Origin of the sequence: Kineococcus haloalkalitolerans, from assembly GCF_050871905.1 — a bacterium.
Classification (GTDB): domain Bacteria; phylum Actinomycetota; class Actinomycetes; order Actinomycetales; family Kineococcaceae; genus Kineococcus.
In genome coordinates this window covers 1-57,671 of record NZ_JBJLSH010000007.1, presented here as the reverse complement: position 1 = coordinate 57,671, position 57,671 = coordinate 1, and the positions used below count along the sequence as shown (strand labels likewise).

At 72.8% G+C, this 57,671-nt stretch carries 33 protein-coding genes (1 of these 33 running past the window's edge); 20 read left to right on the top strand and 13 right to left on the bottom strand.

The window, feature by feature from the left end; all coding sequences use genetic code 11:
- From ACRYMY_RS04850 to ACRYMY_RS04810, 9 genes are all read left to right on the top strand, one after another.
- On the top strand, positions 1-3,169 hold the 3' portion of the coding sequence (locus ACRYMY_RS04850) for a DUF3320 domain-containing protein (protein WP_432546140.1). 2,246 nt of this gene lie to the left of the window's left edge; 3,169 of the gene's 5,415 nt are visible here — the last part of the coding sequence; its start codon lies beyond the left edge, outside the window; its stop codon occupies positions 3,167-3,169.
- The gene (locus tag ACRYMY_RS04845) at positions 3,166-4,974 is read left to right on the top strand and encodes a TerD family protein (RefSeq protein ID WP_432546139.1); all 1,809 of its coding nucleotides are present in this window, start codon (positions 3,166-3,168) and stop codon (positions 4,972-4,974) included. Before ACRYMY_RS04850 ends, ACRYMY_RS04845 begins: the two co-directional genes overlap by 4 nt.
- 97 nt (positions 4,975-5,071) lie before the next feature.
- Positions 5,072-6,955, top strand: coding sequence for a GmrSD restriction endonuclease domain-containing protein (locus ACRYMY_RS04840; protein ID WP_432546138.1), 1,884 nt, complete (start codon positions 5,072-5,074; stop codon positions 6,953-6,955).
- Positions 6,952-9,843, top strand: a complete 2,892-nt coding sequence (locus tag ACRYMY_RS04835) for a helicase-related protein (RefSeq protein WP_432546137.1) — start codon at positions 6,952-6,954, stop codon at positions 9,841-9,843. The genes ACRYMY_RS04840 and ACRYMY_RS04835 overlap by 4 nt, the downstream gene beginning before the upstream one ends.
- Positions 9,843-14,546: a DNA methyltransferase gene (locus ACRYMY_RS04830; RefSeq protein ID WP_432546136.1), complete on the top strand. Its 4,704-nt coding sequence runs from the start codon at positions 9,843-9,845 to the stop codon at positions 14,544-14,546. The genes ACRYMY_RS04835 and ACRYMY_RS04830 overlap by 1 nt, the downstream gene beginning before the upstream one ends.
- Positions 14,543-20,917 (top strand): DEAD/DEAH box helicase, encoded by a 6,375-nt coding sequence (locus tag ACRYMY_RS04825; RefSeq protein WP_432546135.1) that lies wholly within the window; start codon positions 14,543-14,545, stop codon positions 20,915-20,917. Before ACRYMY_RS04830 ends, ACRYMY_RS04825 begins: the two co-directional genes overlap by 4 nt.
- 2 nt (positions 20,918-20,919) lie before the next feature.
- Positions 20,920-23,190, top strand: a complete 2,271-nt coding sequence (locus ACRYMY_RS04820; protein WP_432546134.1) for a 3'-5' exonuclease — start codon at positions 20,920-20,922, stop codon at positions 23,188-23,190.
- 147 nt (positions 23,191-23,337) lie between these two features.
- Entirely contained in the window at positions 23,338-24,927 is a 1,590-nt protein-coding gene (locus ACRYMY_RS04815; RefSeq protein WP_432546133.1) for a hypothetical protein, read from the top strand.
- Positions 24,924-27,032, top strand: a complete 2,109-nt coding sequence (locus ACRYMY_RS04810) for a nuclease-related domain-containing DEAD/DEAH box helicase (protein WP_432546132.1) — start codon at positions 24,924-24,926, stop codon at positions 27,030-27,032. The genes ACRYMY_RS04815 and ACRYMY_RS04810 overlap by 4 nt, the downstream gene beginning before the upstream one ends.
- A gap of 30 nt (positions 27,033-27,062) precedes the next feature.
- Here the strand turns inward: ACRYMY_RS04810 and ACRYMY_RS04805 are convergent, their stop codons facing one another.
- Entirely contained in the window at positions 27,063-27,500 is a 438-nt protein-coding gene (locus tag ACRYMY_RS04805; protein ID WP_432546131.1) for a hypothetical protein, read from the bottom strand.
- Positions 27,501-27,673: 173 nt separating this feature from the next.
- Here ACRYMY_RS04805 and ACRYMY_RS04800 point away from each other — a divergent pair, with 173 nt between their 5' ends.
- The gene (locus ACRYMY_RS04800; RefSeq protein ID WP_432546130.1) at positions 27,674-28,930 is read left to right on the top strand and encodes a Fic family protein; all 1,257 of its coding nucleotides are present in this window, start codon (positions 27,674-27,676) and stop codon (positions 28,928-28,930) included.
- Positions 28,931-29,225: 295 nt separating this feature from the next.
- Here ACRYMY_RS04800 and ACRYMY_RS04795 read toward each other — a convergent pair whose 3' ends face one another.
- The 7 genes from ACRYMY_RS04795 to ACRYMY_RS04765 all read right to left on the bottom strand — a co-directional run bounded on the left by ACRYMY_RS04795 (position 29,226) and on the right by ACRYMY_RS04765 (position 39,968).
- Entirely contained in the window at positions 29,226-30,014 is a 789-nt protein-coding gene (locus ACRYMY_RS04795; protein ID WP_432546129.1) for a hypothetical protein, read from the bottom strand.
- A 26-nt stretch (positions 30,015-30,040) separates the two neighbouring features.
- Entirely contained in the window at positions 30,041-32,083 is a 2,043-nt protein-coding gene (locus tag ACRYMY_RS04790) for an alpha-galactosidase (RefSeq protein ID WP_432546128.1), read from the bottom strand.
- Positions 32,080-32,910: a carbohydrate ABC transporter permease gene (locus ACRYMY_RS04785; protein ID WP_432546177.1), complete on the bottom strand. Its 831-nt coding sequence runs from the start codon at positions 32,908-32,910 to the stop codon at positions 32,080-32,082. Before ACRYMY_RS04785 ends, ACRYMY_RS04790 begins: the two co-directional genes overlap by 4 nt.
- Positions 32,911-32,951: 41 nt before the next feature.
- On the bottom strand, positions 32,952-33,848 hold the full coding sequence (locus ACRYMY_RS04780) for a carbohydrate ABC transporter permease (RefSeq protein ID WP_432546176.1): 897 nt from the start codon (positions 33,846-33,848) through the stop codon (positions 32,952-32,954).
- Between the two features lie 86 nt (positions 33,849-33,934).
- Positions 33,935-35,236: an ABC transporter substrate-binding protein gene (locus tag ACRYMY_RS04775; RefSeq protein WP_432546127.1), complete on the bottom strand. Its 1,302-nt coding sequence runs from the start codon at positions 35,234-35,236 to the stop codon at positions 33,935-33,937.
- Positions 35,233-36,576: a cellulase-like family protein gene (locus ACRYMY_RS04770; protein ID WP_432546126.1), complete on the bottom strand. Its 1,344-nt coding sequence runs from the start codon at positions 36,574-36,576 to the stop codon at positions 35,233-35,235. Before ACRYMY_RS04770 ends, ACRYMY_RS04775 begins: the two co-directional genes overlap by 4 nt.
- A complete protein-coding gene (locus ACRYMY_RS04765; RefSeq protein WP_432546125.1) occupies positions 36,573-39,968 on the bottom strand; it encodes a DUF5107 domain-containing protein in 3,396 nt (1,131 codons plus the stop codon). Before ACRYMY_RS04765 ends, ACRYMY_RS04770 begins: the two co-directional genes overlap by 4 nt.
- Before the next feature lie 106 nt (positions 39,969-40,074).
- Here ACRYMY_RS04765 and ACRYMY_RS04760 point away from each other — a divergent pair, with 106 nt between their 5' ends.
- The 8 genes from ACRYMY_RS04760 (at position 40,075) to ACRYMY_RS04725 (ending at position 49,020) form a co-directional block, all read left to right on the top strand.
- Complete coding sequence (locus ACRYMY_RS04760) at positions 40,075-40,944, top strand: helix-turn-helix domain-containing protein (RefSeq protein ID WP_432546124.1); 870 nt, start codon at positions 40,075-40,077, stop codon at positions 40,942-40,944.
- Positions 40,945-41,334: 390 nt separating this feature from the next.
- Positions 41,335-42,054, top strand: coding sequence for a GntR family transcriptional regulator (locus ACRYMY_RS04755; protein ID WP_432546123.1), 720 nt, complete (start codon positions 41,335-41,337; stop codon positions 42,052-42,054).
- A 125-nt stretch (positions 42,055-42,179) separates the two neighbouring features.
- A complete protein-coding gene (locus ACRYMY_RS04750; protein WP_432546122.1) occupies positions 42,180-43,922 on the top strand; it encodes a GH39 family glycosyl hydrolase in 1,743 nt (580 codons plus the stop codon).
- Positions 43,919-44,776, top strand: coding sequence for an aldo/keto reductase (locus ACRYMY_RS04745; protein WP_432546121.1), 858 nt, complete (start codon positions 43,919-43,921; stop codon positions 44,774-44,776). Before ACRYMY_RS04750 ends, ACRYMY_RS04745 begins: the two co-directional genes overlap by 4 nt.
- Positions 44,777-44,787: 11 nt before the next feature.
- Positions 44,788-45,774, top strand: a complete 987-nt coding sequence (locus ACRYMY_RS04740) for a carbohydrate ABC transporter permease (RefSeq protein WP_432546120.1) — start codon at positions 44,788-44,790, stop codon at positions 45,772-45,774.
- A complete protein-coding gene (locus ACRYMY_RS04735; protein WP_432546119.1) occupies positions 45,771-46,670 on the top strand; it encodes a carbohydrate ABC transporter permease in 900 nt (299 codons plus the stop codon). The genes ACRYMY_RS04740 and ACRYMY_RS04735 overlap by 4 nt, the downstream gene beginning before the upstream one ends.
- Positions 46,667-48,184: an ABC transporter substrate-binding protein gene (locus tag ACRYMY_RS04730; protein WP_432546118.1), complete on the top strand. Its 1,518-nt coding sequence runs from the start codon at positions 46,667-46,669 to the stop codon at positions 48,182-48,184. Before ACRYMY_RS04735 ends, ACRYMY_RS04730 begins: the two co-directional genes overlap by 4 nt.
- Before the next feature lie 71 nt (positions 48,185-48,255).
- Entirely contained in the window at positions 48,256-49,020 is a 765-nt protein-coding gene (locus tag ACRYMY_RS04725) for an SDR family NAD(P)-dependent oxidoreductase (RefSeq protein WP_432546117.1), read from the top strand.
- Between the two features lie 130 nt (positions 49,021-49,150).
- On the opposite strand, the gene ACRYMY_RS04720 is transcribed toward ACRYMY_RS04725, so the two are convergent.
- The 4 genes from ACRYMY_RS04720 to ACRYMY_RS04705 all read right to left on the bottom strand — a co-directional run bounded on the left by ACRYMY_RS04720 (position 49,151) and on the right by ACRYMY_RS04705 (position 55,542).
- A complete protein-coding gene (locus ACRYMY_RS04720; RefSeq protein WP_432546116.1) occupies positions 49,151-50,908 on the bottom strand; it encodes a putative bifunctional diguanylate cyclase/phosphodiesterase in 1,758 nt (585 codons plus the stop codon).
- On the bottom strand, positions 50,905-51,738 hold the full coding sequence (locus tag ACRYMY_RS04715; protein ID WP_432546115.1) for an alpha/beta fold hydrolase: 834 nt from the start codon (positions 51,736-51,738) through the stop codon (positions 50,905-50,907). Before ACRYMY_RS04715 ends, ACRYMY_RS04720 begins: the two co-directional genes overlap by 4 nt.
- Before the next feature lie 127 nt (positions 51,739-51,865).
- On the bottom strand, positions 51,866-53,656 hold the full coding sequence (locus ACRYMY_RS04710; protein ID WP_432546114.1) for an ABC transporter ATP-binding protein: 1,791 nt from the start codon (positions 53,654-53,656) through the stop codon (positions 51,866-51,868).
- Positions 53,653-55,542 (bottom strand): ABC transporter ATP-binding protein, encoded by a 1,890-nt coding sequence (locus ACRYMY_RS04705; RefSeq protein WP_432546113.1) that lies wholly within the window; start codon positions 55,540-55,542, stop codon positions 53,653-53,655. The genes ACRYMY_RS04710 and ACRYMY_RS04705 overlap by 4 nt, the downstream gene beginning before the upstream one ends.
- A 118-nt stretch (positions 55,543-55,660) precedes the next feature.
- Here ACRYMY_RS04705 and ACRYMY_RS04700 point away from each other — a divergent pair, with 118 nt between their 5' ends.
- Together ACRYMY_RS04700 and ACRYMY_RS04695 are read left to right on the top strand one after the other, a co-directional pair.
- Positions 55,661-56,290, top strand: a complete 630-nt coding sequence (locus ACRYMY_RS04700) for a nucleotidyltransferase family protein (RefSeq protein WP_432546112.1) — start codon at positions 55,661-55,663, stop codon at positions 56,288-56,290.
- Positions 56,287-56,697, top strand: coding sequence for a HEPN domain-containing protein (locus ACRYMY_RS04695; RefSeq protein WP_432546111.1), 411 nt, complete (start codon positions 56,287-56,289; stop codon positions 56,695-56,697). The genes ACRYMY_RS04700 and ACRYMY_RS04695 overlap by 4 nt, the downstream gene beginning before the upstream one ends.
- A 16-nt stretch (positions 56,698-56,713) precedes the next feature.
- On the opposite strand, the gene ACRYMY_RS04690 is transcribed toward ACRYMY_RS04695, so the two are convergent.
- On the bottom strand, positions 56,714-57,550 hold the full coding sequence (locus tag ACRYMY_RS04690; protein ID WP_432546110.1) for a LacI family DNA-binding transcriptional regulator: 837 nt from the start codon (positions 57,548-57,550) through the stop codon (positions 56,714-56,716).
- Positions 57,551-57,671 lie beyond the last annotated feature (121 nt).

Genomic DNA, 57,671 nt, shown 5'->3' with positions numbered 1-57,671 from the left:
CGCCCAGCTCGACGAGGCCGTCGAGTGGCAGAGGGCGGAGCGCGCCCTCTCGGCCGGCGCCGACGAGCACGCCGGTCGCCTCGGCGGCTACTGGCACGGGACGGACACCGACTTCAGCCGCCTGACCAAGGCGGTCGAGACGGCGCTGACCGCGGTGCAGCTCGCCGGCGACGAGGTCGACCCCCGCGCGCTCGCCGGTCAGCTCAGCCGCGGCGCCACTCCCGATCCGCACCTGACCACCGTGGCGCGGCGCGTGGCGGCCGCGGTCGACACCTGGCACGCCGAGCTGGCGGCCGTCGCACCGGAGGCGGTCGACACCCTCGTCGACCTCCCGCTGGAGGACCTCGCCGAGGCGGGCGTCGCGCTGGCCGACCGCACCGCCCCCGCCGCCGGTGTCCTCGAGGCGGTGGACGCCGTCGCGGGCCGCGCGCTCGGCCTGGCCGAGTGCCGGCAGGCCCTGGAGGCCGTCGGTGCCGCGTCCTCCGCGCAGGCGGTGGTGCTGGACACCTACGACGCTGACGCCCTCCTGCTCGGTGACCTCTACTCCGGGACTGACACGCAGTGGCCCGCCGTGATGTCCGCGCTGGACTGGTGCACCCGCGTGCGCGAGCTCGTCGGCGGACCCGTCCCGCCCTCCGTCGTCGAGCACCTGCGGCATCCGGCCCTCGGCGCCGACCACGTCGCGGACCCGCTGCGTCGCTGGACCACCGCCGTCGATGCCCTCGCGGCCGAGTTCTCCGCCGACCGCGCCGGCGAGCTGCGCGCCGAGCTCACCGGGTCGCTGGACGCGGCCCACGAGCTGCTCGAGGACATGGTCGAAGCGGTCGACCGCGACGTGCCGGAGTGGTGCGACTGGGTCACCCGCCGCCGGGCGATGGCGGGGCACGGGGTCGGCTGGGTGGTCGAGGCGCTCGTCGCCGGTCGAGCACCCGCCGAGGCGGTGCCGACGGAGGTGGAGCGAGCGCTCCTGGTCGCGTGGGTCGACGCCGTGGCGGGCGCCGACCAGCGGCTGCGCCAGTACCGCGCCCACGACCGCGACGCGCTGGTCAGCACCTTCCGCCGACTGGACGGCGAGCTGGTCCGCAACGCCCACGCCGCCGTCGTGCGGGCGTGCGCCGAGCGGCGCCCCCGCACGGTCGTCGGCGACGCCGGTGTCATCGTCCGCGAGGCGGAGAAGAAGACCCGGCACCTGCCGGTCAAGGAACTGCTGACCCGCGCCGGCGGGGTGGCGCAGCAGCTGAAGCCGTGCTTCATGATGAGCCCGCTCGCGGTCTCGCAGTACCTGCCGCCCACGCTGCGCTTCGACGTCGTCATCTTCGACGAGGCGTCCCAGGTGACGCCGTGGGACGCCGTCAACTGCATCTACCGCGGGAACCAACTCATCGTCGCGGGCGACGAGAAGCAGCTGCCACCGACGGCGTTCTTCTCCGCCAGCCAGGAGGACCAGGAGGAGGACGACGGCGCCGACGAGCTGCTGGAGGACTTCGAGAGCGTCCTCAAGCAGTGCAAAGGTTCCGGGGCGATGACGGCCCTGCCGCTGACATGGCACTACCGCAGCCGCCACGAGGACCTCATCACCTTCTCCAACGTGCGGTTCTACGACAGCGAGCTGAACACCTTCCCCGGCGCCCGCTTCGATGCGCCGGACCTCGGCGTCGCCTCCTACCTCGTGCCCGGCGTCTACGACCGGGGCGGCAAGCGCGACAACGCCATCGAGGCGCGTGCGGTGGTGGACCGCGTCGTGCACCACCACCGCGAGCACCCGAACCTCACCGTCGGCGTGGTGGCGCTGTCCACCCCGCAGGCCGAGGCGATCGAGCGGGAGCTGGAGCGTCGCGCCGACGACGACCCGAGCCTGGAGCCGCTGCTGGACCGCAGCGACCGCCTCGGCGGGTTCTTCGTCAAGAACCTCGAGAACGTCCAGGGCGACGAGCGGGACGTCGTCATCTTCAGCGTCGGCTACGGCCCGGACGCCGCGGGCAAGGTGACGATGAACTTCGGGCCGCTGACGAAGAAGGGCGGCTGGCGGCGCCTCAACGTCGCCGTCACCCGAGCGCGCCGACGGGTCGAGGTCGTCACCTCCCTCACCCACGGGCAGATCACCCCGGGCGCCAACGAGAGCCACCAGGCGCTGCAGAAGTACCTGCACTTCGCCGACCGCGGCCCGCAGGCGCTGGAGATCGACCTCAGCGGCAGCCTGGGCGACGCCGAGAGCCCCTTCGAGGAGGACGTGCTCGCCGCGATCCGCGGCCTCGGTTACGAGGGCGTGCCGCAGGTCGGCACCGCCGGGTACCGCATCGACATCGCCGTCAAGCACCCCGACGAGCCGGGGGAGTACCTGCTGGGCGTCGAGTGCGACGGAGCGGCCTACCACTCGGCGAAGGCGGCCCGGGACCGCGACCGGTTGCGGCAGGCCGTCCTGGAAGGGCTGGGCTGGCGCATCCACCGCATCTGGGGTCTCAGCTGGTACCACGACCGCGCCGGTCAGGTGGAGCGGCTGCGCCAGGCGATCGAGCACGCGCTGCGCGGGAACCCGCTGACCACCCCGGCTCCGGCACCCGTGGCCGCCGAGGTCGTCGTCGAGGAGGTCGACCTGGCGGAGCGTCCCTCGTGGGCGGTGCCGTACGAGCGCTTCGTCGGCGGCCGGCGCGCGGCCGGGCAGGACCTCGCCTCGCCCGAGGTGCGCCCGCAGCTGCGCCACTACCTCGAGGAACTGCTCACGGTCGAGGCCCCCGTGCACGAGGAGCTCCTGCTGCAGCGCTTCCGGGAGGACTGGAGCGTCGGCCGCCTCGGTCACCGCATCCGCGCCAACGTCCTCGACACGCTGTCGGGGATGTCCGTCGCGGGCGACCGGGTGCAGCGCAACGAGCGTGGTTTCTACAGCCACCGGTCCGCCGACGTCGTGCGCGTCCCCGCCGGCCCGGGGACCGGCACTGATCGGCCCGTCGAGCACGTGTCGGTCCGCGAGGTCCTCCTCGCGGTGCAGCACACCGTCGCCGACGCCGGCTCGATCGGCGAGAAGGAGGTCGTCGACCAGGTGCGCCGGCTGTTCGGCTGGGGTCGGGCGGGCAGCGACGTGGTGGCGGCGGTCTCGGGTGCCGTCCAGCGACTCGTCGAGCGCGGCGACCTGACCCGCTCCGGCGGCGACCGGCTGGTGGTGCGGCGGTGACGACCACGACGCCCGACCGGCTCCCGCCGTCCGTGGCCGCGCGCTACCCGCACTCCTACGCGGTGGTCGACGTGGAGACCACCGGCCTGGTGCCCGAGGTCGACCGCGTGCTCCAGCTCGCCGTCACGCTCCTCGACGCGCACGGCGCGGTGGAACGGTCCTGGTCCACCCTCGTCGACCCGCAGCGCCACCCCGGTCCCGTGCACGTCCACGGCATCACCGCCGACCGCCTCGCGGGCGCGCCCCTGTTCGCGGACGTCGCCGGAGAACTGCGCCGGCTCACCGCCGGGCGGGTGGTAGTCGCCCACAACGCCCAGTTCGACTGGACCTTCCTCGTCGAGGAGATGCGCCGCACCCCCCACGTGCTCGACGTGCAGCACCGGCTGTGCACCCGCAACCTGGCCCGCCGCCTGGGCCTGCCCGTCGTCGACCTCAAGCTCGCCACCCTCGCGAGCTACTGGCAGGTCGAGCAGCGCCGCGCGCACGACGCCGAGGACGACGTGCGGGTGCTCGTGGAGGTGCTGCGGCGCTCGCTGACCGCCGCCGACGAGCTGGGGATCGACCTGCCCCTGACCCCGTGCACCACGAGCGCGCAGGCGCTGGCGCCGGTGCGCCGACCCGTCCCCCTCGCGCCGCGGCGCACCCCGCGGGCCCCCCGGGTGGAGTGCCCGTGGGAGCTGCCCGCACCGTGGCGGCCCGGGCAGCCGTTGGTGCAGGGTGCCCGCGTCGTCATCACCGGGGACACCAGGTCCCCGCGCGAGGAGCTGGTGGCGCGCGCCGTGCGAGCCGGGCTGGACGTCAAGAACGGCGTCAGCCGCGCCACCACGCTCCTCGTCAGCGACGACCGCACGAGCGGCACGAAGAAGCAGCGCGACGCGGACCTGTACGGCGTGCCCGTCGTCGACGAGGCGGAGTTCGAGCGGCTCCTCGGCGCGGTGGCTCCCGGACGCGCCAAGGAGCAGCCCGCGCCGTCGCCCGTGGTGGTGCCCGCGGCGCGTCCGCAGCCCGTGCGGACCCTCGGGCCCTTCTCGCGACGACGCGTCCTCGTGCTGGGCGGCCCGCACGAGCGGGCAGCGCAGGTGCGCGCCGAGGTCGTCGCCCGGGGTGGAGCCGCGGCGGTCAACCTCACCGTCACAACCACCGACGTCATCGCCCTGGACGGGGCCGAGCGCGACCGGCGCTGGGTGCGGGTGCGGGAGCGGGGTGTTCCTCTGCTCGACCCGGTGACGTGGAAGCGTCTCGACGGCTCTTCTGTCGAACCGGAGCGCGCCGCGCCGGCGTCGGAGCCGGCGGTCCTGCCGCGCGGTGGCGTGATCGACCTGCCGGCCGACGAGCGGCGCTGGACGCTGGACGTGCAGTGGGGCGAGGCGGCGCACGAGGTCGACGTCGTCGCCCTGAGGCTCGACCAGGACGAGCAGGTGCACGGCGACGAGGACCTCGTCTACTTCGGGGCGCTCGCCACCCCGGACGGCAGCGTCGTCCTGCGGGGGGACACGTCCGGGGAGGCGGAGGTGTCGGTCGATCTCGACGGGCTGCCCGGAGACGTCAGCCGGGTGGTCGTCGCGGCCGCGGCCCCGGACGGCGTGACCTTCGGGGACATCGGCCCGGTCGAGCTGACCCTGCGCGGTGACGAGGGTGGTGTCGCCGCCTCGGCGGTCCTCGACGCGGCCACGGTCGAACGCACCCTCGTGCTCGGGGAGCTCTACGAGCGGAACGGCGTCTGGCGATTCCGAGCGCGCGGTCAGGGGTACGAGCACGGACTCGCCGAGCTGGTCGTGCGCCACGGGGTGGACGTGGAGCAGTGACAGGGGACGCAGCAGAGACAACGGCCAACACGACCAGCGCCAAATCAAGCACATAGGCTGCTGAGGCGAGACACGCTCATCGACGAGGACAGGTGCCATGGGGTTCCAGACGCCGCAGTACAAGCTGAGTGACCTGCTCAAGCGGGTCGAGGACGGGCGCATCCAGCTCCCCGACTTCCAGCGCGGCTACAAGTGGGACGACGAGCGCATCCGCTCTCTCCTGGTCACCATCACGCTCGCGCATCCCCTCGGCGTCATCATGCTGCTGCAGACGGGCAACGACCAGGTGCGCTTCAAGCCCAAGCCCCTGGCCGGGAGCGACAAGACCGCCACAAATGACCCGGACCACCTGCTCCTGGACGGTCAGCAGCGGCTGACGTCGCTCTTCCAGGCGCTCACCGGCGACGGAGTGGTCGCCACCAAGGACGTGCGCGGCAAGCTGATGAACCGCAGGTACTACCTGGACCTGGCGCTCGCCGTCTCCGACTCCGCGCGCCGGGACGAGGCGGTGCTCTCGCTCCCGGCTGACGGGGTGATCCGCTCCGAATTCGGCCGCAAGGTCGAGCTCGACGTGTCGACGCCCGACAAGGAGCGGGAGCGACGGCTCTTCCCCTTCCGGCTCATCAGTGACCAGACCGCGGCGACTCAGTGGCTCCTCCAGCTCAACGACAACGATCTCTTCAGCCGATTCCTCGGGGAAGTCCTCAGCCCCACGCAGAACTACGAGATCCCCGCGATCGAGCTCGACAAGAGCACGTCGAAGGCGGCCGTCGCGACGGTCTTCGAGAAGGTCAACACCGGGGGGCTCTCCCTCAACGTCTTCGAACTGCTGACGGCGACCTTCGCAGGCGACAAGGCGTACTTCGAACAGCACGGCACCGACTTCCGGCTCAACGACGACTGGACCGTGACGCAAGCCCAGTTCGTCAAGCACCCCGTCCTCGCTGGTGTCGCCAGTACCGACTTCCTCCAGGCAGTGACGCTGCTGACCACTCGCGCCCGCAACATCGCCGACACCAGCGATCGACCGGTCGCCATCTCCGCGCGCAAGGAAGACGTCTTCAGGCTCGAGCTGACGGACTACTTGCAGTGGGTCGACCCGCTCCGGGAAGCCTTCGTCTGGGCGTCCACCTTCCTCGCTGACCAGCACATCCACGAGGCGGCCTTCCTGCCCTACCGCACGCAGCTCGTCCCGCTGGCCGTCATCCGGGTGGTGCTCGGGAACGACGCGGACCTGGTGGGTGTCCGCAAGCGGATCCGCCAGTGGTACTGGTGCGGAGTCCTCGGTGAGCTCTACGGCGGTGCTGTCGAGACGAGGTTCGCGCGGGACGTCGAGCAGGTGCCGTCGTGGGCGCTCGCGGCTGTGTCGGAAGAGGTGAGGCACTCGGTGCCGCGCACCGTGGCGGACGGCACCTTCGTCGAGTCCCGGCTGCTGTCGTTGCGGACCCGCAATGCCGCCGCCTACAAGGGCATCTACGCGCTCCTCATGGCCGGTGGATGCCGCGATTGGAAGTACCAGCAGGCTTTCGACCAGGTCCAGTACGCGAGCCTGGCGGTCGACATCCACCACGTCTTCCCCCGGGCGTGGTGCGAGCGGAACGGCATCGACCCGAGCCTGCGAGAGAGCATCGTCAACAAGACGCCCCTCGCCGCCTCCACCAACCGCTTCATCGGAGCAGCTTCGCCCGCCGACTACCTGCCCAAGCTCGAGAAGAGCGCAGGCATGTCGCCGGAGGAGCTCGACGACATCCTCGTGACCCACGAGATCGACCCGGCAACGCTCCGATCCGCTGACTTCCAGGCGTTCTTCCTCGCTCGGAGGTCAGCGCTCCTGGAGCTCGTGGAGGGGGCGATGGGCAAGGCTGCCCAGCGAGATGTCGATGCATCTGAACTCCTCGGCGGCGACGAGGCGCCTCACGAGTTCGACCAGACGGAAGGCGTCGACGACCTCTCGGACGCCGTGGAGGAGGGCGCTGCATGACCGACACCGTCGATCGTGACGTGGCGGCAGCCGACTTCACCGCTGCCCCCGGCTCCGTGGTCGAGGTCCGTGACGAGCAGTGGCTCGTCACGGGCGTGGAGCGAGCCAGCGACGGCTGGATCGTCCACGTCCAGGGCCTGAGCGAGCTGGTCCGCGAGACGACGGCCACCTTCTCCACCGCCCTGGACGACGTCGCGGTGGTCGACTCCTCCGCGGCCCGGGTGGTGGCCGACGGCTCACCGGGCTACCGCACGGCCCGGCTGTGGCTGGAGGCCATGCTGCGGAAGTCGCCGGTCCCGCTGACGGACCCGGACCTCACCGTCACCACCCGGGGGCTGGCCGACGCCCTCGGCTACCAGCAGGCCGCCGTCCGCAAAGCGCTCGATCCGGACAACCTGCGCCCCCGCATCCTGCTGGCGGACGCGGTGGGTCTGGGCAAGACCATCGAGATCGGCATGATCCTCGCCGAGCTGGTCCGTCGCGGTCGCGGCGAGCGCATCCTCGTCGTCACCCCCCGGCACGTGCTGGAGCAGATGCAGTTCGAGCTGTGGACGCGCTTCGCCCTGCCCTTCGTGCGTCTGGACTCCACGGGGATCCAGCGCATCCGGCAGAAGCTGCCCGCCAACCGCAATCCGTTCACCTTCTTCAAGCGCGTCATCATCTCCATCGACACGCTGAAGTCCGACCGCTACCTCGCGCACCTGCAGAAGCAGCGGTGGGACGCCGTCGTCATCGACGAGTCCCACAACGTCACGAACTCCACCTCGCAGAACAACCGCCTGGCGCGGCTGCTGTCGTCGCGGACCGACGCGCTGGTGCTGGCGTCGGCCACGCCCCACAACGGCAAGGCGGAGTCCTTCGCGGAGCTCATCCGGATGCTGGACCCGAGCGCGGTCGGCCCGGACGGGACGCTGGACGAGGACCAGGTCGAGCGGCTCGTCATCCGCCGGCACCGGCACAGCCCCGACGTGGCGAGCGTGGTCGGTGGGGACTGGGCCGAGCGCCTCGAGCCGCGCAACGTCCTCGTGCCCGCCTCGCTGCAGGAGAACGAGGTGGCCCGTGAGCTGGAGGCGACGTGGCTGCACCCGGAGGGTGGCTCCTCGCCGTACTCCGGCTCCACTGCTGCGCTCTTCCCCTGGACCCTGGCGAAGGCGTTCCTCTCTTCTCCGGCTGCTCTGCGGGAGAGCATCGCTGAGCGGACCAAGCGGTTGGGCACGTCGCTGACGACCGCGCAGCAGCGGGAGGCCGACGCGTTGCAGCGGCTGGACGAGCTGGCTGCCGCCGTCGGCTCCTCGACGTCGGCGAAGTACCAGCGGCTCGTCGAGCACCTGCGCGCCATCGGCGTGGGGCCCCAGCAGCAGGTGCGTGCTGTCGTCTTCGCCGAGCGCGTCGCCACCTTGAAGTGGCTGCAGGCGTCGCTGCGCCAGGACCTGAAGATGCGCGCTGACCAGGTCAAGGTCCTCCACGGCGGCCTGACCGACGTGGAGCAGCAGGAGATCGTCGAGTCGTTCAAGCAGGCGTCCTCCCCGATCCGCGTCCTCGTCACGGGGGACGTCGCCTCGGAGGGCGTGAACCTCCACGCCCAGTGCCACCACCTCGTGCACTTCGACATCCCGTGGAGCCTCATCCGCATCGAGCAGCGCAACGGCCGCATCGACCGCTACGGGCAGAAGTCCCGCCCGCAGATCACGACGTTGCTGCTGGACCCGGACAGCGAACGCTTCGCCGGTGACCTGCGCGTGCTGGAGCGGCTGGTGGAGAAGGAGCACGAGGCGCACAAGGCGCTCGGTGACTCGGCCTCCCTCATGGGCAAGTACGACGTGGCCGCGGAGGAGGACGCCATCCGCAAGGTCCTCGCCCGCCAGGCCGACCTCGACCAGGAGGTGCGCACGGTCGCGCAGGTGACCTCCTCCGGAGGCATCGCCGGCCTCTTCGCCAAGCTGACGGCGACGGCACCAGCGGCGCCGGCAGCGCCCTCGACGGACACGACGCCGACCGGGGTCTACGCCGGTGACCTCGACTTCGTCCGCGAGGCGCTGACCGAGGCCTTCGTCACCCCGGAGGCGTCGCCGCCCAACGGCATCGGGTGGCGCGAGCACACCGGTCACGCCATCGCCGAGCTGGTGCCGCCGGCGGATCTGCGCCAGCGCCTGGAGGTGCTGCCGCAGTCGTACCTGGCCGAGCGCCGGGTGACGCAGAAGGTGCTGCTGGCGACGACGCGGCAGCGCGGCCGGCAGGAGCTCGCGCAGGCCCTCGCCGACGAGTCGACGTCGCTGTGGCCGGAGGCGCACTACCTCTCCCCCCTGCACCCGGTGGTGGAGTGGGCGAGCGACCGCGCACTGACCAGCCTTGGGCGCAACCAGGTCTTCGCCGTCCGCGGGGACGTGGAGGACATCAGCGTCCTGCTGCAGGGCACGCTGACCAACGTCCGCGGTCAGGTCGTCGCGCAGTCCTTCCTCGTGGCCACGCATCCCAACCCGGACAACCCGGCGTTCGCGCTCGTCGAGCCCTTCGCCTCCGCCGCGGCCGCTCTGGAACGGGTCGGGTTCACCGGCCCGCAGACCAACCGGGGTGCTCTCCCGACCGCGGACGAGCTCACGCGCTTCGTGGCTCCGGCGGTCCGGGCGGCGGAGCAGCAGATGGAGACGGTGGTCGCCGCGGCGGAGCAGGCCACCCGTCGACGGGTCGCGCAGTGGGCGCAGCGCACCGACCAGTGGGACCACGACGCCGGCGCGCTGATCCAGCGCTCCGAGGTGCGGGACCGACGGCGGCGCGTGGAGGAGGAACGAGAGGTGGCGCAGACGATGCTCCCGGAACGGCGGCTCGTCCGCCCGCTGCTCGTGGTCGTCCCCCGCGACGCCGGTTTCGAGGGAACGGGAGGGAACTGATGGCGACCAGCGACGCGATCCTCATCGGTGAGGACTGGATCTCCGAGCACTACGTCAACACGGACTCCAAGAGCCAGTCGTTCCAGGCGAAGGTTCTCGAGCGGCGCAAGGTATGGGACGAGACCGGCGAAGTCAGCACTCGCGCCCGCTTCGTCGAGCAGCGCGGCTGGCTGCTCGACCGGCTGTCCGTCCTGAGCACCGGCGACGACGCTGACGTCCTGACCGACGCGGACGCCGACCTGCCGGAGGTGTACGCCTGCCTGCGCCAGGTCCTCGGTTACGACGGCATCGGCCTGCACACCACCCGCACCGGACCGGTGCTGCACGTCAGCGCCCCCGGCATGGCCGAAGGCGCTCCCCTGGTGATCGTCGAGGGCCGGGCGACCACCACGGTGGATGCCCTCCTCGCCAAGGACCTCGACACCCTCCTCACCCCCTACCCGGTGGACGAGAAGACGGAGCTGCGCTCGGTCGCGCGCACGGTGTCCGCCCTCTTCGTCGCCGACCACGCCCCCGACTACGCCCTGGTCTTCGCCGGACGCCACCTCCTCCTCGCCGAACGCGCCCGCTGGGCTGAAGGCCGCTACCTGGCTGTCGATCTGCAGCTCGTCTGCGAGCGCAACGACGCCAAGCGCGGCGGCGAGGTGGACCGAGCGCTCACGTGCGTGTCGGCGGAGTCCGTCGCCCCCGACGCCGAGGGCGACGTGTGGTGGACGGGGGTGCTGGAGGAGTCCATCAAGCACACCGTGGGCGTCTCCAAGGACCTCCGCGAAGGGGTGCGCCTGTCCATCGAGATCCTCGCCAACGAGGTCGTCTCCCGGCGCGCGCAGCAGGGCCTCGACCCGTTGCCGGCCGATCAGGCACAGCCCTTGGCCAAGCAGTCGCTGCGTTTCCTCTACCGCATTCTCTTCCTCCTCTACGCGGAAGCCTCTCCCGAGCTGGGGGTGCTGCCGGCCGGGGCCCCGGAGTACGAGCAGGGCTACAGCCTGGACCGCCTCCGTGAGCTGACCCTCGTGGAGCTGGCGAGCCCGGCCGCGAAGGACGGCACCCACCTCTACGACTCCCTCGCGGTGCTCTTCCGCCTCGTCGACCGCGGCCACGACCCCGGTGCGGTGGACGCCGAGGGTGTCGTCCGCGAGGGGCTGACCTTCCGCGGCCTGCGCGCCGACCTGTTCAAGCCGGAGGCCACCGCGCACATCGACGCGGTGAAGCTCGGCAACGACGCCCTGCAGCGGGTGCTGCGCCACCTCCTGCTGAGCAAGGAGCAGCGTGGCCGGGACCGCGGCTTCATCTCTTACGCCGAGCTTGGCATCAACCAGCTCGGCGCCGTCTACGAGGGCCTCATGAGCTACACGGGCTCCTTCGCCGAGACGGACCTCTACGAGGTCGCCAAGGGCGGCGACGCCTCCAAGGGCTCGTGGGTCGTGCGGGTGGACCGGGCCGACGGCATCTCCCCAGCCGACTTCGTCCGTGTCGAGGACCCGGTGACGGGGGAGGAGACGCCGGTGCTGCACGAGCGGGGCACCTTCGTCTTCCGCCTCTCCGGCCGGGACCGCCAGCAGTCGGCGTCGTTCTACACGCCGGAGGTGCTGACCAGGTTCGTCGTCTCCCAGGCGCTGGAGGAACTGCTCGACCAGGACGGCACTACGACGCCCGCCGCGGACATCCTGCAGCTGACCGTGTGCGAGCCGGCCCTAGGCTCCGGCGCGTTCGCCATCGAAGCGGTGCGGCAGCTCGCCGAGCAGTACCTGCGCCGCCGCCAGGAGGAGCTGGGCGAGCGCATCGACCCGGACGAGTACCCGCGCGAGCTGCAGCGGGTCAAGGCGTCGATCGCTCTGCACCAGGTGTACGGGGTGGACCTCAACGCCACCGCCGTCGAGCTTGCGGAAATCTCGCTCTGGTTGGACACCATGGTCGCCGGGCTCGAAGCGCCGTGGTTCGGCCTGCACCTGCGCCGCGGCAACTCCCTCATCGGCGCCCGTCGCACGGTGTTCCGCCGCGACCAGGTTGCCAAGGGTGAGTCTTTGACGGCCATCCCGACCGACGTGCCGCTGACGTCGCTGGCGCAGGACGTCGCCGACGGGAAGCTCGCCACAGGCGTCGGGGGAGGGGTGCACCACTTCCTCGTGCCGGCGAGCGGCTGGGGCTCCGCGGTCGAGGCCAAGGAGGCGAAGGCGCTCGCGCCCGAGGCGCTGGACCGGCTGAAGAAGTGGCGACGCGCCGTCCAGGCCAAGCCGACGAAGGCGCAAGCCGATGCCCTCGTCGACCTGTCTTACCGCGTGGAAGCCCTGTGGCAAATCGCCCTGCGGCGGTTGCAGATCGCTGAGCAGGAGATCCGCCGCGCCATCCCGCTGTGGGGCATGCCGGCGCCGACCAGCGGTGGGGCGGTGCAGCGCGAGCAGATCGAGGCGGCTCTCGCCGACGCCAGCGGCGCCTACCAGCGGCTGCGGCGCGTCATGGACGCCTGGTGCGCGCTGTGGTTTTGGCCGCTGACGGACACGCTGACGACTCGGGTGGTCGAGGGATGCGAGGAGCGCATTGACCCGCCGACGCTGGCGCAGTGGATTGACGCTCTGCAGGGGCTGCTCGGTCGGCATGAGGGTTCAAAGCGGAAGGCGACGGCGGGGCACGACACCCTTGTCACTGGCGCGACATGGGATGAGCTGGGCGACCAGGAGTCCATCGACCTTGGCTTCGCCAGCGCTAGGACGGTTGATGCGGTGCTGCGGGATCACCCGTGGCTACGCGTGTGCGAGGCGGTCGCTAAGCAGCAGGGACTCTTTCATTGGGAGTTGGACTTTGCGCAGGTGTTCGCACGGGGCGGGTTTGATCTGCAAGTAGGGAACCCGCCATGGGTGAGGCCCGAATGGGATGAAAGCGCGACACTGGGAGAGATTCATGCGGGCTGGATGCTTAATGCTCAAGTGGACGGTCGAGCGCGGGCGGCACTGAAGTCAGGTCTTTTGTCTACGAAGACATCCTTGACGGCCTATGTTGATGAGTTGGCGCGCATCACGTCGACCCGCGCCGTCATATCTGAGCCCGCCGCATACCCTTATTTGTCTGGGCTGCGCCCAGACCTGTATCGATGCTTCATGAGTCGAACTTGGCGCCATCGCTCCTCTAAGGGCGCGGTTGGATTAATCCATCCGGAGACACACTTTACTGACGAGAAGGCAGGATTGCTGCGCGAGGCGACCTACAAGAGACTTAGGCAGCACTGGCAATTCCTCAATGAACTTTACCTTTTCGATATTGACAATCACGTAAGTTACGGCGTCCATGTCTACGGATCTGAACTCGATCGGGTTAAATTCTCCATGGCGAGCTCCCTCTATCATCCCGATGTTGTCCCTAGATCAGTCCATCACGATGGTTCGGGGGCCGAGCCGGGCTTGCGGAATGATCAAGGCGAGTGGGAGTTGCGCCCTCACAATGGCAGGATTTTTTCAGTCACAGATGAAGTCCTCACTACTTGGCGCGATCTTCTTGAAGATCCAACCGTTCCTGCTTTGCGAACGCGGATGGTGTATGTAGTGAATCGAGCCGCTTCCGCGGTGCTTTCAACCCTGTCAGCACTCCCTAGGCTCAATTCCCTAGGACCCAGTTACTCCCAAGGTTGGAATGAAACAACCGACTTCAAGCGAGGTGTGTTTCACGTCGAGTGGGGCGCTCCTGTTGGATGGGAAGCCGCCATCCTTCAGGGGCCGCACATTTTTGTAAATACTCCTATGTACAAGCATCCGAACTCCTCCATGAAGAGTAATCGCGACTGGTCTCTCGTGGACTTCGAAAGGATGGATGAATCGGCGCTTCCTATTACCTCTTACAAGCCTGTTTGGAAACCCGCAGAGTATGGCGGAGCATACAGTTCTTGGAGCACGCCTGAGGGCGTCCGGAGCCCCAGAGAGTACTTTCGGATTAGCTGGCGCGGGATGGCGTCTAACACTGGTGAGAGGACTTTAATTCCTGCTCTTACCCCTCCTGGAGCGGCTCATGTAGATGGTGTCTTTTCGGCAAGTTTTGTCGACCGCCCACTGCCTCAATTGATTACGACGCTGGGCTACCTATCGACTCTATTGGCAGACTTCTTAGTGAGGATTGCGCCAAAATCAACGATTCGAGCCGGGACAGCCAATCGCCTTCCCGTTCTCGTCGATCACCCTTTGAACTCGCTCTTAACTCTTAGAGTTCTGCGGATGAATTGCGTTACGGATGCTTATTCTGAAGCCTGGAGAGCGTGCTTTGACGCGGTATTCTCTAGAGATGAATGGGCTAATACAAGCCGAGCGGGGCGAGTTCGGGCTGCCTTGAATGCGGTTCCCGTCAATTGGGACAGTCTTGTGCCGCTTCGAATCGCTGAAGATCGCCGCCAAGCGCAGGTTGAAATTGATGCTCTTGTGGGAGTGATGGCGGGAGTTGATGTCGAGGACTTGTGTACGCTTTACCGAACGCAGTTTCCTGTATTGCGGGACTATGATCAAAATGTTTACCTCTACGACATGAATGGTCGTCTCGTCCCAAATTCTGTCCTCACCGTCTGGCGCAAGAAGGGCGACAGCATCACCGAGGCCGAGCGCACCGCCACGAACCAGGCAGGAAACACCTACACCTACGAGCTGCCCTTCGTGACACTCGACCGTGAGGCGGACATGCGGCAGGCGTACGCCGTCTTCGAGCAGCGCCTCAAGGAGCGTTCGTGACGGAGCTACTCCCCACCGTCCAGGCTAAGGACGTCCGCGGCAGCCTGCTCGACTACCTCACGACGACGTTCGCGCTCGCCGATGAGGACGCCCGAGCAGCACTCACCGAATTCCTCACCGACCCTGAGTCGGGGCTGTTCAAGGGGCCGTACGTGCGGCTGCGCCTGCCGTTCCGCCCAGCGGACGAGGGTTGGCGCAAGTCGCTGGACTGGTACAGCGGCTTCCCGCCCTACGGGCACCAGGCTGCAGCTTTCCACCGCCTCAGCAGTGCCAACCTCGGGCCGGCCAAGCCTCGGCCACTACCTACGCTCGTCACCACGGGGACCGGTTCGGGCAAGACCGAGGCGTTCCTCATCCCGATCCTCGACCACGTGCTCCGCGCGAAGCGGGCGGGGGAGACGGGCACCAAGGCGGTCGTCCTCTACCCGATGAACGCCCTGGCCAACGACCAGGCCAAGCGCCTCACGCACCTCCTCACCACCGACCCGGGCCTCGCCGGCATCACCGCTGCCCTCTACACAGGCCAGCGGGGTGCCACCCGCACCAAGGTCACCGTCGACGGGCTGATCACCGACCGCGCCGTCATCCGCAGCGACCCGCCCGACATCCTGCTGACGAACTACAAGATGCTCGACCAGCTCCTGCTGCGCGCCGACGACGCCCCGCTGTGGGCGAAGAGCGCTCACAGCCTGCGCTACCTCGTCCTCGATGAGTTCCACACCTACGACGGCGCCCAAGGCACCGACGTGTCCATGCTGCTGCGCCGGCTCGGCATTACCCTCAAGAGCTATTGGAAGGACAACGACGAGCGCCTCACCGTCGAGGATCGCAACCGCTCCCTCGGTCGCATCACGCCGGTCGCCACCTCCGCCACCCTCGGCGATAAGGGTGATCCCGAGGCGATGCTCCACTTCGCGACCACCGTCTTCGGTGAGGAGTTCGCCGCTGACGCCGTCGTCACCGAATCCCGCCTCACTGCGGAGGAGTGGATCGGCAAGGCGCTTATGACGATCCGAGAGCGCGGGTACGAGGCGGTCCCCGTCGATGACGACCTCGCCGCCCAGGTGGTCACCGCGGTCGAGGCCGTCGACGGGCACGCCGACGGTCGGATTCTCACGGAGACTGTCATCTCCCACCTCTACGGCACGGCCGGCAAGCCCCCAGCGCTGCGGGACGCCGCGCCGACCAAACTGCTCGACCTGTTGCGTGCCCACCCCGTCACCGAGAGCCTGCTCGCCGCCGCCTCCCACGCCGTGTCGCTGCGGGACCTCGCCACCGCCCTCGTCCCAGCTGGCCTCGGTGCGCGTGATGGTGCGGCTCGCCAGGAGCGTGCCGAAGAGTTCACCGTCGCCCTGCTGGCCGCTTTCAGCCACCTGCGCGCCGCCGTCGGTCGGGACGCGCCCTCCGTCGACCTGCACCTGTGGGTGCGGGAGCTCACCCGCATCGACCGCTCCGTCTCCGACGTCCCGCGCTACCTGTGGAGCGACGACGGCGACCTCGTGACCGGAGACGGGGACGACCCCACTGACACCGCCAACGCGCCCGCCCTGCCGGCGCTCTACTGCCGGCACTGCGGCCGCTCCGGGTGGGGCGCCGTTCTCGCGCCGACCGGCTCCGACCTCGACACCGACGACGCGAACATCCGCCGCCGGCGCATGGCCCGCGACGAACGCTTCCGCCCCCTCGTCTACGCCCCCACCGAGGGCGACCGGGCCGTCGCCTACCCCGGCACGCGGGTGCAGAACCTCATGTGGTTCGCCGTGCGCGAGCGCCGTCTGCTCGCCACCGCACCCGACGAGAGCGCTCTACGCGGCGGTGGTGTCCTGCCCGTCCTCACTCACCTCGGCGCGGACGCCGGGGAGCAGTCCCTCGACGACACCTGCCCCTCCTGCCAGCAGACGGACGGCATCCGCTTCCTCGGCTCCGCCATCGCCACCCTGTTGTCAGTGACCCTGTCCACCCTCTTCGGCGCCCACGACCTCGACGCGCAGGAGAAGAAGGCCCTCGTCTTCACCGACAGCGTGCAGGACGCCGCCCACCGGGCCGGGTTCGTGCAGACCCGCTCCTTCAGCCTCACCCTGCGCGCGGTGCTGCGCGAGGCGGTCGGCGACCACGACATCAGCCTCGACGACCTCGCCGACGAGGTCCTCACCCTCGCCGGTGACGACCCGCACCGCCGCTACCGCGTCGTGCCGCCGCAGCTCGTCGACCACGAGCAGTTCACCCCGTTCTGGCAGGCGTCCCGCCAGCGCGACGTGCCCGCGACCGTCCGGGCTCGCGTCAAGCGCCGGCTCCGACTCGACGCGGCCCTGGAGTTCGGCCTGCAGTCCCGCACCGGGCGGACCCTCGAACGCACCGGCAGCGTCGCCGCCGAGGTCGCCGTCGCCGCTCCCCAGCTGCTGCGCGCGGCGGAGCAGGCGCTGGAGGAGGCCGGCGGGCTCCCCACCCTGGAGGGCCTCGACGAGCCGGGCGCACAGGAGAAGACCGCCTGGGGGCGCGGTGTGCTGGAACGCATGCGCCAGCGCGGTGCCATCGCCCACCCCTGGTTCGAGCGCTACCAGCGGGAGGACGGCAACCGCTACAGCATCTGGGGCGGCCGGCCCCGCTCCGACGGCATGCCGGCCTTCCCCAGGGGCCGTGCGGCGCCCGGCTACCCGCGCATCGGCGGAGCACGCCTGGAGAAGTCCACCGACCTCGACGCCGTCGCCACCCCCCAGAGCTGGTACGCGCTCTGGACCGCGCGCACCCTCGGCGTCTCACCCCAGGACGGTGCCCGGCTGGCCCGGCTGCTGTTCCAGCGGCTCGCGCACCTCGACGTCCTCGGCGTCACCACCAGCAGCAGCAATGCGCAGATCTACCAACTCCGCCCCGCGTCCGTCGTCCTCACCCCCATCCGCCTCGAAGCCCTGCAGGCGGGGGAGCACACGCTGGTCTGCGAGGTGTGCCAGGCCCTGGAGCCGGTGAGCCGGGCCGTGGCCGGTCAGCTCGACGGCGCACCCTGCATGGTCGCGCGTTGCGCCGGTCGCCTGGTGCGGGGCGAGCGCGACGACAACTTCTACCGGCGGATGTACGCCTCCACCGGGATCCAACGCGTCATCGCCCGCGAGCACACGAGCATGCTCGAGGACGAGGTGCGGCTGCGCTACGAGGAGGCCTTCAAGCAGCAGGACCGCGACCCGCAGGCGCCCAACGTGCTCGTCGCCACCCCGACGTTGGAGATGGGCATCGACATCGGTGACCTCTCCACCGTGATGCTGGCCGGCCTGCCCAAGACCGTGGCGTCCTACCTCCAGCGCATCGGCCGCGCCGGCCGCCTCACCGGCAACTCCCTCAACCTCGCCTTCGTCACCGGTCGCGGTGATCAGCTGCCGCGCCTCGGCGATCCGCTGTCCGTCGTCAACGGCGAGGTGCGGCCACCCGCCACCTACCTCGACGCCGAGGAGATCCTCCGGCGCCAGTTCGTCGCCTTCCTCGCCGACCGGATCGCGCGCACCTCCTCCGCGCCGCACCCCCGTTCCGCCCTCGAAGCCATCGGCAGCACCGACCCCGGTTCGTACCTGCAGGCGCTCATCGCGGATGCGGAGGAGAACACCGAGGAGCGCCTCGAGAGCTTCCTCGCCGGTTTCCCCACCCTCACCGACGCCGCGCGCGAGCGCCTCCGCGCGTGGGTCACCCCGTTGCCCGACCTGCCGGGGGCCAGTGGTCTCGCGACGCGGTTGCACGCCGAGTCGCAACGCTGGCAGCACACCGTCCAGACGCTCACCTTCCGCCAGCAGGAGATCGAGAAGTCCCTACCCGCCCTACAGCAGATCGCCGCCTCCCCAGCCGCCACCGACGCCGACAAGCGCGCCGAGCGCACGGCCAAGGCGGCGCTCCGCCTCACACGCGGCGAGCTGGCCGAGCTGCGCGGTGAGTACTGGATCGGCGTGCTGGAAGGGCACGGCCTCCTGCCGAACTACACGCTCCTCGACGACAGCGTCACCCTCGACGTCACGCTCAGCTGGACCGACCCGGACACCGGTGAGTACCAGAACGACCCCGTCAGCTACCACCGCGGTGGTAGTCAGGCGCTGCGCGAGTTCGCACCGGGCGCCACCTTCTACGCCGGCGGCTACCGCATCGTCGTCGACGCCCTCGACCTCGGCCACGACGGTGAGGCCGTGCACACCCTCGTGCTGTGCCCGGCCTGCGGCTACGCCACCGATGCCGCGCCGCCCCCGGCCTGTCCCCGGTGCGGCAGCACCGCCATCGCCGACACGAAGCAACGCTTCGACGTCGTCGAGCTGCAGCGGGTCTCCTCGGCCATGCGCCGCGACGACGCCGTCATCACCGACGACCGCGACGACCGCATCCGCGAGCCCTTCACCATCGTCACCGCCGCCGACGTCGACCCCGACCGCGTCACCCGCCGCTGGTACGTCGAGGGGTACGGCTTCGGCGCCAAGCACCTGCGCGACCAGACCATCCGCTGGATCAACATTGGCAAGGGCGGCGTGCGGGCGACACCGCGGATGCTGGCCGGCGAGGACCTACCAGCACCGCTCTTCCGCGTCTGCTCCTCCTGCGGGCAGCTCGACACCGACACCCGCAGGAACCGGCCTGAGGAGCACCGCCCGTGGTGCCCGCGGCGCTCTGCGAGCACGGAGGACACCCGGAGCGTCGCCCTCACCCGCACGCTGAACACCGAGGGCCTCGTCGTGCGCCTGCCCACGTCCGTCACCCTCGGGGACCACTTCGCCGTTCCGAGCCTCTCCGCGGCGATCATGCTGGGGTTGCGGGAGCACCTCGGGGGCGCTCCCGACCACATCGCGGTGACCACGATCGTCGACCCCACGCCCACGAACGGGGGTGACAACAGCGCGGCCTTGCTGCTGCACGACGTCGTCCCCGGCGGTACCGGCTACCTCGCCGAGCTGGCCGACCCCGAGACGGTGTGGACCATCCTCCGCGCCGCGTGGGCGGTGTTGAAGGACTGTCCGTGCCAGCGGGAGCAGCGCCTCGCCTGCCACCGCTGCCTCCTGCCGTTCGCTTCACCCCACCAGGTGCGCTCGGTCTCCCGCGCCGCGGGGGAGCGGCACCTGCGCGACATCCTCCTCGCCAGCGGACCGGTGGACGCCGAAGAGCCCCCCGTGGACATGGCGTGGAAGTACACCCAGGACGAACCGGATGGCGACGACCCGGAGTCCACCCTGGAGAAGCGCTTCCGCGTCGCCTTCACCAAGCGGCTGCAGGCGATGGGGGCCACGGTCAAGGACCAGCCCACCAGCTCCGGGAACCGCTCGATCATCACCCTCGGCGGCAATGGGCGGGTCTGGACGCTCGAACCGCAGCAGATCACCCTCGGCTCCAAACCCGACTTCATGCTCCGCTGCAGCCAGGCCGGCATCCCCGAGGTCGCCATCTTCACCGACGGCTGGCGCTACCACGCCAGCCCGGTGATCAACCGCCTCGCGGACGACGCGACCAAGCGGGCCGCGCTGCGGGCCAGCGGACGCATCGTCCTCGGCATCACGTGGCAGGACGTGCAGGCGGCGCAGAGCGGCACGGTCACGCCGCCGAGCTGGTGGGACGCCGTCGCCGCCGGCCACCTCATGGCCGGGTCCGAAGGGCAGCTCAGCCAAGCCCTGCTCGACCTCGTGACGGGTGGCCCCTTCGACCTGCTCATGTGGTGGATCCAGAACCCGGACCCCGACGCGTCGGCGCGCCTCGCCCACTGGCTGCCCTGGTTCCTGCTCGGCTCCGCGTCCGCCACCGGCGTCGCCCTGCCGGCGGGCACACTCACCGCCGCCGCGGACGCCCTCGACGGGGACGTGCCGGTGCAGGACGGCGGTGCGACGTGGTTGTGGACGCAGGGATCGGTCGCCCTGGTCGCAGGCCTGGTGTACCCCGAGACCGGCGCGACGGACGTGGCGCTCGTGCTGGACGACCGCCCTGAGCAGCTCGGCCTCCACCACGCGGACGCGTGGCGGATGTGGCTGCAGCTGAGCAACCTGCTCGCCCTCCGCCAGCTGCCCACCGTCATCACCACCCGCACCCACATCGACACTGCGAGCACATCTGCTGTCGTCCAGCCGGCCGCTCCGGCCGTGACGGCTGCGCTGCCCCCCGAGTGGCAGGAGCTGCACGACCTCGGCACCGCCGTCGAGCAGCAGCTCATCGTGGCGCTCGCCGCCGCCGGCGTCTCCGTGCCCGTCCAGGGCGAGGAGTCGCCCGAAGGCATCCCCCTCGGGCTCGCCTGGCCCGACCAACGCGTCGTCGTCGACTTCAGCATGGACGACGCCGACAAGGTGGAGCTCGACGCGGCGGGATGGCACGTCGTCGAGCCCGACGTCGAGGCCGTGCAGATGGCCCTCACCGCAGGAAAGGCGTAGCCGTGCCCCAGATCGTCATGGGACCCAACCAGACCGGTGCGCTGGACGCCTCGGTGAAGAAGCAGGCCTACGCCTTCCTCGAGAAGCTGACCGAGAACGACGCCCTCCCCGGCCTGCACATCGAGCCCATCAACGGCTCCGCCGACGACCGCGTCCGCACCGGGCGGGTCAACGACTTCTACCGCGCGGTCCTGTTCAAGCTCCAGGGCCAGGCCTCCACAGCCACCTACGTGTACCTCGGCGTCCTGCCGCACGACGACGCCATCGCCTTCGCCAAGAAGGCCTGCCTGACCGTCAACCCGGTCAACGGCATCGCCGAGCTCATCATCGCCACCGCGGAAGAGCAGACTCCCGGGAGCGCCAAGCCGCCAGCGGTGAGCCCGAGCCCCCCGGTCGCCGACCCCGACCCGGCGCCGCAGCTGACCACCGCCCCCGAGCCTTCTCCCACGCCCAGCCCCCTGCTGCCCTCGCTCGGACTGGACCGGGCCGTCCTGGTCGACGACATCGGCATCCACCCGGAGGTCGCGGACGCCGCCCTCACCGCGACCTCCGAGGACGACCTCCTCGGCCTCGCGGAACGGATCGTCCAGTGGCAGGGCATCGCGCTCCTCGACCTGGCCAGCGGCAAGAGCGTCCAGGACACCAAGGCCGCGTTGAGCATCGGGGACGACGTACCCGTCCCGGCTCCGGAGACCGCCGGGGACGAGCGTCTCATCGTCGCCCTGCAACACCCCGCGGCGAAGATGCAGTTCGCTTTCATCGAGGACGACGAGGAGCTGCGTCGAGCGATCGAGGACGACTCCTTCGCCGCCTGGCGGGTGTTCCTCCACCCCGAGCAGCGCAAGTACGCCACGGCGAGCTACAACGGACCCTTCCGGCTCTCCGGGGGTGCTGGCACCGGTAAGACGGTCGTCCTGCTGCACCGGGCTCGCCACCTCGCCCGCAAGTACCCCAGCGCCAGCATCCTGCTCACCACCTTCACCAAGACCCTCGCCGAAGCCCTGCGCAACGACCTGCGCCGGCTCGACTCGGACCTGCCGTTGCCCACCAGCATGGGCGATCCCGGGGTGTACGTGTCCGGCATCGACGCCGCCGTCAGTGCCGTGCTGCGCACCCGCAGCGAGGTGCAGCCCGCTGTCGAGCTGGTGCTGGGGCAGCGTTCCAGCGAGATCGGACAGCGCACCAGGGAGGAGATCTGGCAGGACGTCGCGGCCGTCGCAGACGAGCTGCCGAGCGAGCTGAAGAACCGATCGTTCCTCGTGCCCGAGTACTCCCTCGTCGTGCTCCCGAACCGGGTGACGACCCGGGACGCCTACCTCACCGTCCGTCGACCCGGTCGAGGAGTCTCCCTCGACCGCAAGAAGCGCCTCGGCGTCTGGAAGGTCGTCGAGGCGTACCGGGCCCGGGCGAGCATCGACGGCAGCATCGACTACACCGAGGCCGCCACCATCGCCGCCGCTGCGCTCGACGCTGAGGCCGCCGCCGGGGGAGCCCGACCCTTCGACCACGTCCTCGTCGACGAGGGCCAGGACCTCACCCCGAGCCACTGGCAGTTCCTACGCGCGCTCGTCCGCGAGCGCCGTGACGACCTCTTCATCGCCGAGGACTCGCACCAGCGCATCTATGGCCAGCGCGTCGTGCTCGGCCGCTACGGCATCCGCATCGTCGGACGCTCCCAACGGCTCACCTTGAACTACCGGACGACGGCGCAGAACCTGCACTACGCGGTGGGGGTGCTGGAAGGAGGGCAGTACGTCGACCTCGAAGAGGGCGCCGAGCAGTCCTGGCAGTACCGGTCGGCTCGCAGTGGGCCAGCCCCTCGCGTCGCGTACTGCGACACGCTCTCCCAGGAGCTCGACACCGCGGCCGAGGCGGTGCGCAGCTGGCTCACCGCGGTGGACTCACCGGAAGCCATCGGGCTGCTGGTCCGCGACGCTCACCAAGCGCGGCAGCTGACCCGCGGGCTCGAGGACCGCGGGATCGACGTGCGGATGGTCGACCACGGGACCGTGCGCCCCGGCCAACCACTCGTCATGACGATGCACCGGGCCAAGGGCATGGAGTTCTCCCGCGTCCTCATCTTCGGCGTCGACGAGGATCTCGTGCCCGCCGCCTACCTGCTCAAGGGACTCACCGACGCCGACCGGGACGACCTGCTGCTGCGGGAACGGTCGCTGCTGTACGTGGCGGCGACGCGAGCACGGGACGAACTCCTGATCACCACCGGGGGCAAGGCCAGCGCGATGCTGCCCGCACTCCGCCCCGCTCCCTGACTGAGACGAGACGCATCCGGGCGGGTTGATCCGGTCGCAGGCTGCTCCAAGTGGGGCGTCTTCCTCGACCCAGAACCCGAAGCGCCCGAAGTCCTCATGGACAGGGAGCCAGTCGAGCAGGTGCTCCGATGCGGCTGAAGGTGTGTGGTGCAGGTCCAGTACATCGTCGACTTCGACGTCCGCGGGTGCGACCTGCCCGACGGTCGGAGCGTCTTCGACGCCCTCTTGCGGCACGTGCAGGAGTGGCTGGAGTTCGGCCACCTCGACGTCCCCGACCTCACCGCTGTGCCGGCCGACGGCGCGTGCGAGCTGCGCCGGAGGGGCTTGCCGCCCGCCGACGCGTCGTGGACGGTGGCCGAGGGACCGCGGCAGCTGACGTGGCACCAGGTCCGAACACCGTCCAGCAAGGCGGTGCGCATTGACCTGCGCGCGCCCATCCCCGGCGCCCACGCCGTCCACGTCACCGGGGTGACCATCGCCCACGACAACACCCGCGAGGCGGCGACGCTGCGGGTCGTCACCGGGCGGGAGTCGCTGGGCGGCTGGATCGCGCCCGCGCCGCTGTCGTTCCTGCGCCAGCCCGCCGTCGTCCGCCGCGTCGTGGAAGACCCGGCGCTGGACGTCGTCGCCTACGGGTACCCGGTCGACGGCACCCGCAGCGACGTCACCACCGCCGGTGAGGCGCAGGTACTCCTCGAGGCGTTGGCTCGGCAGGAACGGCTCCCGGTGCTGCTCGTCGCGCCGTCCCACGTCGACCACGCGGCCTTCGCCGACGCGGCCGCGCTCGAGCTGCCCGGTCTGGCGACCGTCGTGTGCGTGCGGTCCGCGGGTGCCCGGCAGGCGCTCGCCCAGCGGTGGGCGGGTCTGGCCCTGACGCCCGGGCAGGCGCGGCTCGTGTGGCCGGACGCGGCGTCGCCCCGGCACCCGCTCCTCGACCTGGGTCGGCTCGAGCAGGAGCTCGCGGGGGTGCTGCTCGACGAGCTGGTGCGCACGCTGGCGCCGCTGTCGGTCGTCGCCCGAGGTGTCGACGTGCCGTTCCGGCGCGTCGAGCGGGCCGCGCGGGCGCTCGCGCGCGCCGAGCTCGCCGCCCGCGTCACCTCCGCCGGAGCCGCCGGCGACGAGCACGCCGAGCTGGCCGCGCTGCGCGCGCAGGCCGCGGCGGCCGAGCAGGAGGTCGAGGAGTGGGTGGGGGAGGTGCAGCGCCTCGAGGCCGAGGTCGCCGCTCTGAGCGAGGCCCTCGCCCGGCCGGCGTGGACGCGCCCCGCCGAGGAGGCGCTGCCCGACTGGGACGACGCCCCGGCGCTGGACCCCTCCGACGCCGGCCCGCTGCTGGACTTCCTCGAGCAGCGCAGCGGCGGGCGGCTGCGCTTCACCGCCGACGTGGCCCGCACGTGGCGCAAGTCCGGGTACGCCCACCCGCACCTCATGCGGCAGGCGCTCGTCGACCTCGCCCGCGCCGCCGTCGCCTTCGCCAACGCGCAGGGGACCATCACCGCCCGGCTCGGTGACTGGTTCCGCGAAACCGTGGGCCTCGACGTGGCGACGACCGACCTGGCCCTCAAGCGGTCCGGGCGGGCGCGTTTCGAGTTCGAGGGGCAGCAGCTCGACGGCGTCCCGCACGTCAAGCTCGGCGACGCCAAGAAGCCGAACGAGTGCGGGCGGATCTACTTCGCCCACCAGAGCGAGCCGGCGCGGTTCGTCGTCCACCACGTCGGCGTGCACGACCTGCACCCGTGACCACCGTCGTGAGCACCGCCGAGCCGGCCGGCGCCTCGCAGCTGCGGCTCGCCCGCCGCGCGAAGGCCGAGGCCGCCGAGTACGCGCGGCTGCTGGAGGACGCGCAGCGCCAGTACCGCCGCCACCGCGCCGCGGGCGTCTCCGAGCAGCGCGTCTTCCGCCTCCTCGCCGCCATGGAGTCGCTCGGCTGGCGCACCCTCGCCGACCGCAAGTGGCCGGGCACCCGCGCCGCCAACGTCGACTTCCTGCACGTCGGCCCCGGCGGGGTCCTCGTGGTGGACGTCAAGAACTGGGCGGAACCGGAGGTCGTCGACGGCCGCCTGCAGCGTGGTCAGGAGGACGCCCAGGACGACGTCGACAAGCTCCTGCGGATCGCCGACCTGGTGGAGGAGAGCACCGCCGACATCGGCCTCGCGCCCAGCCAGGTCGTGCCCGTCCTCGTCTTCGCCGGCCGCAGCCTGCAGGCGCGCATCGGGCGGGTCGTCCTCCTCGGTGAGCAGGACGTCGTGCCGTGGGTCAACCGGCTGGGCGGTGCGCTCACCGCCGAGCAGGTGCGCGAGGTGGCCGACGTCCTCGACCGGGACTTCGCCCCCTACGAGGACCCCGGCGCGGTGGAGGACCCGCCGCAGCTGCCCGTCGTCGTCCCGCTGCCCGAGACCGCAGCGCAGGGGGAGCAGCTGGCCCTACCGACGCTGCAGGACGTCGAGCAGTCCCTCCTCGACCGCGCGTACAGCACCTCCGTCGAGGAGTGGATGACCTTCCTGCACCCCGCGCAGGTCAAGGTGGTCCGGCAGAGCCGCAACGGGCCGGCGCGCCTGCGCGGGCCGGCGGGAACGGGGAAGACCGTGATCGGCCTGCACCGCGCCGCGTACCTCGCCGCCCGGCGGCCGGGGCAGGTCCTCGTCGTCTCCTTCGTCCGCACCCTGCCGACCGTCCTGGAGGGCCTCTTCGCCCGGCTCGCCCCCGAGCACGCCGGGAAGGTCGTCTTCACCGGGCTGCACCGGTGGGCGTCGACCTTCCTCGCCGACCGGGGTGTCGCGGCCCGCGTCGACGGCACGCGCGCCGACACCTGCTTCTCGCGCGCGTGGATGGCCGTAGGGCGCGACAAGCTCGGGGACGTCGAAGGAGTCGGCTACTGGAAGGACGAGGTCTGCAAGATCATCAAGGGGCGGGGCCTCACCGAGTTCGAGCAGTACCGAGCCCTGCGGCGTGTCGGACGCTCCACCCGGCTCGACGCGGCGCAGCGGGAAGCGGTCTGGGAGCTGTACGTCGCCTACACGGTGTTCCTGCGGGAGGCGGGCGTCCGCGACTTCGACGACCTGCTCCTCCTCGCTCTCGACGAGGTCCGTCGACGCCCGCTCGACCCGCCGTTCTCCGCCGTCGTCGTCGACGAGGTGCAGGACCTCAGCCGCGTCGGGGTGCAGCTGCTGCACGCCCTCGCCGGCGACGGCCCGGACGCCCTCACCCTCATCGGTGACGGGCAGCAGTCCGTGTACCCCGGCGGGTTCACCCTTGCCGAGGCCGGCGTCAACGTCCGCGGGCGCTCGACCGTCCTGCGCACCAACTACCGCAACGCCCGCGACGTCCTGCAGGCAGCCCTCGACGTCATCTCCGCCGACGAGTTCAGCGATCTCGACGACGACCTGCAGATCGGGCAGCGCGACGTCGATACTGCCCGCGCCGGTGGCGTGGTCGTCCGCGTCGACGCGGCGGACGGACGGAGCCTGGACGCGGCGCTGACCTCCGCGCTCAAGCGGATCCCCGAGGACGGTGTCGGGCTCAGCGACTGCCCGGTCCTGGCCGCCACCACCAAGGAGGCCAACCGCCTCGCCGGGGTCCTGCGCCGCGCCGGCCTGCCCGTCGTACCGCTGGAGGACTACGCCGGCCGGCCCGTCGACGCCGTCAAGGTCGGCACCATCAAGCGGTCGAAGGGGCTGGAGTTCTGGGCGGTGTTCCTGCCATGTGCCCAGGAGCAGCCGCCACCGCGGAGGGCGGAGGAGTCGGACGAGGCCCACCGCGACCGGTGTGCGCTGCACCGGCGGGAGCTCTTCGTCGGGATGACGCGGGCGCGAGACAGGTTGTGGCTGGGGCGGCTGAATCCGTGACGAGTCCCCGCTCCGGATTCAAATTAGCGGTCAGGTCGTCGCGGCGTCGTGCTCCAGCGAGGCGCGCAGAGCAGCGATGAGCGGCTTCAGCTGGAAGTCGACGTTCCCCCGCTCGATCCTGGGGCGTCGCTTGGCGATGTGCTTGCGGTACGTGTCCTCGAAGGTGAGGGCCGCTTCCTCGGCTTCCCCGGGCGCGACCAGGCGGCACTGCGCCACCACCAGGCTGAAGTCGTCCAGCGCGCGCTGGAACTCCGCCTTTTTGTCCGCCGTCGGGTCGAGCGTCCACTCCGTCGATGCCCGCTGCACCCGCCGGCCGCGCTCGACGACCTGCGTGGAGAACTCGACCATCCGCGTCCGGTCGGCCGCACGCAGGGTCAGCCGCGCGAGATGCTCGGCGTGCTCCCTACCGCGCTTGTTGGCCAGGTGCGCAAACGCCAAGCCTGCGATGCCGATGACGACGGTCGACACCGGAGCGATCCACTCAGCCGCCACCACGGACCTCCTCGGGACAGTGTCCAGGAGGCTACCGTCCGTGTTCGTCATCGCAGCTCTGATGCATCGCGGCGCCGGCCTCTCCGTCGCGGCTGACTACGAAGCGACCATAATCAAGGTTCTTGCTCAACCTTGATTATGATGCTGTCATGGTCCGCTTGGTGAGCGCCGTCTGGAGCCCCGATCCGGCCGACGTGGTGGGGCTGCCGCGGCGGCACCGTCAGCCCTGCCGCTACGACGCCTTCGTCCCCGACACCCTCGTGGGACGGGAGGTGGTCCTGCCCGCCGACGTGATCGCCGACGTCTCCGACGCCGAGCGCGCCGTCCAGGCGCTTAACACCTCCGACCTGCCCTACCGCGGCTACGAGGCGATCGCCCGGCTGCTCCTGCGCGCCGAAGCGGTCGCCTCCTCCCGCATCGAAGGCTTGGAGATCGGCGGTCGCCGGCTGGCGCGCGCCGACGCGGCACGTGCCGCGGACGGCTCCTCGCCCGACGAGGGCGCCGCGGAGGTCCTCGGCAACATCGACGCGATGCGCGCCGCCGTCGACGACGTCGCCCGCCGCCCCCGCGTGGGCGTCGGCGGCATCCTCGACATCCATCGTGCTCTGCTGGGCGGTACCCGCGACGCCTCCTGGGCGGGCCAGGTACGCGACCGGCAGAACTGGATCGGCGGGTCCAGCTACAACCCCTGCCGCGCGGACTTCGTGCCCCCGCCGCCCGGGGAGGTGCCGGCGCTGCTGGACGACCTGGCCGCCTACCTGGAGTCGGACTGGCACTCCCCGCTCGTGCAGGCGGCGATCGCCCACGCGCAGTTCGAGACCATCCACCCCTTCGCCGACGGCAACGGCCGCACCGGCCGCGCGCTGATCCACGTCGTCCTCACCCGCCGCGGCCTCAGCCCGCGGCACGTGCCGCCGATCAGCCTCGTGCTGGCCACCCGCAGCGCCGACTACGTCGCCGGCCTCACCGCCTACCGGGCCGACGGCCTCGCCGACTGGATCGCCGTCTTCGCGGCCGCGACGACGGAGGCGTGCGAGCGCGTCGCCGGGCTCACCACCGGCCTCGCCGACCTGCGGCAGCGGTGGCGCGCCGCGGTCGGCGCCCTCCGCGCAGGCTCGACGACGGCCCAGCTGATCGACGAGGTGCTCCCGCAGGCGCCGGTCCTCACCGTCGCGCAGCTGGTGCGGCTCACCGGACGCTCCGCCCAGGCCGTCAACCAGGCCGTCGACCGGTTGCACGCCGCGGGCATTCTGCGGCAGACCACGGCTGGGCGGCGCAACCGCGCCTTCGAGGTCGACGGGCTCATCGACCTCATCACCGGCTTCGAGCGGTCCCTGGCGTCACCGGCCGGGGATACCGCGGTCGAGCCGCCGGCGCGGCCGGTGCCGCGACGACCGGGACGCTGAGGCGTCGAGCAGCGAACCCGCCCAGATGTCTGGGTCGAAGGCGGTGAGCCGCGGATGTTCGAGCGGCGGTACGTATGGCGACAGGGGAAATGCTCAAACACCAAAGACGCAACGGCTCCGAGGAGCTGTTGTGTCTTTGGCGTTTGGCCTGAGCGGTGAGGGGCTGTGTACGTTCAACCATCCGTGATCACCGCGGGTGGGGAGGAGGCTGACAGGGAGCCTGCAGGGGTGAGGGGACACGCCGCGGTTCGAGAGCGCTGGAGCGGCGTGTCGCGCGGTGCGTGCAGGCTGGCTGTCAGGCCTCGTGGTGGGCGGTGAGCGTCAGCTGCCACGTGAGGCCGCTGTCGGTGTCGAGAACGCCGGTCTCCCCGGCGCTCGCGGTCGCCAGGTCTGCGGCCGCGCCGAGCAGCGGTTCGACGCCCACCGACCGGTACGGCGCCGACTCCGGCCACCCGTGAAGGTTCCGCCACCCCACGAGGGACACCGGCCCGCTGCCGCGCACCACCCACCACCGCAGGGACAGCCGGTCGGCGCCGTCGACGACGTCGACGCGGTCGGTGGCGACGACGGCGCAGCGGGCGGTGCCGTCGTCGGGGCCGAGGACGTCGAGCGGGACGCCCGCGCCATCGGGCCAGGTGGTGCGCACGGATTCGCCGGGAGCCGGCTGGTCGAGGACCGTCACGGCCGGCGCGCCGGGGAGGATGAGGCGGGCGGTGGGGGAGAGGTCGAGGAGGGCGTGCACGGCGTGCAGCACGCGCGCGCCGGGCGGGCCGGACACGTCGTAGGTCGCGACCACCGCCCCGTCCTCCACCGACAAGGTCCGTCGCAGCGACAAGGACCCCGTCCGCACCGACGCGCACCCCGGCCCCTCAGGAGTCCACACCCGCGACCACACATCGCCGTGGTCGGGCGCCCCGCGCAGGGTGGGGAAGCACTCCTCCACCCCGCCCGCGTCGACGAACGCGTCACCGGGACGTACGGCGGCGCGCGCCGCCGCGGGCACGGTGGGGTTGCGCCACAACCACTCCCGCTCGGGCGTGCGCAGCGACGTCCACCGCCCGCCGCGGGCGTCGTCGGTCTCCACGACCAGCGGACGTGGCCGCCACCCGCTCACACGCGGTCCAGCACGACGACGTCGCAGTCGCCGCGCGACCACGTCACCACCAGCCCGTCCTCCACCCGGACCGTGGAACCGTCGGAGCGCGCACGCAGCAGGGAACCGGCGGGCAGGTCGCCCAGCGGCACCCGCCAGGCGGCGGGCCGGCCCGGCCGCGCCCACGCCAGCACGACGACCGTCGCCCCGTCCGTGTACTGCACCGCGTAGGCGGTGTCGGCGGGCGTGCCGTGCCGGCGCACCAGGCCGCCGTGCAGGACGTGCCGCACCGAGCGGTGCAGCGCCACCAGCTCGCGCACCCGCTCGCGCTGCTCGGGGTTCCAGCGCAGCAGGTCCCCGCCCAGGCCCATGACCCCGGCCATCGCGACGACGCACCGGAAGTCGAGGCTGACGGGTTCGCGGTCCAGCACGTCGGGCTCGTCGGTCACCCAGGAGCTCATCACCCACGCCGGGTAGGCGGACAGGAAGCCGTGCTGCACGGCCAGCCGGTCGCGCGGGCCGGTCTCGTCGCTGGGCCACACCACGTCCGTGCGGGCCAGCACCGCCAGATCGATCCGGCCGCCGCCGCCCGCGCACGCCTCGACGGTCACGTGCGGGAACTCCACGCGCAGCGCGTCCAGCACCCGGTAGTACGCCTGCGTGTGCCGCCACGACCAGTCGTCCCCGCCGGGCGCGGCGCCGCCGCCGTCGGTGACGGCGCGGTTCATGTCCCACTTCAGGTAGCTGATCTCGTACCGGCCGAGCAGGCGGCGCAACGTCTCCAGCACCCACGCCTCCACCTCCGGCCGGCCCAGGTCGAGCAGGAGCTGGTGGCGCAGCCGCACCGGGTCCCGGCCCGGCGCGCGGTGCACCCAGTCGGGGTGGGCGCGGTACAGGTCGCTGTCCTCGTTCACGGCCTCCGGCTCCACCCACAGCCCGAAGCGCAGGCCGCGCTCGCGCACGCCCGCGACGAGCGGCTCCAGCCCGCCGGGGAACTTCACGGGGTCGACGCCCCAGTCGCCGAGCCCGGCGCGGTCGGAGGTGCGGCCGCGGAACCAGCCGTCGTCGACGACGAACACCTCCGCGCCGAGGTCGGCGGCCACGTCGGCCAGCGCGAGCTGGTGCTCCACCCGCACGTCGAAGCCGTTGGCGTACCAGGAGTTCGCCACCACCGGCCGGTGCTCGGGGCCCGTGGAGCGAGCCAGAGTGCGCTGGTAGGCGTGCCACGCCTGGGCGGCTTCGTCGGGCCCGCCCGGCACCCACAGCCCCGCCAGCTCCGGGGTGGTCACCGACCCGCCCGGCGGCAGGGTCACCACGCCGGACTCGTCGTCGGGGCCGCCGGCCACCCGCACGTGGTCGGTGAACGGCACGGCCTCCACCTGCAACCGCCACGACCCGCTCCACGCCAGCGCCACCGCGTACGTGCCAGCGTCCCGGCCGTCGCGGGCGCGGACGGTGACGACGGGGGAGGCGCTGTGCGAGGTGGTGCCCTGCCGGCTGCCGAGGCTGAAGGTCCCGACGGGCAGGTCCACGACGGCCTCGGTGAACTCCCGCGACCACGCCCCGGTCAGCGTCCCGACGCGCGCGCCCGGCCCCACCGGCGGGGTGAAGGCGCCGCCCCAGCAGCGCAGCAGCTCCACCGCGTGACCGGAGCGGTTGTGCACGACCGCGTGCTTGGTGACGACGTCGTGGGCGGTGCTGCTGCGCAGCACCAGCTCCACGTCCAGCCCGGCCAGCTCGTCGGTGAACGGCGCGCGCAGCTCGTGCGCCTCCCCGTCCACCGTCAGCACCTGATCACCGGCGGGGCGCAGCCGGGCGCCGCGCAGCCCGTCGGCGCGGCGCACCACGAGCTCGGCGGCGTGCGCGGCGCGGGTGCCCAGGGCGGTGGCCTCCAGGGGCAGCAGGTCCAGCGGCGTCTCGAAGGACGTGCGCCGCGGCGCCCGGGCCGGCTGGGCGCCGCCGCGCGCACCCCAGTGCACGCGCACCAGGCCCGCCCCGTCCGGCGCGAGCGCGACGACGTGCTCGCCAGAGCGGGTCGGCAGCGTCCACGGGCCGCTCACTTGTTCGAGCCCACGAGCAGCCCGGAGACGAACTGCTTCTGGAAGAGGAAGAACACGATGGCGGTGGGGACCGCCGCCACGAGGGAGGCCGCCGCGATGACGTTCCAGGCGCTGGAGTAGCCGCCCATGAGGTTCAGCAGCGCCGCGGTGATCGGGAACTTGGACTCCGAGCGCAGGACCGTCAGCGCCCAGATGAGGTCGTTGAAGATCCACGTCGTGGCCAGGGCCGCCAGCGCCGCCATCGCCGGGCGGCTCAGCGGCAGGACGATCCGCCAGTAGATGCGCCCCGCGCCCGCCCCGTCCAGGCGGGCGGCCTCGAACAGCTCCTCCGGCAGTCCGCGCATGAAGCCGTGCAGCACGAAGGTGTAGAAGCCGATGCCGAAGCCGACCTGCACCGCCACGAGCGCGAAGAGGGTGTCGGCGATGCCGAGGGACTCGCTGATCCGCGCCACCGGCACCAGCAGGATCTGCGGGGGCAGCAGGTTGCCGGCCAGCATCGCCAGCAGGATCGTCTTGCGGCCGGGGATCGCGAAGCGGCTGAGGGAGTACGCCGCCCACGACGACAGCACCAGCGAGGCCAGCACCGCGCACGCGGTCACCGCGATGCTGTTGCCCAGTGCTCGCACGAGGCCGCCGCCGCTGAAGGCCGTCGCGAAGCCGTCCAGGGTGAAGGAGGCGGGCAGCGCCGCCAGCCCGCGGGCGGCGATGTCGTCGAAGGAGCGGAAGGAGATGAGCCCGACGTAGACGATCGGGCTCAGCCACAGCAGGGTCAGCGGCACCATGACCACGTGCAGCCACGGCGAGCGGGCCCGCCGCGGCCGGCGCATCTGCGGGACGGCGGCCGTGCCGGGGGCGAGGGTGGTGGCGCTCACGACTGCTCCTCCGCGCGGGCCTGGCGGGCCAGGTAGGTGATGATGAAGCCGATCGCCAGGACGAAGATGACGACCGCGATCGCCGAGGCGTAGCCGAGGTTCCCCGACGTGAACGCCTGCTGGAACATGTAGGTGCTCAGCAGCTGCGTCGTGTTGTAGGGGCCGCCGCGGGTCATCGCCCACACGATGTCGAAGGTGCGCAGCGAGTCGATGACGGTGACCGCGAAGACCACCGTGTTCACCCCGCGCAGCTGCGGCATGACGATGTGCCAGAAGCGCTGCCAGGCGCTCGCGCCGTCGACGGCCGCGGCCTCCTCCAGCGTGGCGTCGCAGCCCTTCAGCCCCGCCAGGTACAGGACCATGATGTAGCCGACCTGCCGCCACACCGCTGCGACGAGGATCGCCGCCAGCGCCACGTCCGGGTCGGCCAGCCACTGCCGCGTCAGCGACTCCAGCCCGACCGCCTCCAGACCGGCGTTGATGGGGCCGCCCGGCTGGTACATGACCCGCCAGAACAGGCCCGTCACCGCCATCGAGACGACCATCGGCAGGTAGATGGCGCTGCGGTAGAAGCCCACCCCGCGGCCGGGCTTGTTGAGCGCCACCGCCAGTGCCAGGCCGCCGACGACGGACAGGACGCCGAAGCCGACGACCCACAGGGCGTTGTTGGTCAGCGCCGTGCGGAAGATCGGGTCGTCGGCCAGGTCGGTGAAGTTCTGCAGGCCCACCGGCTCGGCCGGGCTGATGCCGTTCCAGCGGGTCAGCGACAGCGAGAAGGAGTTGGCCGCCGGCCAGAAGACCCAGAACAGCTCCACCGCGACCGGTACCAGCAGGAAGACCCACACCAGCAGCGGCACCCGCCGCAGCCGCGCCCCCAGCGACGGGGCGCCCAGCCGGGCGGGGCCGCGTGCGCCGCCGGCGGGACGGGAGCCGCCGGGCCCCCGCCGCGCCGGCCGCGCCGCGGCCCTCACGTCGCTGCTCACTGCCCGAAGACCCCCTCCGCGGCCCGCTGCCACTCCTCCAGGATCCGGTCGCGCGAGCCCGGGTCGGCGAGGAACTGCGTCAGCGCGGTGTCCGCCGTCGTCTGCAGCGCGTCGGAGGAGTCCCGGTTGAAGAACTGGGTGATCTCCTCCGTGGAGTTGAGCAGCTCGATGCCCTTCTGCACCAGCGGGCTGAACTGCGAGGTGTCCACGTCCGGGGACGTCGGCAGGTTGGACGAGCCGGACTGCTCGATGAACGCCTGCTGCTGCTCGGGGGCGGCCAGGTAGGACAGGAAGGCGATGGTCGCGTCCGGGTCGGAGGTGCCGGCCGCAGCGAAGTAGCCGTCCGTGGGCGCCTCCTCGGCCGTCGGCACGTCCGGGTTGATCACCGGGACGGAGAAGAAGTCCAGGTCGTCCTGCTGGTCCTCGGGGAAGTACTGGGTGACGAAGGCGCCGATCAGGTACATGCCGGCCTGGTCCTGCGCCATCGGCACGGCCGCGTCCTGCGCCGAGTAGGAGGCGGCGTTCGGGTCGAAGTACGGGATGAGCCGCTCGTACTGCTCCATCACCGCCACGACCTCCGGATCGGTGAAGGAGTGCTCCCCGGCCAGCAGCTCGCGGTGGTACTGCGCGCCGTTGACACGCAGGTTCAGGTAGTCGAACCAGCCCGACGCCATCCACGGGGTCGAGCCGATGCCGTTGGCCAGCGGCGCGACGCCCTGGCCCGACAGGTTCTCGCACAGCGCGAGGAACTCGTCCCACGTCGCCGGCGGCTCCACGCCCCACTGCTCGAAGGCGCTCTTCTTGTAGAAGACCGACCACCAGTAGTAGTTGGTGGGGACGAAGATCTGGGTGCCGTCGTCGGCGGTGGACAGGTTCTTCAGCGCCTCGGAGAAGCCGGCGCACGCGCCGTCGCCCTCCCACATGCTCGACACGTCCAGCAGCAGGCCCTGGGCGGCGTAGTCGCGGGCCACCGACCCGGCGTACCAACTCATGACGTCCGGCGGGGTGTTCGAGCGCAGGTAGTTGGTCAGCTGGGCGCGGAACTGCTCCGTGGCGACCGAGTTCATCGTCACGTCGCCGTCGTAGCCCTGCACGATCGCCTCGAGGGCGGCCTTGGGGGCGGTGTCCTGGATGGAGTTCTGGAAGACGATGCCGCCGCCACCACCGCCCCCTCCACCGCCGGCGGCCGCGCCGCCGCCCTCCGAGCCGCTGGTGCCGACGCAGCCGGTCAGCAGACCGGCCCCGCCGAGGCCGGCCGTGGCCGCGAGCAGGCTGCGCCGCGAGAGTCGGGAGTTCATCGTCGAACCTCCTGTGCGCCGTCCTCGGCGCGGTCGGGGTGGGTGGGGTCGTGCTGGTCGGAGGGGGCGGTACCGGTCAGGAGGGCCGCGCACTCGCGCTGCAGGGCGACGTCGGCCCACATGCTGTGCTGGGGCGCGGCGTTGGAGCAGACGACCGCGCCCCACGCGCCGAGGCGGTGGGCGTCGCGGACGGCCCGGCGGCACAGTTCGGCGCCGACCGGTCCCTCCTCGAAGCGGCCGTGCCGGGGGGTGTAGCCGACGTATCCCTCGCCCAGCACCAGGGGGATCCCGCGGGCGGCGGCGTGGTCGGCGGCGACCTCCAGCCAGAGCGTGAGCTTCTGCTCCACCGCCCGGCGGTGCTCCCCCCAGCGGTCGTACAGCCAGCGGTCGAAGGCCTCCGGGTCGCACCAGTCGTGCACGTACATCTCCGGCAGCGACACCACGGTGGCGTCCAGCTTCCACGCGTTGGCCTCGCCCGGTCCCCACTCGGCCACCGCGGGGGCGCCCGAGCGCAGCAGCGGCGCCGCCTGCTCGCGGGAGAACTCATCCACCGGCCCGCGCAGGCCGAAGACGTCGATGAGCTCCTGCAGGTTGCCGTAGGCGTAGGGGTGGACGACGAGGACGTCGGCGCTGGGCGGGACGGCGCTCAGCGCGGCGACGGGGACGCCGGCGTAGTTCACCGTGCACAGCCGGTCGGGGTGGCGCTGCTTGAAGCGGCGGATGCCGCGCTCCAGGCGGTCCGTCAGCGCCCGCACCGCCGGGTCACCGCGCTCCACGCCCAGGCCGTCGACGAGGAAGCCGATCTGGACCTCGTTGTGCAGCTCGGTGAACAGCACCGTCTCGTCCAGGCCCTCGGCGACCAGCAGGTCGAGCAGGTCGGCGTGCGCGTCGGCCAGGACCTCGGCCCGCTCCTCCGGGTCCACCGCGTGCAGGGCCTCGTACCAGCCTGGGTCGAGCGCGAAGGACGGCGACTGCTGGTACTCCCAGCTGGACACGATGACGTGCACGCCGTGGCGCTGCGCGGCGCGGAAGAACGCCAGCGTGTGCTCGCGCGCGTCGATCGTCGTCTCGTGCGCCACGTCGTACCAGCGGACCCCCTGCCCGTACTCCCCGCCCAGCGGACCCAGCCGCAGCGCGGAGACGTCCAGGCCGGAGCGGAACAGCAGGAACGGCATCGCGCAGATCCGCACCGTGTTGTACCCGCGCTCGACGGCCTGCGCGAAGGCGGCGTCCAGGTCCTCGAACGGCTCGCCCGGCCCCGTGCGCACGTACCAGGAGAAGTCCCACAGGCTGATGACGAGCTTCTCCGGCGCACCGGCCGGCAGGTCGCGGGTCCTCATCGGGCCACCTCCTCCACGCGTGTGACGGGTACGGCGGGCACGCCCAGCAGCTCCGGGCAGGTCTCCAGCGCGTGCGCCAGGTCGGCCGCGTGCCGGCTGGCCGCCAGCCGCGGGTCCGCCAGCAGCTCGCGCGCGCGGCCGGCGTCGCCGTCCAGCAGCGCCAGCTGGGCGTCCAGCACCGCCGTGCGCCGGTCGCGCACCACGAGCGGGTCCTCCTCGAACAGCAGCAGGTCCGGCAGCGAGGTGGCGAAGTAGTCCACGACCGGCACGGCCGCCGCGAACGCGTCGCGGAAGCGGCGCAGCGACGCGGTCAGCGGGTCGTCGTCGCGGCCCAGCCGGCGCAGCGCCAGCACCGAGGAGAACGTCGCCTCGCTGTGCTCCTGCGTGCTCATCGCGAGGAAGTCCCCGCGGTGCTCGGCCGCGACCTCCCACGCCGCGCGCGCCGCGGCGGTGTCGCCGGTCGCGGCCAGCGCGTCGCCCAGCAGCAGGTGCAGCTGCGCCGTCGCCGCCAGCGGGTGCCGCGCCTCGCCCAGGCACGCCGGGCTGTCCAGCGCCGCCCGCAGGTGCGCGACCGCGGCGGCCGGGTCGTCCGCGAGCGCCTCCAGGGCCAGGCGGGTGCGGGCCCGCTCCCACGCCGAGAGGACCTGCCCCTCCCCGCCCTCCCACGGCTGGAACGTGCGGCCGGTCAGCAGCTCCAGGGACCGGGCCGCGCCGCCGGTGCTCACCAGCAGGTGCGCGACCTCCACGAGCGCGTCGTCGCGCTGCTCGGCCAGGTCCCAGCGCTCGCGCCAGCGCGCCAGCCGCTGCTGCGGGCTCAGGCCGCGCAGCGCGTCGAGCTGGTCCACCTCGAAGCGCAGCCGCGCCTCGTCCGGGGCGGCCTGCTCCGCCCGCGCGTACGCGGCGCGCGCGGCCTCGAGGTCGTGGTGGTCGTTGACCAGGGCCAGGCCGAGGTTGCGGTGCGGCACCGGGTCGTCCGGGGCGCCCGCCGCGCCGGCCAGCCAGTCCTCCACGGCGTCGGCGTGCCGTCCCGCCGCGTACAGCCAGTGCCCGCGCAGCGCCCGCGCCCGCGGGTCGGCCGCCGAGGCGCCCAGCGCGGCCACGTCCTCGCGCCGGCCGGGGAAGCACCACGTGGTGTCCCGCGCGGCGGCGTCGGCGCGCGCGGCGGCCGCCTCCGCGGTGCGGCCCAGCCGGTCGAGCACGAGGGCCCGGTGGTGCGCCAGCAGCGGGCCGGCCGCCGGCTGCCCCGACGCCCGCAGGGGTTCGCGCGCCTCCGCCTCGTCGAGCACGCGCAGCGCGCCCTCCAGCTCCCCGGCGCCGGCCAGCTCCAGCGCCACGTCCAGGCAGGTCTGCGCGTCGGCGCTCGCGGGCAGGCCGTCCAGGTGGCGCAGCCACGCGTCCAGCGGGTCCAGGGCGCGCGCGGCGGCCAGCACGTCCTCCGCGTCGTCGCCGAGGCGGCGGCGGCACACCACCTCCAGGGCGGCGGCCTGCAGGTGCTCCGGCTCCACCCGGCGCACGTCCGCCAGCCGGTGCAGCGCGGCCGCGGTGCGTCCGGCCCGCGCGTCCAGGCGCGCCATCCGGTACCCGGCCGGACCCCGCCACGCCCGCGTCCACGACGCGCGCCCGTAGGCGTCGTAGGCGTCGGCCTCGCGGCCGCGGGCCTCCAGGACCACACCCAGCAGGTACAGCGCGGTCGTGTCCTGCGGGGTGGGGTGGCGGGCGGTGAGGCGGTCCACCGCGCGGCGCAGCAGGTCCTCGGCGTCCTCGTCCAGGCCGGCGCGGTAGGCGCGCACCGCCAGGCCCACGAGGCTCGGCACGTGCCCGGGGTCGCGGGCCAGCGCTTCGCGCCAGTACGGCTCGGGGGAGCGGGTCGCGTGCCGGTACAGCTCCAGGTGCTCGGCGGTCAGCGCCAGCTCCTCCACGCTCGTCACGTCCGCCGGCGCAGGGGGCTCGGTGGCCGGGCCGGGGACCTCCCCGATCCCGGTGCGCTCCTCGGCGGTGCTCCAGCGCACCAGCTCCCGGTCCTCGTGGACGACGGACACCTCCACGTCGCCGGCGGGCACCTCGTGCACGCGCAGCAGCGCCACCGACGGGTCCAGGTCCACCGTCTCGGTCGCGACGACGTCCCCGCCGGCGCGCAGCTCCACCCGCACCCCGGCGCGCGGGCGGGTGACGACGACGGCCAGCCGGACCCGGTTGCCGTCCTCGCGGCGCAGGCTCACGGCGGCGTCGGCGCTCGCCCGGTCCACCGGGCCGGTGTGCCGCACCGGGTACCAGGACTGGGTGAACACCTTCGTCTCCCCGGGCGCCAGCACCGAGAAGTCCGGCTGGTTGTCGGTGAACACCCCCGCCATCAGCTCCACGTAGTGCGCGCCGTCGTCGGACAGGTTCGCGTCCCAGGCGTGCCCGAACGGGGAGTTCCCCCACGTCCACTGCTTCTTGCCGACCGCGACCTGGTGGTCGGCGACGTGGACGAACCCGACGCCGCTCGCGTGGTCGTAGCCGCCGAAGAAGTCCTCCCGGCTGCCCAGCGCCATGTACGACGTCGGCACGGGGATCGTGCGGTACCAGTCGATCCGGTCGCCCGTGCCGCGCGCGCCGCCGGCCGCGGTAAAAACCTCGCCGGCGCGGGCGGGGTAGTCCACGCCGTAGTAGTGCCGGTCCGCGGCCGGGTAGGCCGTCACGGCGCGCTTGGCGTGGTCGGCGACCACCGTCACGTCGTGCGGGAAGAAGGACTGGTAGTCGTCGTCGACGCGGGCGGCCACGTTGGCCCACCACAGAAACGACTGCGGCAGCTCGGTGCGGTTGGCCAGCCGCACCTCCAGCTCCAGCACGGAACTGCCCGGGCGCAGCCGCAGCGCGTGCGTGCCCCGCATGCGGGTGAACGGGTCGTGGTCGGAGCAGCGGACGACGACCGCGCCGTCCTCCTCGGTCACCGCATCCCAGTCCGTCGGCAGGTAGGTGCCCGGGCGGTGGTGCTGCGGCCAGTTGAACTCCACGCCCCCCGCGATCCACGGGCCGGCCAGCCCCACGAGGGCGGGTTTGACGACCGGGTTGGCGTAGAACAGGTCCCGGCCGCTGGTGCGGTCGCGGACCACGTGCACGCGCCCGCCCAGCTCCGGAAGCACCACCACGTGCAGCCACTCGTTCTGCAGGTGCACCGCCGTCCACGCGTGCTCGACGGGCTCGTCGGCGATGCGGTGGTGGAACGGCAGCGGGTACACCCGCCCCGAGGAACCCTGGTAGACGCGGCGGTCCAGGTAGGCAGGAAACACCTCCGGCGGCAGCGGGTGGTACGTCGGCAGCGTCAGCGGCGCGCTCCAGGCCGCGGCCGGGGCGTCCGCCAGGGCGGCGGGCCGGGCCGGCAGGCCGAGCTGCGTCTCGTCGTCGAGCATGCCGCGACCGTAGGCCGGTGATCACCGCGCCGGGAAGGGACGATCCGACGCGAGCACCTGGACGATCCGACGGTCGAGACCACCCGGACGGCGCTAGCGTCACGGCGTGCGCATCCGCGAGGGGTTCCCCGGCCAGCGCCTGCGAGTCCTGCCCGCCGACGTCGCCCGCGCCGCCGCCGCGTCCGGGCCCACGTCCCGGCTGCTCGTGACCGACGCCGGGTACTTCCCGCACGCGCACCACCACGGCCGCACCCGCCGCCGGGGGGCCAGCGGCACCGTCGTCATCGTGTGCGTCGGCGGGCGCGGCTGGTGCCGCACCGCGGACGGGGAGGTGGTTGTCGCCGGCGGGCAGGCCCTCGTGCTGCCCGCCGGCCTGCCGCACGCCTACGGCTCCGACGACGCGCACCCCTGGACGATCTGGTGGCTGCACGCGGCCGGACCCGATGCCCGCTCCTTCGACGCCCAGCTCGGCGGGGACCCGCCGCGCCCCGCCGTCGTCGACCTGCACGACGTGCTGGAGGTCCAGCGCGACGTCGAGCGCGTCGTGGAGCACCTGGAGACCGACGAGACCGGCCCCACCCTGCTGCGCGCGGCCGGCGCGGCCTGGTCGGTGCTGGCGCAGGTGGCCGCCGACGCCGCCGCCGGCAGCCCCGAGCGGCGCGAGCCCGTGCGCCAGGCCCAGGAGCACCTGCGCGCCCACCTCGACGCGCCCGTGTCCGTGGCCGCCCTGGCCCGGGAGGCGGGGCTGTCCACCTCCCACTTCACCGCCCTGTTCCGCGCCGCGACCGGGGGAGGGGTCGTCGAGTACGCCAAGCGGCTGCGCATGGCCCACGCCTGCGAGCTGCTCGTCACCACCGACCTGCCGGTGGCCGAGGTCGCCCGCTCCGTCGGCTACGCCGATCCCTTCTACTTCGCCCGGCACTTCCGCGGGGTGCACGGGTGCAGCCCGACGGCGTTCCGGCGCCGGGAGGAGTGAGGGCGCGTCACTCACCTGGCGCGTCACTTACCTGGCGCGTCACTTACCTGGCGCGTCAGTTGCGCCAGGCCGGTGCATCGGTGGGGGACGGTGCGTCGGGAGCTGACAGCGGGTCTGCACGCGCACGGCGACGCGCCGGGTGCGGGCGCCGTTGGCACGGCGTGTCGGCCGGTGCTCGCAGGCTGGCTGTCAGGCACTGAGCTGGGTGCAGGTACCAGGCAGACCAGGTCACCGAGAAGGGCGAGGACGTCCCTTGACCGTCGATCGTGCACGATCTACGGTCTACGCATCAGCTCACCGCAGAGCCGATCACCGAGGAGGTGCCCGTGCCTACCCCGAGAACCCGTCCCCCGCCGCGACCGCGGTCCCCGTCCGGAGGGCTCACCTACGATGACGTCCGTGGAGCAGGCGACGACCCGGCGCTCGCTGGCGTCGAGCCGGCAGATGCTCGCCGACCACGTCTACGACGCGGTGCTCGACCTGCTCATCGACGGTGAGCTCAAGGCCGGCCAGGCCCTGGGCATCGACGGCCTGGCCCGCGACTTCGGCGTCTCCCAGACACCGGTGCGCGAAGCGCTGGCCCGGCTGGAGTCCACCGGCCTCGTCCGGCGCACCGCCCTCAAGGGCTACCGCGTCGCCCCCGTCGCCACCCCCGACGAGCTCGAGCGGCTCATGCAGGCCCGGCTGGTCCTCGAACCGGCGCTGGCCGAGCTGGCCGCCGAGCGCCTGACCCCCGAGGTCCTCGCCCGGCTGGAACAGGCCGTGCACGACCTCGCCACCGCCCCCCTCGGTCCCTCGTTCCACGAGTTCCGGCAGTACTGGGAGGCCGACGAGCGGTTCCACCGCATCGTCGCCGAGAGCACCGGCAACGAGTTCCTGTTCAGCGCGTACACCGCGCTGGGCGGGCAGATCCAGCGCTTCCGCCTCTTCGGCGGCGGAGGCGTCACCGACTCCGACCACTGCGTCGCCGAGCACACCCGCGTCCTGGAGGGTCTGCGCACCGGCGACCCGGCGATGGCCCGCGCGGCCATGGCCGCCCACATCACCGAGGCGCGCGAGCGCGCCCTGCAGGCCTACGACACCCCCGGCACCGCCGCCGCCGACGCCTGACGGCACCCGCGCGACACCAGCGCGCACCCGCACGATCCCCTGCACGACCTCGCACGACGCAGCGCACCACCGGCGGTGCCGACCGTCCCCGCGCCCCCGCGCGCCCCCAGCCGAGAGGCCTACCCGTGTCCACCGACACCGCTCCCCAGACCCCGGCCACCCACAACCCCGGCCTGTCCAGCGACACCAACCACTTCCCGCGCTCGGCGCCCAGCGACCCGGGCGCCCCGCACGTGGAGTCCGCCACCGTCGTCGTCGACGCCAGCAGCGACCGCGGCCCGCTCACCCGGATCTGGGAGAGCATCGGCTACGACGAGATCAACTGGACGTACACCCCCACGGGCAAGCAGCTGCTGCGCACGTTCGCGGAGCTGTCCCCGCGCCCGTTCCACGTCCGCCCGCACTACGTGTTCTGCTCCGGCACCGGGTTCGGGATCCCGCACTGGGGCAACGGGAACGTCTACCACGAGGACGCCGACGGAAACCCGCACTACGACTTCACCATCGTCGACCAGACGTACGACGCGATCGTCGGCGCCGGCCACCACGTCCTCGTCGAGCTCGCGTTCACCCCGCGCGACCTGCTGCCGCCCGAGGCGGACGAGCTGAAGGTCGTCTCCAGCCCCACCGTCTACAGCAACTACGAGGCCGGGGCGTGGGCGTACCCGCCGAAGGACTACGAGAAGTGGCGCGGCCTCGTCGCCGCCCACGCGCAGCACTGCCTCGACCGGTACGGCGCCGAGGAGGTCGGCGAGTGGCTGTGGGAGCTGTGGAACGAGCCGGACATCTTCTACTGGAAGGGCACCACGCAGCAGTTCTGCGACCTCTACACCGTCACCGCCGAGGCCGTCCGCAGCGTCCTGCCCGACGCGAAGGTCGGCGGCCCCGCCGTCACCGGCGGGGGAGTGCAGTTCTTGCGCGACTTCCTCACCCACACGTCCGAGAACGACGTCCCGCTGGACTTCGTCTCCTTCCACACCAAGGGATCGGCGTTCACCCCCTGGCGCGTCTACGGGCCGACCGGTGGGCCGGCCCCGGAGCAGCAGAACCCCTCGGCGCACAAGATGCTCTTCGAGATCCGTCGCATGCTGCGCGTCATGGCAGAGTTCCCGCAGTACCACGACCTCCCGGCCATCGTCGACGAGTGCGACGCGGGCGTCCCCGCCCACTACAGCGTCTACGACAACGCCAACTTCCAGTTCCAGAACACCGAGTACTACCCGGTCTTCCAGGTCAAGCTGTTCAAGAAGGTCCTCGACCTCAACGACACCGAGACCGCCACCGTCACGCAGGCGACGTCGTGGAGCTTCTACTTCGAGGGTGAGCGGTACTTCGAGGGCACGCGCGCCTTCCTCACCGCCGGCGGCGTGGAGAAGCCGCTGCTCAACGCCTACCGGATGATGGCCCGCCTGGGCGGCCGGCGCCTGGAGGCCACCTCCGACGCGGCCAGCGACCCCGCCGAGCTCGACGCCGGCGACGGGCGCAGCATGGGCGAGGAGGTCGACGTCCTGGCCTCCAGCGACGCCGCCGGCCGCGTCACCGTGCTCGTCTGGCGGCACACCGACGACCAGTACCACGCCGACGAGCGCCCCACCCCCGTCAGCGTGCGGGTCGACGGCCTGGCGGCGGCCGACCTGTCGCTGCGCCACTTCCGCATCGACGCCGAGCACAGCAACTCCCACACCGCGTGGGTCGCCCAGGGCAGCCCGCAGGACCCCACCCCCGAGCAGCTCGCGGCGGTCAAGGCCCGGCAGGGGCTGGAGGAGCTGGAGCCGGCCCGCGACGTCACCGCGGAGGACGGGACGCTGGAGCTGTCCCTGGAGCTGCCCCTGCCGTCGGTCTCGATGCTCGTCCTGGAGCCCCGGTGAGCGCGCCGCACGAGACCCGCGCCGTGCGCGAGGTCGACCTCGGCGGCGGCGTCAGCGTCCCGCAGCTCGGCCTCGGCGTCTTCCAGGTCCCGCCCGAGGAGGCGCAGCGCGTCGTCGAGGAGGCTCTGGAGGTCGGGTACCGGCACGTGGACACCGCCGCCGCCTACGTCAACGAGGCCGGGGTCGGGGCCGCCCTGCGCGCCTGCGGGCTGCCGCGCGAGGAGGTCTTCGTCACCTCCAAGCTGCGCAACGGCGACCAGGGGTACGAGCAGGCGTTGCGCGCCTACGACGACACCCTGGCCCGCCTCGGCCTCGACGCCCTGGACCTGTACCTCGTGCACTGGCCGAACCCGGCCGCCGGGCGCTACGTCGACAGCTGGCGGGCGCTGGCGCAGCTGCGCGCGCAGGGGGCCGTCCGGGCCGTCGGGGTCTCCAACTTCCTGCCCGTGCACCTGGACGACCTCGCCGCCGCGAGCGACCTCGTCCCGGCGGTGAACCAGGTCGAGCTGCACCCGACGTTCCAGCAGCGCGAGCTCGTCGAGGACTGCCGCGCCCGCGGCGTCGTCGTCGAGGCGTACTCGCCGCTGGGTCAGGGCGCCGACCTGGACGACCCCGCCGTCACCGCGGTCGCCGCCGCGCACGGGACGACCCCCGCGCAGGTCGTGCTCGCCTGGCACCTGCAGCGCGGGCACGTCGTCATCCCCAAGTCCAGCCGCCGCGCGCGGCTGGAGGAGAACCTCGCCGCGGCCCAGCTGGAGCTCACCGCCGACGAGCTGGACCGCATCACCGCGCTCGAGCGCGGTCACCGCACCGGTGGCGACCCGGCCACCTTCGCCCTCAGCCAGATCCGCTAGGAGGCCCCGCGATGGCGAACCCCGTCACCTCCGGGCCCGCCCTGCACGACCCCCCACCGCAGGGCAGGGTGCTCCGGACACCGCCCAAGAGCCAGCGCGTCGGCACGCGCACGCAGACGCTGTGGATCTGGCTCTTCCTCATGCCGACGATCGTCCTGTACGGCGCGTACACGCTGTACCCGATCATCGCCAGCTACTGGTACTCCCTCGTGCAGTGGAACGGCTTCCAGGCCGAGCAGCGGTTCGTCGGCATCGCCAACTACCAGGCCGTCGTCTCCGACCCGGCGTTCTGGTCCTCCGTGCGGATCACCCTGGTGTTCATGCTGCTGGTGGCGCCGGCGCGCATCCTGCTCAGCCTGCTGCTGGCCATCCTGCTGAACTCCCCGAAGCTGCCGTTCCGCAACCTGTTCCGCACCGTCTACTTCCTGCCCGTGGTCACCACGACCGCCATCGTCGGCGTCGTCATGCAGTTCGTCTTCGACCCCGGCAGCGGCCCGGTCGCCGCGATGCTGCGCCCGTTCGGCATCGGGCAGGGACTGGACCTGCTCGGCGACTCCGGCACCGCGCTGACCACCGCCGCCGCCGTCTACGTGTGGAAGTTCTTCGGCATCACGATGGTCTACTGGATGGCCGCCCTGCAGACCATCCCCACCGAGCTGTACGAGGCGGCCCGCATCGACGGGGCCGGCGCGCTGCAGATCTTCCGGCACATCACCCTGCCGCTGCTCGTGCCGTTCCTGCTCATCATCACCGTGCTGACCGTCGAGGACACCTTCCACGCCTTCGACCTCATGCAGACGATGACCGGCGGCGGCCCGTACTTCTCCACCGAGATCATCGAGATCTACATCTACCGCTGGGCGTTCAACGCCTCCATCCCGCAGCTCGGCTTCGCCTCCGCGGCCGCCGTCCTCTTCGGCGTCCTCGTCATGGTCGTCGGCGCCCTGCAGGCCTGGGCGCTGTACGCCGGGCGCAAGAGCAGGAAGGCGATGTCGTGAGCACCACCGCCACCCGGCCGACCGAGGTCGCACCCGCCCCGCGCCCCCGCACCCCGTTCGCCCGCCGCGTCGCCCAGCGCGCGCCGTGGTGGATCGCCGTCCTGTTCCTCACCGGCGTCGGCGTCCTGTGGGTCTACCCCTTCGTGTGGATGGTCTCGGCGTCCCTGAAGAGCTCCATGGAGGTCTTCACCGCCGGCCTGCAGCTCGTGCCCGACGTCTTCGCCTGGGAGAACTACGCCCGGGCCTGGACCGACGCCGGTTTCGGCCGGTACATGGTCAACACGGTGATCGTCACCGTCGCGACCGTGGCCATCGTCGTCGTGCGGTGCGCGCTGTGCGGGTACGTGCTGGGCCGCTACTCCTTCCGCGGCTCCAAGGTCATCATCGGCGTCCTCATCGCGACGCTGTTCGTCCCGACCGGCTACACGATCATCCCCGTCGTCAAGCTCTCCATGGAGCTCGGCCTGCTCAACTCCCTGGCCGGGATGATCCTCGCGCTGGCCGGGGCGTCGAACGTGTCGGCCATCCTCATCTACGCCGGCTACTTCCGGCAGCTGCCCAAGGAGCTGGAGGAGGCCGCCGTCGTCGACGGCGCCGGCTTCCTGCGGGTCTTCTTCCAGATCATGCTGCCGCTGTCGATGCCCGTCACCGCCACCGTCGGGCTGCTCACCTTCCTGTTCACCTGGAACGCCTTCTTCCTGCCGCTGGTGTTCTCCTTCAGCCGCCCCGAGCTGCGCACCCTCAGCGTCGGCATGCAGGCCTTCGTCGGGGAGAACGCCACCGACTGGTCCGGGATGGCCGCCGCCGGCGTCATCTCGATCCTGCCGATCGTCGCGCTCTTCCTCTTCCTCCAGCGGTTCTTCGTCGAAGGCATCGCCGGAGCCGTGAAGTCGTGAGCGCACCCCGTGGCAGCACCAGCCCCAGCCCCCGCCCGCACCACCGTCTCGACGAGGAGATCGCCATGGCCCGCATCACCCGCCGCTCGTTGCTCGCCGGAGGCGGTGCCCTGTTCGGCACCGCCGCCCTCGCCGCCTGCGGAGGCGGTGGGGGAGAGGCCGGCGGTCCCGGCGGCACGGGGTCGCTGCGCTGGTGGGACCACTTCAGCGCCCTGCAGAAGATGAACGCGGACTGGGCCGCCCAGCAGGGACAAGCGCTCGGCGTCCAGGTCGACTACATCTACAACGACGTCTCCCGCTCCGCCGAGGCCCTGCAGCTGGCCAACCAGAGCAACCAGCTGCCCGACATCTACACCAACGTCCTGGACCTGCCGCTGTCCGCCCTCGTCGCAGAGGGCTGGCTGCACGAGCTGACCCTGCCCGAGGACGCCCTGGCCAACCTCCCCGAGGGGTCGCTGGCCGAGGGCATCACCAACCTGGACGGCAAGGTCTACGGGTTGCCGCTCTTCAGCTCCCAGCAGTACGCCGCGGCCCACTGGTTCAACACCGACCTCACCACGGCCGCCGGCCTGGACCCCGACGACCCGCCCACCACCTACGACGAGTACCGCGCCGCGCTGGAGGCGGTGCGCCGCTCCAACGGCGACGTCGCCCCGATGATCCTCGCCCTCGGCGGGGTCGCCCGCATGCGCGAGCAGATCGACGACCTCGCCCAGGTGGCCGGGTTCCCCGGCTTCCAGGGGGTGAGGTTCGCGACGGGCGAGTACGCCTACGACGACGACACCTACGTCAACGCCATCGAGTTCTGGAAGGAGCTCAACGACTCCGGGCTCATCCTGCCCGGCAGCGGCAACCTCACCGTCGCCGACGCCCGCAGCCGCTGGGGCGCGGGCGTGGCCGCCTTCTTCCCGGACGGCCCCTGGTGCGCCGGCGGCGTGCGCAACGTCGCACCCGAGTTCGTCGACAAGCTCGGTGTCGGTCCGATCCTCGTGCCCGAGGAGGGCATCCCGGTCGTCACCTACCGCGGGGCGCCCGCCGCCCAGATCTTCGTCGCCGGCTCCACGGCGAACCCCGAGGCCGCCCTCGGCCTCGTCGCCTCCATGACCTCCCCGGAGTACCAGGCGGCGCTGGCCAGCGGCATGGACCAGCCGCCGTTCGACCTGTCCGTCGTCGAGGAGGCCGACGTCGTCGAGCCCTACCGCCGGCTCGTCGGCTGGTTCGCCGAGACCGTCCGGCGCATGCCCCAGCCCGTCGTCCGCAACCCCCAGGTCGCCGACGTGCAGGCCGCGTCCCGGCCCGTCAGCCCGCACCTGGGCGATATCGTCCAGGGCTACCTCGGCGGCGACGTCACCGACCTGCGCGCCGCGCTGCGCCAGCTCAGCGACGCCTTCACCGCCGACCGCGAGCAGGCGATCGCCGCCGCGACGGCCGGCGGGGCCGAGGTGTCCCTCGACGACTACGCCTTCCCCGAGTGGGTACCCGGTGAGGACTGGGCGCCCCCGGCCGCCGGCTGACCCGCACCCATCCCGCCGGCCGGGCGCGCGCCCGGCCGGCGGCCAGCACAGCACCCGACGAGGAGAACCCCGTGGCAGCACCCTTCCCCGCAGACCGCACCGCCGTCGTCACCGGTGTCGGCGCACCCCGCGGCATCGGCCGCGTCGTCGCCCGGCGCCTGGCGCGCGAGGGCTGGCACCTCGCGCTCCTCGACGTCCGCGCCGACGGCGTCGACGAGATCGCCGAGGAGCTGCGGCCGGTCACCGGCGTGGCCGGGATCACCGCCGACATCACCTCCCCCGTGGAGGTCGCGGCGGCGTTCGAGCGGGTGGACGCCGTGCTGCCGCCGGTCGTCGGACTGGTCAACCTCGCCGGCACCGCCTGCCCCACCCCGCTGCTGGACCTCACCCTGCAGGAGTGGGACGCCAGCTGGGCCGTCAACGCGACCGGGTCGATGCTGACCACCCAGCAGGCCGCGCGGCGGATGGCCGAGGTCGGGGTGGGGCGCATCGTCAACACCTCCTCCATCACCGCCCTCGACGGTGGCGGCACGTTCTCCAAGACCGCCTACGCCGCCTCCAAGGCCGCCGTCGTCGGCCTGACCAAGGGCAGCGCGCGCGAGCTGGGACCGCTCGGCATCACCGCCAACGTGCTCCTGCCCGGGCCCGTGGACACCGACATCATGGGCGGGGCCCTGACCGACGAGCGCAAGGCCGGCATGGCCGCCGGCATCCCCGTGGGCCGCGTCGGCCAGCCCGAGGACATCGCCGCCCTCGTCGCGTTCCTGCTGCAGGAGGAGAGCGGCTACGTCAACGGCGCCAGCCTGCAGGTGGACGGGGGCAAGCTCATCCACTGATGCGGTGGCCGGGAGTCGGCCCGGCAGGACTCGTCACCGCGGCTGCTTGCACTTGCTCTAACAGTGTTAGAGCAAGTGCAAGCAGCCCCCGTGGCGTCGATGTAGGTCCGACCGCACGGATGGTCCGTCGTCAGCCCCTCACCGGCAGCGCCAGCGCCCACTCCCGCAGCGCCTCCGCGTCGACCGGCCGGGAGAACAGGTACCCCTGCGCGAGGTCGCACCCCAGGTCCCGCAGCGCGTCGCGCTGCACCGGCGTCTCCACGCCCTCGGCGACGGCGCGGATCCCGACGGCGTGGGCCAGCTGCACGCACGTGCGCACGATGGCGCTGTCGCCGTCGTGCACGCCGAGGCCGGTGACGAAGGAGCGGTCGATCTTCAGCTCGTCCACGGGGAAGCGCTGCAGGTAGGTCAGGCTGCCCCAGCCGGTGCCGAAGTCGTCGACGGCGACACCGACGCCGAGGGCCTTCAGCGCGGTCAGCGCGGCGGCGGCCGCGTCGGGGTCGTCGGCCAGGGCGGTCTCGGTGACCTCCAGCACCAGCAGGCGCGGGTCCAGGCCGTGCCCGTCGAGGGCCTCGCGCACGGTGCCCACCAGGTCGGGGTCGGTGAGCTGGCGGGCGGAGACGTTCACCGACACCTCCAGCGTCGGCGCGGCCGGGTCGTGCGCCCAGCGGGCGGCCTGCGCGACAGCGGCGTCGAGCACCCGCGCGCCCAGCTCGCGGACCAGCCCGGAGCGCTCGGCCAGGTCGATGAACGCCGCGGGGGGCAGCAGCCCGCGCACCGGGTGCTGCCAGCGCACGAGCGCCTCCACCCCGCGCAGGCCGCCGTCGCCCAGGCGCACCAGCGGCTGGTACCGCAGGCGCAGCTGTCCGGCGGCGATGCCGCGGCGCAGCTCGCCCAGCAGCCGCAGCCGGTCGACGCCGGCGTCGGTGCGGTCGGGGTCGTGCACCTCCACGCGGTGCCGGCCGCGGGCCTTGGCCCGCTGCACGGCCGCGTCGGCGTCGTGCAGCACCCGCTCCGCCGACGCAGCGGGGCCGGTGACGGCGACACCGACGCTGGCGGAGGTGACGACCTCCAGCCCGGCCAGCACGACGGGCGCCTCCAGCGCGCGCAGCAGGCGCTCGCCCAGGCAGCGCGCGGCGGCGGCGTCCTCGCAGCGGTCCACGACGGCGAACTCGTCGGCGGACAGGCGCGCCACCGCGGCGGACCCCCGCGTCGCCGCGCCCAGCCGCGCGGCGACGGTCAGCAGCAGCTCGTCGCCGGCCGGGCGCCCGAGGCTCTCGTTGACGGCGTGGAAGTGGTCCAGGTCGACGACGAGGACGGCCACCGGCCCGTCCGCCGCCGCCAGCACCGCCTCCAGCCGGGCCAGGGCGCCGGCCCGGTTCGGCAGCCCGGTCAGGGCGTCGACCAGGGCGCGGCGGCGCTCCTGCTCGGCGGCCGCGGCGCGGCGGTCCTCGGACTCCTCCAGCCGGTGCAGGGCGGCGATGAGCTCGCGCTCGTGGGCGCGGCGCTCGGGGGCGCTGAAGACGACGATGCGGACCTCGGCGTCCGCGCCGCCGCGGGCCGGGACGCGGGTGGCGGTGACCAGCGCCGGCCGGCGGGCGCGGTCGGCGGCCAGCACCTCGACGACGACCTCGCTGACGCCGCCGGTGGCGAGCAGCTGCGGGGCGCCGTGGGTGGACCACAGGACGCGGTCGCCGACGGGCAGCAGGCGCGCGAACACGCTGCCCAGCAGGTCCTCGCGCGCGTGGCCCGTCCACGTCAGGAACGTCGCGTTGACGCGGGTGATGCGCCCCTCGTCGTCGGTGGTCAGGTAGCCGCAGGGGGCGTGCTCGAACAGCTCGGCGGCGGCCTCGAGCGTCGCGGGGCCCGGCTCGTCGAGGGCCGTCACGCGCGCGCCGGCAGGTGCGCCAGGACCGCGGCGGCCGTCTCCTCCGGCGCGCTGACGTGCGGGCAGTGCCCGGTCGCGGCCAGCGGCACCAGCCGCGCGTGCGGCAGCCGCGCGGCGACCTCGCGCACGGCGGACTCGGGGGCCAGGGCGTCCCCGCGGCACTGCAGCACCACGGCGGGGGTGCCGACCCGCTCCAGCAGCTCGCGCGAGTCGGTGAGGAACGTGGCGCGGGCGAAGTCGCGGGCCGTGCCCGGGTGCAGCCGGCGGAAGGACTCGGTGAACTCCTCGCCCAGCTCCGGGCGGTCCGGCGTCCCCATGATCATCGGTGCGGTGGCCGCGGTCCACGCCAGGTAGTTGTGGTCCAGCGAAGCCAGCACCTCCTCGACGTCCTCGGGGGAGAAACCCCCGTCGTAGCCGGTGGCCGGGTCGTCGGTGTAGCGGGCGGAGGGGGCGAGCATCACCAGCTGCCGGAACCGGTCAGGGGCGGCCAGGGCGGCCCGCGCGACGACCATCGAGCTGACGCTGTGCCCGACGGCGACGACGTCGCGCAGGTCCAGCTCCTCGCACACCGCGACCAGGTCGTCGGCGTACCCGTCGAGCGTGGAGTACCGCTGCCGGTCGTAGGCGGCCGGGTCGAAACCCCCGGCACCGGCCTGGTCGAGCAGGACGACGCGGTGGTCGGTGGCCAGCACCGGCAGGACCCGGCTCCACGCGCCCTGGTCGGAGCCGAACCCGTGCACCAGCAGCAGGACCGGCCCGTCCGGGTTCCCCGTCACGCGCACGCGGTGGCGGGCGGTCGCGGTGGCGGTCGTCGTCGAGGGCGCGCTCACGGGGGTCTCCACGGGTCGGCCGCGGGGCCCGCGGCGGCGGTGCTGGCGCCGCGGTCTGGACCAGTCCCCCGTGGTCTCGGCGGACCGCCCGCCGACCTTGAGCCCCGTCCCCCGGACGGGGGTCTCCTCAGGAGTGCTGGGCGGTCCAGGCCGCGTGCAGCCGCGAGTACGGCCCGCCCGCGTGGGCCAGCTCGGCGGCCGGGCCCACCTCCACCACGCGCCCGGAGTCCACGACCACGACGGTGTCGGCGGCCTCGGCGGTGGACAGCCGGTGCGCGATCGCCACCGACGTGCGGCCGGACAGGACGCCCTCCAGCGCCCGCTGCAGGCGCACCTCGGTGGCCGGGTCGACCGAGGAGGTCGCCTCGTCCAGCACCAGCAGGTCCGGGTCGGCCAGGTGCGCGCGGGCCAGCGCGACCAGCTGGCGCTCGCCGGCGGACAGGCGCTCGCCGCGCTGGCCGACGGGGGTGTCCAGCCCCTCGGGCAGGTCCTCCAGCCACGCGGTCAGGCCCAGGTCGGCGAAGGCGGCGGTCACGTCGTCGTCGGTGGCACCGGGCTTGCCGCGGCGCACGTTCTCGCCCACGGTGGCGTCGAAGAGGAAGCCCTCCTGCGGGACGGCCACCACGCGCCGGTGCAGCTCGCGCCCGGGCAGGTCGCGCGCGTCCACGCCGTTGAGCAGCACCCGCCCCGAGGCCGGGTCCACCAGGCGCGTCACCAGGCGCGCCAGGGTCGTCTTGCCGGAGCCGGTCTCCCCGACCACGGCCGTGCGCGACCCGGCGGGCAGGTGCAGGTCCACCCCGGTCAGCACCACCTTGTCGGTGCCGGGGTAGGTGTAGGCGACGTCCTCCACGCGCACCTCCACCGGCCCGGCGGGCAGCTCGCGCACCCGCTCCGGCGCCGGGTCCGGCACGACGACCGGGGTGTCGATGAGGTCGACCACGCGCCGCCACCCGGCCAGGGCGTTCTGCAGCTCGTTGAGCACCTCCGTGGCCGCCTGCACCGGGCCCACCCACAGCTGCGCCAGGAACAGGAACGCCAGCAGCCGGCCCAGGGTGATGTCGTCGTCGACGCCCAGCAGGGTGCCGACCACGATGACGAGGGCGACGACCAGGCCGGAGACGAGGACGCCGGTGGAGAACGTCGCCGCCGTGGCGATCTGCGCCTTGACGGCCTGCTTGCGGTGCGCCTCCACGGCCGCGTCCACGTTGCGCCACGAGCGCGCCGAGGCGGCGTGCGCGCGGATGACGTCGGCGCCCACGACCGTCTCCGAGACCGCGCCGAGCAGCTCGCCCATCCGCACCCGCACCGCCGCGTAGGCGCGCGCCACGGGCCGCTGCAGCTGGTGGCGGGCCAGGACCAGCGGCACGAAGCAGCCGATGACCACCAGGGCCAGCTGCCAGGAGTAGACGAACATCAGCGCCGTCGCCAGGACGACCTGTCCCAGCGACAGGACGAGCACGAGCATGCCCGTCTGCAGGAACGTGGAGATGGTGTCCACGTCGCTGGTGACGCGGCTGACCAGCGACCCGCGCCGCTCCCCGGACTGGGTGAGCACCGACAGGTCGTGCACGTGCCGGAACGCGCGCACGCGCAGGTTCGCCAGCCCCGCCTCGGTGGCGCGGAACAGGCGCACGTTGACGACCCACGCGGTGACGGACGTGACGACGAGGACCGCCGCGGCCAGGGCGCAGATGAGGACGACCCGGCCCACGTCGGGGCCGCCGTCGGCCATCACGCCGGTGTCGATCGTCTGCTGCACCGCGATCGGGACGACGAGCTTGCCGAGCGTCGTGGCCGCGGCGATGGCCAGGGTCAGGCCCAGGCCGTCGGCGAACTGCGGCGCCAGTTCCCGCGAGCGGCGCAGCACGCCCTCGCGGGAGCGGCCGGCGGGAGCCTCGGGTGCGGTGGTCGCGCTCACGCCATCCCCGCCCCGCGGGCCGCCTCGCCGCGCTCGCGCGCCGCGCGCGCGTAGGCGGTGACGAGCTCGCGGTAGCCGGCGTCGCGCGCGGCCACCTCCTGCGCCGGTCCCCGGTCCACGACCCGTCCCCTCTCCAGGTGCACCACCTCGTCGGCCAGCGCGATCGTCGCCGGCCGGTACGCCACGACCACGACGGTCGTGCCCGCCCCGGAGTCGGCCAGGCCGTCCAGGACGGCCCGCTCCACCGCCGGGTCCAGCGCGCTGGTGGCGTCGTCCAGCACGAGCAGCCGCGGCCTGCGGACCAGGGCGCGCGCCAGGGCCAGGCGCTGGCGCTGCCCGCCCGAGAGCGTCGAGCCGCGCTCGCCGACCAGCTCGTCCAGCCCGTGCGGCAGCGCGGTGACGAAGTCTTCCGCGCGCGCCAGGCGCAGCGCCTGCCACACGTCCTCGTCGTCCACGCGCCGGCCGGCGGGGACGTCCTCGCTGTCCAGGCCGAGGGCGATGTTGCCGCGCACCGTGTCGTCGAAGACGAACGTCGTCTGCGGCACCAGGGCCGCCGCCCCGGCCACGCGGCCCTCGGCCAGCTCGCGCACGTCGACGCCGTCCAGCAGCACCTGGCCGGAGGTGGGGTCGACCAGGCGCACCAGCAGGCCGGCCAGCGTGGACTTTCCGGCGCCGGTGCCGCCGACGACGGCGACGGTCGTGCCGGGCGCCACGTCGAGGGTCACGTCGGCCAGCGCCGGGCGGGCCTCGCGCCGGGCGGGACGCGCGGGGGCGTCCGGGCCGCGGCGCTGCGCGGCCAGCGGGTCGGCGGCCGGTTCGGGGTGGCGGTAACCCAGGCCGGTCGCGCTGACGGTCGCGGGCGCCTGCGAGGCGGGCAGGTCGCGCGCGCCCCACGGCGTCGTCGCCGCCTCCCGCAGGACGGCCTGCACCCGCGCGTCGCCGGCGACGGTGCGCGGCAGCTCGGCCAGCACCCAGCCGAAGGAGCGCACCGGGAAGGCCAGCAGGCTCAGCAGGTAGGCGATCTGCACGAGGTCGCCGACGCTCACGTCCCCCGCGGCGGCCCGTGCCACGCCGACGGCGAGCACGGCGAGCGTTCCCAGGCTGGGCAGCGCCTCGATGATCGGCTCGAACGCGCCGCGGGTGCGGCCGGCGGCGACGTTCGCGGCGCGCAGTCGGTCGGCGTCGGTGCCGAAGCGCTCGACCTCCTCCTCGCCCAGGCCGAGGGTCTTGACGACCAGGGCGCCCTCGAAGCTCTCGTGGGCGGTGGCCGAGACCTCCCCGCGCAGCTGCTGAACGCGCGCCACGCGCGGGGACATGCGCCGCTGGTAGGCGACGTTCGCGGCCAGCAGCGCCGGCAGGACGAGCAGGCCGACGGCGGCGAGCACCGGGTCGGCTGCGGCCATCGCCACCCCCGCGACGGCGATGAGGACGACGACGCCGAGCGCGAACGGCAGGACCGCCATCGCCTGCCAGGTGGCCTCCACGTCGGACCCGGCGGTGGCGAGCAGCCGCCCGGCGGGGTGGGCGTGGTGCCACGACAGCGGCAGTTCCAGGTAGCGGCGGGCCAGGCGGCGGCGGTAGCGCGCCTGCAGCGCGTACATGGTGGCGCCGGCGGCGATGCGGCGCAGCAGGATCCCGACGACGGTGACGAGCGTGACGCCCATCAGCGTCGCCCCGGCCAGCCACACGTCGCCGGTGTCCACGACGCCCTCGCCGGTGACGGCGGGAACGACGACGCGCTCGGTGGTGCGCCCCACGAGCCAGCCGGTGGCGGCGGTGCCGGCGCCGTAGACGAAGGACCCGACGACGGCCAGGCCGAACAGGCGCGGTTCCTCCCGCGCACCGCGGGCCAGGGTGCGCATGCCGCTGACGAAGGTGCCGCTCACTGCACGAAGCCTGGCACGCGGCCGTCGATCCGGCCGGTCGAGGTGCGCCGCGGCAACCAGGTGGTGCCGTCGGGAGATGTGAGCACTGCGGGGTTCACTTGACCTCTAGAGTGTTCGGATGGACCTGAGCGACCCGTGGCGCAGCGTCGTACCGACCTTGGACGGACCGGTCCTCACCGCGCTGGCGGGTCAAACGACGCCCGTCTCCGGGCGCGAGGTGGTGCGCCTCATCGGGACCGCCTCGCAGACCGGCGTGCAGAAGGTGCTCAACCGCCTCACCGCGCAGGGGGTCGTGCACGCGGAGCGGCGTCGCAGCGCCGTCCTCTACCGGGCCAACCGCGACCACCTGGCGTGGCCGGCGGTCGAGGTGCTCGCAGGGATCCGCCGGGAACTGCTGCGCCGGACGACCGACCTCGTCGGTGCCTGGTCGGTGCCCGCCGAGTCGGTCGCCGTCTTCGGGTCCCTCGCCCGCGGCGAGGGGACCGCCGAGTCCGACGTGGACGTCCTCCTCGTCCGCTCCGACGAGCTGTCCGACGCCGAGGTCGCCCGCTGGGACGAGCAGGTCGACGAGCTGGTGACCGCTGTCGAGGCGTGGACCGGCAACCGTGCCCAGCCGTACGACGTCTCCCTGGCTGACCTGCGCGCTCACGTGCGGGCCGCCGAGCCGATCGTCCAGTCGTGGCGGCGGGAGGCGATCACCCTCGCCGGCCGGGACGTCGCCGCCCTGCTCAGGAGCGTGGGCCGGTGAGCCCGGCGGGACGGACCAGTCCCTGCTCGCCGGGCGACGCCCGCGTCCGCCTGGAGCACGCGCGCGCCTTCCTGGAGGTCGCGGAACTCGTCCTGGAGGAGTCCGGTGACGGCCTGGCGACCCCGCAGGTCTCGGCGTCCCTCGCCGTCCTCTGCGGGATCGCGGCCTCCGACGCCGTCTGCTGCCGCCGCCTCGGTGAGCGGTCGCGCGGACAGGACCACCGGCAGGCCGTCGACCTGCTCGCCGGTGTCCGGCCCGAGGGACCGGCCATGGCGCGGGACCTGCGCCGTCTGCTGGAGATCAAGGACCAGGCCCACTACGCCGCGACCATGGTCTCCGCCGCACGGGCCGAGCAGGCGGTGCAGTGGGCGCGGCGGATGTTCGACGCGGCGGTCCGCGCGGTGTGACATCGCCAGCCGGGTCTCAGACGCCCACCCGCTCCCGCGCGGGCGCGGTGGTGCCGCGCACGACGACGGTCGACGGAGGCCCCGCGGGCATCCGCGCGTCGCCGCCGGCGAGGACGCTGAGGACGGCGCGGCCCAGGCGCTCCCCGCGGTGGTGCACGTCCAGGCTCATCGCCGTGGTCGGCGGCACCGACAGCTCGCACAGCGGGGAGTCGTCCACGGCCAGCAGGCTGACGTCGCCCGGCACGTCGACCCCGCGGGCCCTCAGGTGCTCCAGGGCCGCCACGGCCATGACGTCGTTGTCGAACAGCACGGCCGTGGGCGGTTCGCGCCGGGCCAGCAGGGCGTCGACGGCGCGCACGCCCGCGGCGGCGCTGTAGTCGGCCTCCACGGTCGCCACGACCAGCCCGCGCCGGCGGGCGTGCTCGGCGACGGTGGCGGTGCGCTCGCCGGTGTGCACGAGGCGGCGGGGCCCGCACACGTGCCCCAGGCGGCGGTGCCCGAGGGCGACGAGGTGGTCGAGGGCGGCGCCGACGCGCACGGCGTCGTCGGCGACCTCGCTCGTGCACGCCCACGGGCTGTCGACGTGCGCGGCGAGCACGAACGGCAGCCCGAGGTCGGACAGGGCCGCGGGCCGGGCGTCGTCCTCGACGAGGTCGACGACCACGGCCGCGGCGACCTCCGCGTCGGCGCTCCAGCGGCGGTAGGCGGCCAGCTCGGCGTCCAGGTCGTCCACGAGCAGGACCAGCACCGCGAACCCGGCCGGGTGCAGCACCTCCTCCACCCCGTCGACGAGTTCGGCGAAGAACGGCTCGACGCCCATCCGGTGCGTGGGCCCGGGGATCACCAGGCCCACGACACCGCCGGTGCCGGGGGGGGGGGGGGGGGGGGGGGGGGGGGGGGCGCGGGGGCGCGGCGGGGGGGGGGGGGGGGGCGCGGCGGGGGGGGCCCGGGGGCGGGCGGGGGGGGGGCGGGGG

Coding starts and splice junctions, on each gene's coding strand:
- ACRYMY_RS04755 (WP_432546123.1), top strand. CDS start 41,335: ATGACGTCCGTGGAGCAGGCGACGACCCGGCGCTCGCTGGCGTCGAGC.
- ACRYMY_RS04800 (WP_432546130.1), top strand. CDS start 27,674: ATGGTCCGCTTGGTGAGCGCCGTCTGGAGCCCCGATCCGGCCGACGTG.
- ACRYMY_RS04775 (WP_432546127.1), bottom strand. CDS start 35,236: ATGAACTCCCGACTCTCGCGGCGCAGCCTGCTCGCGGCCACGGCCGGC.
- ACRYMY_RS04770 (WP_432546126.1), bottom strand. CDS start 36,576: ATGAGGACCCGCGACCTGCCGGCCGGTGCGCCGGAGAAGCTCGTCATC.
- ACRYMY_RS04840 (WP_432546138.1), top strand. CDS start 5,072: ATGGGGTTCCAGACGCCGCAGTACAAGCTGAGTGACCTGCTCAAGCGG.
- ACRYMY_RS04835 (WP_432546137.1), top strand. CDS start 6,952: ATGACCGACACCGTCGATCGTGACGTGGCGGCAGCCGACTTCACCGCT.
- ACRYMY_RS04830 (WP_432546136.1), top strand. CDS start 9,843: ATGGCGACCAGCGACGCGATCCTCATCGGTGAGGACTGGATCTCCGAG.
- ACRYMY_RS04785 (WP_432546177.1), bottom strand. CDS start 32,910: ATGCGCCGGCCGCGGCGGGCCCGCTCGCCGTGGCTGCACGTGGTCATG.
- ACRYMY_RS04765 (WP_432546125.1), bottom strand. CDS start 39,968: ATGCTCGACGACGAGACGCAGCTCGGCCTGCCGGCCCGGCCCGCCGCC.
- ACRYMY_RS04700 (WP_432546112.1), top strand. CDS start 55,661: ATGGACCTGAGCGACCCGTGGCGCAGCGTCGTACCGACCTTGGACGGA.
- ACRYMY_RS04740 (WP_432546120.1), top strand. CDS start 44,788: ATGGCGAACCCCGTCACCTCCGGGCCCGCCCTGCACGACCCCCCACCG.